Here is a 57,671-nt window from a genome sequence, read left to right as displayed (position 1 = left end):
ACGCTGCCGCAAAGTGATGAACTTCCGCACAGCGAAGAAACGGTGACGCTGGAAAACTGGCGGCAAATTCACGAGCAATGCCTCGCGTTACAAAGCCAGCAACAGACGTTGCAGCAACAGGAAGTTCTGGCGGCGCAAAGTCTGCAAAATGTCCAGGCACAGTTTGACGCTGCCCTACAGGCCAGCATTTTTGCCGATCAGCAAGCGTTTCTTGCGGCACTGATGGATGAACAAACACTAGCGCAACTGGAACAGCTCAAGCAGAATCTGGAAAACCAGCGCCGTCAGGCGCAAACGCTGGCAACTCAGGCGGCAGAAGCTCTGGCACAGCATCAGCAACACCAGCCTGACGGGTTGGATCTCACTTTGACAGCGGAACAGATTCAGCAAGAGTTAGCACAAACTAACCAAAAACTGCGTGAAAATACCACCCATCAGGGCGAGATTCGCCAGCAACTGAAACAGGATGCAGACAACCGTCAGCAACAACAAACCTTAATGCAGCAAATTACTCAAACGACACAGCAGGTTGAGGACTGGGGTTATCTTAATTCGCTGATTGGCTCCAAAGAGGGTGACAAATTCCGTAAATTCGCCCAGGGGCTGACGCTGGATAATCTGGTCCATCTCGCTAATCAGCAACTGACCCGTCTGCACGGGCGCTATCTGTTACAGCGCAAAGCCAGCGAGGCGCTGGAAGTCGAGGTTGTCGATACCTGGCAGGCCGACGCGGTGCGCGATACCCGCACCCTTTCCGGCGGCGAAAGTTTCCTCGTCAGTCTGGCGCTGGCGCTGGCGCTTTCGGATCTGGTCAGCCATAAAACGCGTATTGACTCACTTTTCCTTGATGAAGGTTTCGGCACGCTGGATAGCGAAACGCTGGATACCGCCCTTGATGCACTGGATGCCCTGAACGCCAGCGGTAAAACTATCGGCGTAATTAGCCACGTTGAAGCGATGAAAGAGCGTATTCCTGTGCAAATCAAAGTGAAGAAGATCAACGGTCTGGGCTACAGCAAACTGGACAGCGCGTTTGCAGTGAAATAACTATTCAGCAGGATAATGAATACAGAGGGGCGAATTATCTCTTGGCCTGATTGGTCGTTATCCTGCAAGCTATCACTTTATTGGCTACGGTGATTCGTAGCCGTCCTGTTGGTTGTGATGGTGGTATGAATAAAGTTATTTTATCTTTAGCTCTCGGCACGTTTGGTCTGGGGATGGCCGAATTTGGCATTATGGGCGTGCTCACGGAGCTGGCGCATAATGTGGGGATTTCTATTCCTGCCGCCGGGCATATGATTTCGTATTATGCGCTGGGCGTGGTGGTCGGCGCGCCGATAATCGCCCTCTTCTCCAACCGCTACTCGCTCAAACATATCTTGTTGTTTCTGGTGACGTTGTGCGTCATTGGCAACGCCATGTTTACGTTATCTTCGTCTTACCTGATGCTCGCCATTGGCCGACTGGTTTCCGGCTTTCCGCATGGCGCATTTTTTGGTGTCGGAGCGATTGTATTATCGAAAATTATCAAACCCGGTAAAGTCACCGCCGCCGTGGCGGGTATGGTTTCCGGGATGACGGTCGCCAATCTGCTGGGTATTCCGCTGGGAACGTATTTAAGCCAGGAATTTAGCTGGCGTTACACCTTTTTATTAATCTCTGTTTTTAATATTGCAGTGATGGCATCGGTCTATTTTTGGGTGCCAGATATTCGCGACGAGGCGAAAGGAAACCTGCGCGAACAGTTTCATTTTTTGCGAAGCCCCGCGCCGTGGCTAATTTTTGCCGCCACCATGTTTGGTAACGCGGGGGTATTCGCCTGGTTCAGTTACGTAAAACCTTACATGATGTTTGTTTCCGGTTTTTCGGAAACGGCGATGACCTTCATTATGATGCTGGTCGGGCTGGGGATGGTACTGGGGAATGTGCTAAGTGGCCGGATTTCAGGACGTTACTCTCCGCTGCGCATTGCGGCAGTGACTGACTTCATTATTGTGCTTGCATTGCTGATGCTCTTTTTCTTCGGCGGTATGAAAACAACGTCGCTGGTTTTTGCTTTTATTTGTTGTGCGGGATTATTTGCCCTCTCTGCACCGCTGCAAATTCTGCTACTGCAAAATGCCAAAGGTGGAGAGTTATTAGGTGCTGCAGGTGGGCAAATAGCGTTTAACCTCGGTAGCGCAGTTGGCGCATATTGCGGTGGTATGATGCTGACGCTGGGGCTGGCATATAATTACGTGGCGCTGCCCGCCGCCTTGCTTTCGTTTGCTGCGATGTCGTCGTTGCTGCTGTATGGTCGCTATAAGCGCCAGCAAGCAGCGGATAATCCGGTGCTGGCGAACCCATTGGGGTAGGTCGCGGTCACGGTGAACGTTGCTTGTTGCCGGATGCGGCGTACAGATATGCTCATTTTGTAGGCCTGATAAGACGCGGCAAGCGTCACATCAGGCATCGGAGTACGATGTCGGATGCGGCGCGAGCGCCTTATCCGACCTGAGCATCAGGCATGATGCACCAATGGCCTAACTGTTTTTACTCTTGCGGCCATAACCACGCGGCACCGCGTACGCCGCTCGAATCACCATGCTTCGCCTTACGTACCGGCGTTTCACATTCTCCACCGAAGACAAATTGTTTAATCAACGGCGGAACCGTTTGATATAAACGGTCAACATTGCTCATTCCACCGCCCAGCACAATCACATCCGGATCGAGAATATTCACCACATGTGCCAGCGATTTTGCCAGTCGTAGCTCGTAACGACGCAATGCCAGCTCTGCAACGGGATCTTTCTCTTCAACAAGACGAACAATTTCGCGGCCTTTCAGCGCATTTCCACTTAAACGATGATAATCCGTGGCAAATCCAGTACCAGAAATAAAGGTTTCAATACAACCTTGTTTACCGCAATAACAAGGGACTTCCTCGCGATAACGCAGTTCATCTTCGTCCATCCACGGTAGCGGATTATGTCCCCACTCGCCTGCCGTGCCATTGCCGCCGATATGCGCCCGACCATTGAAGGCTACCCCCGCGCCGCACCCCGTGCCGATAATCACGGCAAAGACCGTTTGCGCTCCTGCTGCCGCACCATCTACCGCTTCTGAAACCGCCAGGCAGTTGGCGTCATTGGCCAGACGGACTTCCCGCTGCAGTCGCGCACTTAAGTCTTTATCGAATGGCTGACCGTTAAGCCAGGTTGAATTGGCATTTTTCACCACGCCGGTGTAGGGCGAAATCGAGCCTGGAATGCCCATGCCTACCGTTCCGCGCTGCCCTGTCGCCTGCTCCGCCATCTCTACCAACGTGGCGATCGTTTCAATGGTCTGCTGGTAATCATCGCGCGGCGTGGGCAGACGATGACGGTACAACTGCTCCCCGGCCTCGCCCAGTGCAATCACTTCAGTTTTAGTGCCGCCTAAATCGATACCTATACGCACAGAACTCTCCTTATTTTTTTCAATATCAATAGCGTAGAGACGGACACCCGGATTGACAATGCAAGGCCGCCGACAATTCGTTATTATGCCCGCTAAATTTAACGACAAGGCCGTGGAAATTATCATGCTGTGGTTCAAAAATTTAATGGTTTACCGTCTTAGCCGCGAAATTTCGCTGCGTGCGGAAGAGATGGAAAAACAGCTAGCCTCGATGGCATTTACCCCATGCGGCAGCCAGGACATGGCGAAGATGGGCTGGGTTCCTCCGATGGGATCGCACAGCGATGCATTAACGCACGTTGCCAATGGTCAAATTGTTATCTGTGCGCGTAAAGAAGAAAAAATTCTCCCGTCTCCGGTCATTAAACAGGCGCTGGAAGCGAAAATCGCCAAACTGGAAGCGGAACAGGCGCGTAAGCTGAAGAAGACCGAAAAAGATTCCCTGAAAGATGAGGTGCTGCACTCTCTGCTGCCGCGCGCATTCAGCCGCTTTAGCCAAACTATGATGTGGATCGACACGGTTAATGGTTTGATCATGGTGGACTGCGCCAGCGCCAAAAAAGCGGAAGATACGCTGGCGCTGCTGCGTAAAAGTCTGGGGTCGTTACCGGTTGTGCCGTTGAGCATGGAAAACCCGATTGAACTGACGTTGACCGAATGGGTACGCTCCGGTAGCGCGGCACAGGGATTCCAGTTGCTTGATGAAGCCGAGCTGAAATCGCTGCTGGAAGATGGCGGCGTGATCCGTGCGAAAAAACAGGATCTGACCTGCGAAGAGATCACCAATCATATTGAAGCCGGAAAAGTGGTGACTAAACTGGCGCTCGACTGGCAGCAGCGCGTTCAGTTTGTGATGTGTGACGATGGTTCGCTTAAGCGCCTGAAGTTCTGCGACGAACTGCGAGATCAAAACGAAGACATCGACCGTGAAGATTACGCCCAGCGTTTTGATGCCGATTTCATCCTGATGACCGGCGAACTGGCAGCATTAATTCAAAACCTGATCGAAGGATTAGGTGGCGAAGCACAACGTTAATTGCTGATTTTTCTTCAACGCCAGATAAGACGCCTGCGCGTCTTATCTGGCATGTGACGCCATACCAGGCATTAATATAATCATTCGCTACATCGCGCAATGATTTTTATAACATGGCAAACCGGAGCTTCCACTATTTTAATTGCGCATCAGGTAGCGGTAGCAATGAATTAGAGATTGAACGTCATGGCCAGCAATACAAGCACCTAACCCTTTGATTTAAATGTTAATGTTCAATAAAGCCAATTGATTTGAATATATCAAAAATATAAAAATCAGCAGCCTTTGAAATTTTTAATTATAAAAACAAATTACTTTTCAGAAAAATGCCCTCCCAATCAACGGGAAGGCGAGATATTACAGATAGCGGCACAAATAAGAGGTCGGTTCAGCAACTTGCAAATGAAATTCACTGTGGCCGGGAACATTGAATACGGAACCGGCTTCATACACTTGCCAGTCGGTCGCATCAGGCAGCAACACATTCAGCGCCCCGCTGATTACCGTCATCTCTTCAGGTTCAGCGGTGCTGAAGGTATATTCGCCTTCAACCATGACACCAACGCTGGCGCGACCAGTGCTGCTGCTGGAAAAGCCGATCGATTTCACTTTGCCGGAAAAGTACTCGTTACTTTGAAGCATAAACTGGCCCTGTCTGGTAGTTAAACATCCACTTCACTATAGGGGTCAGAGGCGCTGACTGTCACGCAAAATTAAACCAGTAATTCTGCCGCCAGCCTTGCAATCAATACGTTAGAGAGCAAAACAGGAACATCGAGCTGTTTTTGCAGTAAATCGCGATGACGTTGGTTAAATCCCAAACAATCCAGCATGATGACATCTGCGCCGTTTTCCAGTAATTCTTTCCCGGCATCGATGATGTTCTGTTCAGAATCGTGAATGGGATTGCCCAGAGAAAACAAGGGGGGTTTTTGCAGGATTTGCCATTTTTGCGCCTGAACGTGCAACAGTTCTTCTACCGGTACAATAACACCGACCTGATGACCTTCGACAATGGAGGAAACCAGCGGTGGTAATATACGTAACGGTTCGAGAAAGATTGTATTACGCGCCGTCATACAGCTAATGTTTGCCGTACTCATCAGCAAAATGACGTCGTACCCCTGATTATCAAGCACTTCAACCACGCTTTGCAGATCTCGCTCCACTTTACGACGCGAAATGTGGGCCAGTTGATTATCATTTAATAAAGTGAGAATCGTTTCTTCACCTGCTTCTGGCGCATACTCCGCCATCACTTCTTCGCGGCTTAACTTCCCCAGCAGGCTATGATGGGAAATGTTATTTTCGTCAATGTACTCAGTCAGGAGCGGCAAAACTTCCTGCATAGGTACAATGCCGATGGTCAGGATCGCCAACGACGCACTCATTGTTTTTCCACCTTACTTTTATTTCGTCGTTAATTACCGGGCAAATGCTAAGCACCACTGCTGACACTTACCTGTGCTACAAATGACAAAAAGCGTAGCAGCAGACGCATCCGGCATAATGTAAAGATTCCAAATGATTCCAGTAATGGATTGTTATTGTTTAATATTCTAATTATTAGGAAAACATGGATTGCGAAAAATGTGACGCAAGTCCGTTGTAGCGGCACTCAGAGTCCTTTCCGAGCAGTCTGATACGGTCACTCTTTGTCAGGATCCTCATAGCGTTTTTTCGCATCCATCGCTTCCAAAGCTGTCGGATGTTCGCTGATTAAAGAGTCAGGTTTGGGATGATCGGCTCTAAGCTGATACCAGGTTACGGTCTGCCCTGGTTTTCCTTTTTCAATCGTCACAACATATGCTTCACGAGGATAAGGTGGTTTCGTTGGCATCGTTCTTCCTTATTTCACAGGATGAACGTTAAGTATAGGCACTCGGGAATCAACAATTGATCGTCTGTGCCAGGGCGCAACGAATTTCAGAAATCACCTGGCTGGGTTCGTTGTTAGCGTTAATGATAATATGCGCAACTTCGCGATATAACACATCGCGTTCTTCCAGCACTTCCTGAACTTCTTCACTTAGCGGTTTTCCGGTTAAGGCTGGTCGCAAATCCTCTTCGGGTGCAGCTTGCAGGCGATTAACCAGTACCGCTACTGGCGCACACAAATAAACCACAATCCCGTTATTGCGCATGTAGTGACGATTAAATTCCGTCAGAATAATGCCGCCACCCGTGGCAATAACAGTGGATGGCGCAGTCACCGCTTCCAGTGCTGCGGTTTCTCTGGCGCGAAATCCGCTCCACTCTTCCCTTTCGACGATCTCTGCGACCGTCATATTGAGTTGTGATTGCAGCCATTGATCGGTATCGACAAACCGATAGTTGAGCGAATCGGCAAGGGCCATTCCGACCGTTGTTTTACCACAGCCCCGAGGCCCGATCAGAAAAAGAGGTTGTGTCATCGTGGGTTTTCCCCAAAAGGCCGCAATGCGGCGAAAGCCGGTTTCGTGAGAATAGCGATCATACCATTAAACTAGTACAATTTCGATTGTAAAGAAATAATTCCATTTAAGGTAAAAATTTCAATCTACACCTTACTATACCAAGAAATTAGCGAGAAAGAAGTGTAAATAATAAATTACATTTATGCGCGACTACGTTGCACTTCCAGCCACCACTTTTCCAGCTCAGCGGCAAAGGCCTGGCGGTCACGTTGTGAAAGGCTATCTGGCCCCCCGGTTTGAATACCACTGGCGCGTAAGGTGTCCATAAAATCGCGCATTGTCAGGCGTTCGCGAATGGTCGCCGTCGTGTAACGTTCGCCACGTGGATTAAGTGCCGCAGCCCCCTTCTCGATGACTTCAGAAGCCAAAGGAATATCAGCAGTGATCACCAGTTCGCCCGGCTCACACTGACGTACAATTTCATTATCGGCAACATCGAAGCCTGCCGCGACGCGTAGCGTGCGAATAAACCGCGATGGCGGCACGCGTAAACTCTGATTTGCCACCAGCACCAACGGCACCTGCATACGTTCTGCTGCACGATACAGAATCTCTTTAATTACATTGGGACACGCATCGGCATCCACCCATATCGTCATAAGCCCCTCCTTTGTTGGGTCATCCTCTATTGTGTCGCGCTTTTGCCTTCCGGCATAGTTCTGTTTATGCTTCTGACCAGGCGCTTTCCAAAACAATGAATTTCACGGCAGGAGTGAGGCAATGGAAAAGAAAATCGGTTTTATTGGCTGCGGCAATATGGGAAAAGCCATTCTCGGCGGTCTGATTGCCAGTGGTCAGGTTCTTCCAGGGCAAATCTGGGTCTATACCCCCTCCCCGGATAAAGTCGCCGCTTTGCATGATCAGTTTGGCATCAACGCCGCAGAATCGGCGCAGGAAGTGGCACAAATCACCGACATCGTTTTTGCCGCTGTTAAACCTGGCATTATGATCAAAGTGCTTAGTGAAATCACTTCCAGCCTGAATAAAGACTCGCTGGTGGTTTCTATTGCTGCGGGCGTCACACTCGACCAACTTGCCCGGGCACTGGGCCATGACCGGAAAATTATCCGCGCCATGCCGAACACTCCCGCGCTGGTCAATGCCGGGATGACCTCCGTGACGCCAAACTCACTGGTCACGCCAGAGGATACCGCCGATGTGCTGAATATTTTCCGCTGTTTTGGCGAGGCGGAGGTGATTGCCGAGCCGATGATCCACCCGGTGGTCGGCGTGAGCGGTTCTTCACCTGCCTATGTTTTTATGTTTATCGAAGCGATGGCCGACGCCGCCGTACTAGGTGGGATGCCACGCGCGCAGGCGTATAAATTTGCCGCCCAGGCGGTAATGGGATCTGCAAAAATGGTGCTGGAAACCGGAGAACATCCGGGCGTATTGAAAGATATGGTCTGCTCACCAGGAGGCACCACCATTGAAGCAGTACGCGTGCTGGAAGAGAAAGGTTTCCGTGCCGCAGTGATCGAAGCGATGACGAAGTGTATGGAAAAATCAGAAAAACTTAGCAAATCCTGATGAACCACTCCGGACGTCAGGCCGCCACTTCGGTGCGGTTACGTCCGGCTTTCTTTGCTTTATAGAGTGCCATATCGGCCGATTTCAGCCACTCGCGATAGTGACTCATTTGCGGACTCAGCGGCGCGACACCAACACTTATCCGCAACATCACCTGCGGCGTACTTGGTAAGCGTAATGTATTTAGCCCATCATGTACGCGTAACATGGCGGTAATGGCGTTTTCTGCTGGCGTACCAGACATAATCACCGCAAATTCATCGCCCCCAAAACGACCAATCACATCACTGCCGCGCAGAGTGATTTGTAACTGTCGGGTCAGTGCCACAATCGCTTCATCACCCACATCGTGGCCCCAGGTGTCGTTGATGCTTTTGAAATGGTCGATATCGATGATTAATAACGTCGCATCGCGGTTATGCCGCCGACAATTATCAAACTCATTACGCAGCATAATTTCCCAGTGACGCCTGTTATAAACCCCCGTCATGCCATCACGAGTGCTCATTACCTGCAATCTGCGTTTATGTTCTGCAAGTTTTGTTGCCGTCTGGTAGCTGACCCAGCCAAACAGCAGAGGATAAATAACGATAATGGGAAGGGAAAGCCACCACTCCAGCGGTGCACTATTTAGCGACACCGTGATCCCCGTTAGTTCAAGCGTGACAAGGCAGGAAACTACCATTAACACCAGACCAGCGACAAACAGACGAGGGCCACCAGCCCCCATCAAATTCAGACACATAATCATTAACATCGCGATCGAAGGCAGCACGTTTACGCCCATCACGCCTACCCACATCCCCGCTAATACTGCATCAGTTTTTAAGTTGTAAATTTCCCGGCTAAGTGGATCAATGGCCCTGCTCGCTAACTGCCAGGCTAAATGCGGCCAGACAAAAGCCCAGCCGACCAACACCAGCCACCACCACCCCGGCGGCGGGTGCGAAACCAGCGTTGATGCAATCGGTAAGAACATCCCAGCCAGCCCAACCATACGGGGCAACCTGACGCGACGGGCAAAGCGCAGCCCGGAACGCTGATGTTCGTTTTGAGGAGTTAATGGTGGTTCCTCCCCGTGCGCCGCCGCTTTTTTGAAAAAGTTTTCATCATTCATTATTTTTGGGAACATTTAGAAACAATTTGCCCAAATTATAGAGACGGGATTAAGAGCGGGAGTATGAAATTTCGGGTGAGCCATTTTCTTAGCTCACCCGTTAGCACTATCAGGTATTACGCGGCGTTCTTGAGGCAGGTGCTCATAAACTTATTGCGATCATCACCTTTCAGAGATTGCTGCGTCGCCTGACCATTGCATTCGCGCATCTTCTGCTGTTGCGGCGTCAAACTCTTCTCGCCGGGCGCAGACTTACTGTTCTTCAGGCAATCACTCATGTACGTCTTACGGGCATCCCCTTTCAACGCCTGCGCCGTGGCCTGTTGATTACAGGAAGTCATACGCTGTTGTTGCGGGGTTAACGTCCTCTCGGCAGCGCCGACTGTGGTTAAAAAAACTAAACCGAATAGCAGGGTAACCAGTAATGTTATTTTCATAGCACCATCCCTCTTAACATTTTAACCAGGAGCGTTTGCGCCCGTGATCTGCCTTTAAGTCTGGTTGCTAACAGCAAAAAAACCACCCGACGACACAAATTCATCGTCGGGTGCGGTTTAATTACAGGCCCAATGCGGCTTTCATGGTGTAGAAGAGATCGGTCTGATCGGTCAGGCCAACGACGTTTGCAGCGTGCGGGCCATAAGCAGCAATACGCAACTGGCTGCCAGTATGCTCTTGCGAATCCTCTTCAGAGTTACCGTAGCTCATCACCATTACTGCGCCATCTTTGGTATTTAACGCCTGAGTCAGACCCGGTGCTTTGGTATCCGGCGGGACAATTTGGCTGGCGTGAGCATGGTCAGCCGTTACCACTACCAGGGTGTTACCATCTTTTTTGGCAAATTCCAGCGCCCGTTGTACAGCTTCATCAAGGTCAACCGTCTCACCAATTTGCCCACAAGGATTCGCGGCGTGATCCTGTTTGTCGATCGATGCACCTTCGACTTGCAGGAAGAAGCCTTTTTCATTTTTACTTAATAACTCAATGGCCTTGTCGGTCATCTGCGCTAACGTCGGTATGCTGTCATTACGCTGCGGATTCGGAGTACAAGTTACCGCAGGCTTATCGATATTGCCGTGATAAGACGCCTTTGGACCTTTCCAGCGTACCGGCATATTGCCATCGGAAAATAATCCGAGCAGTGGTTTATCCTGATTTGCCTCCGTCACCGCTTCTAACGAGGCCGTATCAGTTACTAACTGATAACCACGCGCCTGTGCTTGTTCACGCAGCGTTTTTCCCTGCCATTCACCGGCGGTTGCTGTTTCTGCAAACGTTTTTGCACCGCCGCCAAGCGTTACATCGGCACGAGCGTTAAGCAGTTGTTCAGTGATGGAGCCTTTACCGCCTTTTTCCAGCGCATTACTCGGGCATTTTTCACTGGTAACGCTCGGTCCGTAGCATTTGCGCGACGTCACATGCGCCACCAGCGCGGCAGGTGTGGCATCCTGCAATTCAGCCGTTGAAACGTTGCCAGTGGCCAGGCCTGCGGCTTTTGCCATCTCCAGTATCGTTGGATGATCTTTTTCATGAATATCGACGCCCAGCGCGCCGTTATAGGTTTTGACGCCAGTTGACCAGGCGGTTGCTGACGCAGCGGAGTCGGTTACGTAGTCCGGTTTACCGGTTCTTTTATCCAGAGAATAGTGAGTGTATTGCCCGGTAAGCGGTAACGCATCGATTCCTTTAAAAAAACCGCCCGCACCTTCGGCATAATTTCGTGCGGCAGTAATTTCCGAATCCCCCATCCCATCGCCAATCAGTAATATAATATTTTTTACCGGCTTATCGCTAAGTGAATCACGCAAGGCGGCGGTCTGATCGCCTGTTAAACGGCGGGCACCGCCGGGCGTAGTAATATCTCCCTGTGCAGCCCGGTTTTCCAGAATGGGTGTCTGCGGCGTCTGGGCGTTTGTTACAGGGGTAAACAATAACGGTAAGAGAGCCAGTGCAATAGTGCTTTGTTTCACTTTATTTTCTCCATGTACAAATACAGTAAAAAATAAAAACAAAGCGACTATAAGTCTCTGGCGTGACAGCTTTATGACAATCGTTGAAAAGGCTTAATTTTTTACTGACGAGGATGCCTCAATAACTTCTTTACGTAATCGCGCAGCAGCTCCGTGTCGTCATCAGGAATGCTGGCATCGGGCTTTACCGCATACAACGCCCCCTCAACCTGATCAATCAACCGCTGTTGGTCTTTTTGCGCCATATTGCGAAGCATCGCGGTGACAATAATCTCCAGTGCCTCAACCTGCGCGCACAGTTCCTTCGACTCTTCTTCTTTTTGGGCAAGCTTAAATAACAACTCAGCAATGAGATTTTTCATGTCTGTATTTCCTTATCCAAAGTATGGAGAAGTTAACATTATGCTTCATAACTGCATAGGGGCTGGAAGTAGTATTTTTATGACGAAGGAAATACTTTGCACAAATATTTCCACATATTTATCAGCGAAACGTTTCTCTTATTTAAATAATTACCTTACAAATAAAACAGCTATTCAATTATAAATCATTAATATAATAAAAAGTTATGAAATATATTTAGTTCGTTAACTTATTATTAAGTTATTCACAAGCCGAGTCATGGTTAATGCCAGCAACAAATTAGCTTCCCGTTCATCATTTTTGTGATCTGTAGCACATAATTTAATCGATGATATTTCACAGTCAGTACGCTGAGCGCTTTGTGACCAGAAGATTGCAACATTCTGTCAGAAGGCCGCGAATCAACCGTTTTGTCGTGGTAATGTATGTTCTTTATGTTCGACGGGATAGGTTTTTAAGATGGAAAAACTGCGGGTAGGTATCGTTTTTGGTGGAAAATCAGCGGAACATGAAGTGTCTCTGCAATCGGCAAAAAACATTGTCGATGCCATTGATAAAAGTCGTTTCGACGTTGTGCTGCTGGGCATTGATAAACAAGGGCAATGGCACGTCAGCGATGCCAGTAATTATCTGCTAAACGCAGACGATCCTGCCCATATCGCGTTGCGCCCTTCGGCTACCAGCCTCGCGCAGGTGCCGGGTAGACATGAGCATCAACTTATTGATGCACAGAACGGCCAACCATTGCCGACGGTAGATGTCATTTTCCCGATTGTCCACGGTACGCTGGGTGAAGATGGCTCCCTGCAGGGGATGCTGCGGGTCGCTAATTTACCGTTTGTCGGTTCCGATGTGCTGGCCTCTGCCGCCTGTATGGATAAAGACGTCACCAAACGTCTGCTGCGTGATGCCGGGTTGAACATTGCGCCATTTATTACCCTGACACGCGCCAATCGTCACAAAATCAGTTTTGCCGAAGTGGAGTCTAAACTGGGTTTACCGCTGTTCGTTAAACCCGCTAACCAGGGCTCTTCTGTTGGCGTCAGCAAAGTGACTAACGAAGAACAGTACGCGATTGCCGTCGATCTGGCGTTCGAGTTCGATCACAAAGTGATCATTGAACAAGGGATCAAAGGGCGTGAGATCGAATGCGCGGTTCTGGGCAACGACAATCCGCAAGCCAGCACCTGTGGCGAGATCGTCCTGACCAGCGATTTCTACGCCTACGACACCAAATACATTGACGAAGATGGTGCGAAAGTGGTGGTTCCGGCAGCCATTGCGCCAGACATCAACGATAAGATCCGGGCGATTGCCATTCAGGCTTATCAGGCGCTGGGCTGTGCTGGCATGGCGCGTGTAGACGTCTTCTTAACGCCGGAAAACGAGGTGGTGATCAACGAGATCAACACGCTGCCGGGCTTCACTAATATCAGCATGTATCCGAAGTTGTGGCAAGCCAGCGGTCTGGGCTACACCGACCTGATCACGCGTTTGATTGAACTGGCACTGGAACGTCACGCTGCGGATAACGCGTTGAAAACCACAATGTAATTTTCAATCGCCCGGTAATATTTTTATTGGGCGTTTAAGACTGGTGACAAGCGTAAGATTGCCTGATGCGCTACGCTTATCAGGCCTACCAGACAATTTCAATATATTGATTTTGCAAGATTTTGTAGACAGGCTAAAGCGTTAATGCCGCATCCGGCATGAACAACGAGCACTTTGCCATCCCCTGAACGCCCAATCATATGTTATTGGGCGTTTTCAGTTTCGTCATCGCGACGACGAATAATCAGCCCCGCCAGCCAGAAACTAATTACCCACGTCACCAGACCGACTGCATATGTCTGCCAACCTTTTGCTTCAAATCCCAGCAAACCCACCACACCGTTAAGAATGAAAATGAGACCAATGGCGAACGCATAGTAGTGCCAGTCGCGGCGGATTTTTACAGGCAGATTCATGGCAGCTCCGATAATGAAAAACAGCATCCTCGCATATTCTGTAACATCCGTCTGTGGCGTAGACAGCATTTCCAGTATCGTTAAAAAATTTAGCTTAAAGTTACCATTTTGTGACTCACGACGAATATTCACGCTTCGGGAATATTCCCACCATCAATTTACCATGATTCTGATATTGACAATCTCAATGACCTGTCAGACTTGCCATAGCCGCTGGTATCACACCAGAAGAGAAGCAAATGACTTCCGGAGGTTTTTATGGCTGATTTCACCCTATCAAAATCGCTGTTTAACGGAAAATATCGCAACACCTCTTCAACGCCTGGCAACATTGCCTATGCGCTGTTTGTACTGTTTTGCTTTTGGATTGGGGCGCAATTACTGAATCTGTTGGTGCATGCGCCTGGCGTCTATGAGCGTTTAATGCAGGTTCAGGATACAGGCCGCCCACGAGTGGAAATCGGCTTAGGTGTCGGCACCATTTTTGGGCTAATCCCATTTTTGGTTGGTTGCTTCATTTTTGCCGTGGTTGCTTTATGGCTGCACTGGCGACATCGTCGCCAGTAAGATTTGCTGTGCCAGATGCGGCGTAAACGCCTTATCTGGCCTACGATTCCCCATTGATCACGGTTTCATACAACGCGCCCGTCGCTCATCAACGCGCTTCGCAAACCATGCTGTTGTAAGGTTACGAGTGATTTTCGGGCTTTCCAGTTGGATACCGGGCAACATTTCACGTGGTAGCGATTTACCCGTTTTCGCTTCTGCAAGCTGATAAACTTTCTGGTACAACGCCGTCTCTTCAAAAGAGAAGCGGTCCCCTTTCTCTAACTGACGGCGAATTTCGCTGTCACTCATACCCAGTTTGCCTGCCAGTTTGCGCGTTGCCAGTTCTGTTTTACCGGGTTCTTTGCTGTCATAGCGAATCAAATCCCCATCCAGCGCCAGTTTCACGCCGCTGGCTTTGCTGACCGCGTTCTGAAACGCGGCGTTCCGACTGGCATACCAGCCGGCATTAAAGTCAGCAAAACGATATATCGGCGCGCTGTAACTGGCGGGATAATTCAGTAAATGGTAAGTACCAAACCATAATCCGCCGCGACGACTAAAGACTTTCTGACGGACAGTACCGTCCATTTTCCACGGATAGCCTTTGGTATGCTGTTCGGCAAAAGCAATGCTGACTTGCATCGGCCCACCCGTGCGCACCGGGTTAAGCGAACCAAACAGCGTCTGGCCCATCGGCACCATGCTGATCAGATCGTCAAAAATCGCGCTTAACTGCTTTTCTGTACGCACGGAATCTAACCGTTCGCTGTAACTTTTGCCGTTTGGTGATTTAATTTTCAGCGCGGTATGAACCAAAAAAGCGGGGATATGCATCCGTTCGGCGCGACGGTCAATCTCTTGCCAGGCAATTTTACTTAAGCCCGGAACGGCCGGATCCGCCTGATAATTAGACTCCTGCTGTGCCACCGCCAGCACCGAGCAGACGTTTTCCAGCGTCGGTGCCAGCCCCTGACTTTCAAAAGTGGTGGCAATATCTTTCGCCCAGGCATCGCGGTCTTTCACGCTGGCGGGCAACTTCTGCCGCACGACGCTCGCTACATCTATCGCTTTTTCGCCCTTTTTCAACGGTTGCGGAGCCTGACTACTACACCCCGCTAAAACCAGAACCGCCAACAATGAAAGCGAAGAAAGACGAGTGAACTGCGACATTACCTCTCCTTTTTAACTCAACGTATGGGTTACTTCCTGAATTTTGTCACCATCCAGCTCATGTTCAAAGCTGCGCAGACGTTTGTAGATAGACATTAACTCTACCAACGTAGTCCATGAGTTAATCAGATACTGGAAAGCCCCGCGCACCTGGCCGAAAACGTTGGTAATTTGCGTCATCAGGCCGAGCGTAATCGTACCGGCAACAATCGACGGAAACAGCAAGAACAAACCGAAAACGTTATCAACCTGCAAATAGAGAATGCGGGCAATATTGAAATACATATAGTGAAAATAGAGACGAAAATAGTTCTTCCGCACGGCGCTGAACAGCTCGCGTACCGTTGGTGGCGTCGCGCGCGATGCATCGTCTTCACCATAAACCAACTCTTTACGATAAGCCGCTTCTACGCGCTGGTTTTTAAATTCCAGTCCCGGCAGTTTGATCCCCACCACCGCCAGCAGCCCGGTGCCCATCAGCGACCAGACGATGGCAGCAATCACCAGGCCATACGGAATATGTCCAATAATCGGCAATTCCGGCACATGCGCGGAGAGCGTCACCAACACCGGCAAGAAGGCGATCAACGTCATGATAGCGTTGATAAAACTTACCCCCATATTTTCCAACGTAGAGGCAAAACGCATAGTGTCTTCCTGCACACGCTGGGCGGCACCTTCGATATGACGGAGTTGTTGCCAGTTTGCCATGTAGTACTCGTTCATCGCTGTACGCCAGCGGAACACATAGTGGCTAACAAAGAAATTGTTCAACACACTGATCACTACCGCAATCAGCGCAATCCCCAGAAAGACGCCCACTTCGCGATAAAACTGTTCAATGGTCACTTTATGCGGCGAACTTAGCGCGGTTTGGATCAGATCATAGAACGGCGCATACCAGGCGTTGACGGCAACCCCAACTTCCACCAGAAACCAGGTAACGAAGATAATCAGCGCAGTACCGAGTATTGACCAGTATTGCCAACGATGCGGGCTGTATATAAACCAGAACAGCGCAAAGAGTCCTACACAAACAATGTAGTAAGCATAAAAAACCAGGAAGTCTAATGACCAGAAACGGGCGGCGCTAATCGGGATCTGCCCGGAAGCCCCGGTGATACGAGCCACCCAATCACCACCACCGGCTTGCCAGAAGATCACGGCAATCAATGCCCAAACAAAGGCCGAGAGGAAAAACGTACCCGGCTTTGGGAAAAAAGACTTAAACATATGCTCTCCTGCTAACTTCTTATCATTTTAACAACTGCTGTGCATAAACCGCATGACCACTCCAAAGAGCAAGCCAAATGAAACCGCCCATTGTGACCAATGGCAAGCTACTTAGTTCGTCAACCTGAACGTAAGAATTGTTTCGACGGATTTCACAAACAAAGGATTGTTTACATTAGCGGATTAACACGCGCAGGATCACAAATGCAGGCATTGGTGAGCAGGAAAAAGAACGTGTTTACGCGCCGTTACGTTTTTAACACTATTATTGCACTAATTCGCCCTTTGCAATCCATCTATGAGTAGTATAAATACGCTTAGTTACCTTCATTTAATTTATGGACACCACCGTTGAAACGTAGTCTGCTTTTTTCTGCCGTGCTGTGTGCGGCGTCATTGACCTCCGTCCATGCGGCGCAGTCGATCACCGAACCGGAGTTCGCCTCTGATATTGTCGATCGCTATGCCGATCATATTTTTTACGGCAGCGGTGCCACGGGGATGGCCCTGGTTGTTATCGATGGTAATCAGCGCGTCTTCCGCAGTTATGGGGAAACGCGTCCCGGTAATAACGTTCGCCCACAATTAGATTCTGTCGTGCGAATTGCGTCGCTCACTAAGCTGATGACCAGTGAGATGCTGGTGAAATTGCTCGATCAAGGGACGGTGAAATTAAACGATCCGCTAAGTAAATATGCGCCGCCAGGCGCACGCGTGCCGACCTACAATGGAACGCCCATTACGCTGGTGAATCTGGCAACCCATACCAGCGCCCTGCCGCGTGAACAGCCCGGCGGCGCAGCAAATCGTCCGGTGTTTGTCTGGCCGACTCGCGAGCAACGTTGGAAATACCTTTCCACCGCCAAACTAAAAGCCGCACCGGGTAGTCAGGCTGCATATTCCAACCTCGCATTCGACTTACTGGCAGATGCGCTGGCGAATGCTTCCGGCAAACCATATACGCAGTTGTTTGAAGAGCAGATTACCCGTCCGCTGGGGATGAAAGACACCACATACACACCATCACCGGACCAGTGCCGTCGTTTAATGGTTGCCGAGCGCGGGGCCAGTCCTTGTAATAATACCCTGGCGGCAATAGGCAGCGGCGGTGTTTATTCCACGCCTGGCGATATGATGCGCTGGATGCAGCAGTATTTGTCGTCTGATTTTTATCAGCGCAGCAACCAGGCGGATCGTATGCAGACGCTGATTTATCAACGCGCGCAGTTTACGAAAGTGATCGGCATGGATGTACCCGGTAAAGCAGATGCGCTCGGTTTAGGCTGGGTATATATGGCACCGAAAGATGGGCGTCCGGGAATTATTCAGAAAACAGGCGGCGGTGGCGGATTCATTACCTATATGGCGATGATCCCGCAAAAAAATATTGGTGCTTTTGTGGTCGTCACGCGTTCGCCGTTGACACGCTTTAAAAATATGAGTGATGGCATCAATGATTTGGTGACCGAACTTAGCGGGAATAAACCATTGGTCATCCCCGCGTCCTGATTAATACTCTGAAGGCAAACGGTTGATAGCAACCAGTTTGCCTTTATTCATTTCGATATAGCCACCCTTGCGTAAAGCCGCGAGAACTTCTGCCACGACAGAACGTGATATGCGTGTACGTTGATGGATATAATTCATAACACCAATACGTGAACGCAATTCGTCATTCCAGTCAATCATTGATAATAAAGTAGCGCGGATTTGTTCATAGGAATTGTGACCAATGAGCTGAACGTCACGTAATTCCAGAATTCGATTTTGCCAGGCTAACCAATAGAAAGCGTCACGCCAGAGTTGATGTTGTTCAATAAGAGTAATGGTTTGTTTGGCAGGCAGATGATATCCCATACAGTTTCCTTCTGATATTAATTTGTATGGTATATCGTTTTTCATTAATCCATCAGCCAGACCCATAATATAAGGAGCCTGGGTAATACCGATAAGTACGTTTTCTTCTCTACGCAGAGAGATAACACCTTCTAAAATAACGAATGTATCTTCGCTATTAACATCACTTGAAAATATAACTTGTTTTTCATTATTAAACTCGAAGCGCGTGCCGTATCTGGACAAACATTTATCGAGCTTACCAAATTCCTGAAGAGGTTTAACTACAGATAACATTTGCGCGTCCTTTGCAGTAATGCCCGTCAAATCCTTGACGGGCATTATTTAGATTAAATTACCTATTTCTTCAGAATGAAGAATATTACCAGGTATATTTAACACCCACATTCGCGGACCAGTCTTGATCTACGTCACCGCCACCGAGGTAGTTAGCATCGGTATAGGCACTGAAGTTCTTGGTAAAGCTGAACTGAGTACCCAGACCAACACGTACCGCAGACCCTTCAGTACCGTTATCGATGGAATCGCCGTTCACATCGTTATCGTTGTTAGAGTCGTCGTAGACGTAAGCCAGTTTGAAGTACGGAGTCAGAGCCTGGTCTTCGCTGTAAGTGAAGGTATAACCTGCATCTACACCCAGCTCATAACGCATGCTGTCGTAAGACTGACCGTCAACTTTCATGTCGTTGCTCAACTGGTAGTCATCACCAGACTGGAACAGACCAGAAACGCTGCCGTAAGGTGTTACGTAACCAGCATCACCCAGTTTGAAGTCGTAACCGGCTTTCAAACCGAAGCCCCACGCGTCAGAGTTGGTGCTACCGTCAACGTAAGTACCGTTGCTCATGGTTGCAGACAGATCGTTGTTGAAGTGAGAGTAGCTCAAGCTACCATCAACAAAGATGTTGTTCGCGAAGCGAGCAGAAGAGTAGATGTAGGCAGACTGGCTGTCTTGATCCACCTGACCAGAACGGTCATTCATGTCACCTTTACCGAAGCCTGCAGCCGCACCGACGATCCACTTAGCGTTATTACCGTCAATTTTGGTATCAACACCGACCATGATGCCGTTAACATCCTGATCGTAGTCAATGGTGCCGTTGTTGCCGTTGAAGTTACCACCGAAGTAGCTTACCCACGCGCCACCGTTATCAGCCAGGCCATGACGAGAGTTGGTCAGACGAGTACCAACGGTGTCTTGTTCCAGGTTCCAGATATTGGTGTTTGCAGACGGAATGCTCAGCGCCATGTTCGCGTAGTCGGTCAGCTCGGTCTGATGCAGAACAACGGTGTTACCTTCCTGGCGGGCTTCGTAGGTGTAAGCACCCAGGTCAGCTTTGTTAGCAGCAGAGAAGGTAGCATTGCTGTTTTTATCGTTAACGTAAATCAGCTCGTTACCGTTGTAGTCAGCGATTGAACCAGCACCAGTAGCGTTGTCGATACGAACTTTGTAGTTACCGGTTGCAGCGGCAACATGGTCACCGCTGTTATCAACTTCGTTCTGACCAGCTTCGATAGAAGCAGTGTTATCGTTATCGCCGTTACCATTAATGGTTAGGTGACCATCAGAGTTCATTGCGATTACGCCATAACCGTAGTTTGACTTGGTAGTGTCGTTGGTACGGTCGTTGGTCAAGTCTGCATCAAGTACGAAGCGGTTGCTTTCGATGTTGAATACACCAGCATGAATGTTGCCACTGGTATCAGTGGTGCTGGTCAGGTTCAGTGTATCAACCTGAAGAGCATTCGCCGCAGTGTTACCAACATCCAGGATACCGTCGTTAGTCACTTTGATGTTGTTCGCATACAGAGCTGCATCACCTACAGCCCAACCAGCAGAAACTTCATCAGAGATGGTTACGGTACTGTTGTCGATAGTCAGTGAATCAGTTGCAACATGACCATCTTCGTTGATGTTCAGCGCAGAAAGACCTGTCAGAGAGATAGAGTCAGAAATCAGCGTTGAATCAGCAACATTAACAGTTGAACCACTGTTGATGCTCAGAGTATCGATCAGAGAAGTTTTGGTGGTATCCCACTGTGAACCAGTGTTCAGAGTCACATTGAACAGACCGCTCTGGTAAACTTCGTTACCGATGATGTGATCAAATTCGCTGTATTCAGAGTCGATGTTTTCTACACCAACCGTTGATAAAGGCCACAGGCTATTAGCAGCGATGTCGATCAGAGTTGCAGTAGCTTCGGTATTGACACCATAGGTATAAGAGTCATTTACACCATCACTATCAGTATCAACACCAACCTGATGCGCAGACATTGCTGCACCAACCCACTTGCTGCCATTGTTCAGGGTCAGATCCAGACGATCAGTACCATCCCAACCGTTAGTATCTACATCACCGTCAGCATCACGATAGCTATCACGGCCATGTGGGAAGAAGTTCTCATCAAAGTTGCTTGAGAAGAACACATCGCCCATCAGCGTGGAGTTATCGAATGTTGCAGTAGTCTGCATGGCGTTATCAGCATCAGGATGTGCAATAACGGCTAATGCGATATCATCAGCGTTCCAGCCATTACCATTGTAATCACTGGCATTACCGGTATTACCAAACCAACCAGTAGTTCCTTCATCAGTCCATGAACCTGAGGTCACGGTAGAATCTTTAACAGTAATAGTGTTATTAAACACTTCACTGCTGTTTACGCCAGTGCTGACCGTGTTGTCGTCAATATCTTCCCACTCATAACCCTGAGTCAGCGTAATACCTGCCACGTGAGAGTTATTAGAGATGGACAGATCAACTTCTTGATCCAGAGTAATGGCAGTACCAATGTTATAAACGTCTACAACATGAGTATCAGCGGCATTATTGTAGGTGCCGTTATAAGTATAGTGTTCGTAGTTGTCGTCGATTGTTGAATTATCAACAGTCAGCGCCAGACGATCATGGTAGTAGTCATCCGCACGATCAACACAATCAGTTGTCATGCACTCGGAATAAATCATACCGTGGATAGTGCTGTTTTTGATTGTCAGACTATTGGCGTTGGTATTGGTAGAAATACCATCGTCCAGATAGTAGGTAGAGATTACGCCATTAACGGTAGCTTTATTGATGACGGGATAAATATCGCCGTTGTAATAGCTGTCAGCTGCGTAGTTGTTCCAGCCTGCATAACCATCATAGTAAACGTCATCAGCATAGGTGGCGTCATTGTAGTGATGGAAAGTATTGTAAGTTTGACCAGAAATATCGTTGGTCGCTGCATTAGCCTGAGAGGTGATAGCCAGAGTGCAAGCCAATGCTAATTGTGATACTACAAGTTTCTTTTTCCAGGAGTGCATTTGTCATCCCTCCTCAGGGACGTAATAAGTTGATCCATCAATTATCAATGCATAGAAAACATATTATGTTTCGCGCTAACGATTATGCTGCGTTACAGACGAATGGTTCAATTATTCTTTCCCCTAAGCCCGAATGTGGACATATATAAATCACACGTGCACACTTATTACAAAAATAGATAAAAACGCAGTATTTCAATATGTTAATGATGGCCTTAATTTTAACTCATACACTTTGCAATATATTACAAAAACAAATCAGACAAATAATGTATCAATAACCAAAATAACTTTTAATCATTCTGTTTTTGACAGTGCAATCAAATAACCAAAAACAATAACCAATAGCTATAAATAAAAATTAAAAATATTTTCAATGAATATGAAATTATTGCTATTTCTATTAAAAAGATGTCATGGCCTCTCTTTCATTCCCTTCTTAACAACATCGCGACAACTTTCGTAAAACACTCCTGCCCCGCTTCAGGTATACTGTGCACCTTAATTCCACAAACATCAGGCAGACCATGACAGACTTAATCCAACGCCCTCGTCGCCTGCGCAAATCTCCTGCGCTGCGCGCCATGTTTGAAGAGACAACACTTAGCCTTAACGACCTGGTGTTGCCGATCTTTGTTGAAGAAGAAATTGACGACTACAAAGCCGTTGAAGCCATGCCAGGCGTGATGCGCATTCCAGAGAAACATCTGGCACGCGAAATAGAACGCATCGCCAACGCCGGCATTCGTTCCGTAATGACTTTCGGCATTTCTCACCATACCGATGAAACGGGCAGCGATGCCTGGCGGGAAGATGGTCTGGTGGCGCGTATGTCACGCATCTGCAAGCAGACCGTGCCAGAAATGATCGTCATGTCAGACACCTGCTTCTGTGAATACACTTCTCACGGTCACTGCGGAGTGCTGTGCGATCACGGCGTCGACAACGACGCAACCCTGGAAAATTTAGGCAAACAAGCGATAGTTGCTGCTGCTGCGGGTGCAGACTTCATCGCCCCTTCCGCTGCAATGGACGGTCAGGTGCAGGCAATTCGCCAGGCGCTGGACGCCGCAGGTTTTAAAGATACTGCGATCATGTCGTATTCGACTAAATTCGCCTCCTCCTTTTATGGCCCGTTCCGCGAAGCTGCCGGAAGCGCATTAAAAGGCGACCGCAAAAGTTACCAGATGAACCCAATGAACCGTCGCGAGGCGATTCGTGAGTCACTGCTGGATGAAGCCCAGGGCGCAGACTGCCTGATGGTTAAACCAGCCGGAGCGTACCTCGACATCGTGCGTGAACTGCGTGAACGTACTGAATTGCCGATTGGTGCGTATCAGGTCAGCGGTGAGTACGCGATGATTAAGTTCGCCGCGCTGGCAGGTGCAATAGATGAAGAGAAAGTGGTGCTCGAAAGCTTAGGTTCAATTAAGCGTGCGGGCGCGGATCTGATTTTCAGCTACTTTGCGCTGGATCTGGCTGAGAAAAAAATTCTGCGTTAATGACCATGGATGCCGGGTAATCCCTACCCGGCACTTCACCTTACTCTGCCCGATAAAACGGTTTATCCCCGAGAATTGTCGCCCGATGCATAATCCGCCGCTGCGGCAGATAATCAGCATTCGCATAGTGCTGAGTCACACGGTTATCCCAAATCGCCACGTCATTTGGCTGCCAGCGCCAGCGCACCTGAAATTCCGGTTTGGTGATATGGGCGAATAAAAAGCCCAGCAACGCTTCGCTCTCTTTCTCGCTAACATCGATAATTCGCGTAGTAAAACCTTCATTAACAAACAGCGCCTGTTTACCGCTCACCGGATGCGTACGCACCACCGGATGGAACAACGGTGGATTTTTCGCAGCAGCCTCGCGCCAACGTTGATGTTCCTCCTCGGTTTTACGATATTTGTATTCCGGAAACGATTTACGGAAATCATGCTCCGCACGCAGCCCGCTCAACAGTTGGCGGAAGGGAGTTGAAAGCGCCTCATACGCTGCAATACCGCTGGTCCATAGCGTGTCACCGCCGGTCGAGGGCAACTCTTTCGCTGCCAGAATCGCCCCAGCGGGTGGCGTCTCAATAAACGTCACATCGGTGTGCCAGTTGTCGTTATCTGGCGGATTATCGTTATGGGTATCCAATACGATAATCTCCTCAACCCCTTCGGCATGAGGATAAACAGGGTGAATATGCAGCTCGCCAAAACGCTGGGCCAGCGCGCGTTGCTGCTGCGGCGTAATGGCTTGTTCACGCAGAAAGACTACCTGATGGCGCAGCACCGCATGGTAAAGCTGTTCAAACTGGTTATCGCTTAACGGACGCGTCAGGTCGGCACCCGAAATTTGTGCGCCAATATACGATCCCAGCGGGGTAATGCTCAGACGTTCACTCATTGTATTTCTCCATGCCAGGGCGTCAGGCGGCGCTGTAACGCGCGCAACCCCAGTTCTAAAAGAAAGGCGATAATCGCGATCACCGCAATCCCCGCCAGTACCACGTCAGTCGCAAGAAACTCCCCCGCAGACTGAACCATAAAGCCCAAACCACGCGTCGCTGCAATCAGTTCCGCCGCCACCAGCGTAGACCAGCCCACCCCCAAACCAATACGTATTCCGGTGAGAATTTCTGGCAGCGCACCAGGCAGAATAACAAACCACAGCACCTGCGCACGGCTTGCGCCCAGCGACTGCGCGGCACGAATGCGAACCTGCTGCGCGCTTTTCACTCCCGCCAGCGCCGACATCGCCACCGGTGCAAAAATCGCCAGATAGATCAGTAAGATCTTCGAGGTTTCACCAATACCAAACCAGATCACCATCAGCGGCAAATAGGCCAGCGGCGGCACCGGGCGATACAGTTCGATTACCGGATCAAGAATGCCGCGCACCGTCGGGCTTATCCCCATCGCGATCCCGACCGGAATGCCGATCAATACCGCCGCAAGTAACGCCAGCAAAATGCGCGTCAGGCTGGCTGCCAAATGCTGCCAAAGTGTGGCGTCCATAAATCCTTGCGGCCCGGCAATGGTGAGCAGTTTTTCCAGCACCTGCTGCGGCGGTGGTAAAAACAGCGGGCTAATCAGTTGCAGCGCCGCCACTGCCCACCATACAGAAAGTAAAACGGCTAACGTGCCAATGCTTAAAGTCACCCGACCTGAGAGCGGCCAGCGCCATTTCAGCCGACGCGAATGCAGTTTTTCATTAATGACCACGCTCATGAGAACGCCTCCCGTTGCTCAAATACGCGGCTTAAGACATATTCGCGCATGGCGATAAACTGTGGATCAGACTTAATGCTGCGACTCGACTCCCCCGCAACAAAGCGGCGGGCGAAGTTGAGCGGCAACCGCTCCAGCACATGACCAGGAGCGGATGAAAGCAGAACCAGTTCAGTTGCCATAAACACCGCTTCTTCTATATCGTGGGTAATCAACAGCACCTGCTTGCCGGTCTCCTGCCAGAGTTTCAGCAGTAAGGTTTGCATCTGGTCGCGGGTAAAGGCATCCAGCGCGCCAAACGGTTCGTCGAGTAATAACAACTGAGGATTAGCCGCCAGCGCGCGGGCAATTCCCACCCGTTGACGCTGACCACCGGAAAGCTGCCAGACATATCTTTTTTCTGCGCCTTCCAGACCTACTTTTTTCAGCATCTGGCGCACGATTTCCAGACGTGGCGTTTTCTCCATCCCCGCCAGTTGCAGGCCAAACGCCACGTTATCCTGCACATTGCGCCACGGCAGCAATCCTTCATTCTGAAAAACCACGCCGCGCTCAGCCCCCGGTCCCTGAATACGCTTGCCCGCCAGTTGAATGCTGCCGTGCTGATAAGGCACAAAACCAGCTATCAAATTTAACAAGGTAGTTTTGCCGCAACCGGACGGCCCCAGCACTACCAACAATTCGCCGTTTTCCAGCGCCAGGTTGATATCTTCCAGCGCCGGTTTGCCGCCATAATCGGCGTAAAGATGAGAGATTTGCAGCATTCGCGCCTCCTTTTATTGCACGAAGCGCGAGGTGACAAACTGGCTGTAATCATTCGCCACGGCGGGAACTTTGCCCTGCTCTTTCAAAAACTGGGCGGTATCGATGATCGCTTTGTTCACCGGCCCGGTCAGTTCTACCGTCTGTTGCTGCGGCGTCAGATAGGTATTCCCCTTCACCAGCCCTGGTACATCGCCTTCCGGCACGCCGCTTAAGCGCGCCAGCTTGCTGATATTTTCCGGCTGTTTCAGCCACGCGTCAGGATTAGCAATATACGGTTGCTGGGCATCGATAGCGCTTTTAGCAAACGCTTTCACTACCTCCGGATATTTCTCGGCAAAATCTTTACGCACTACCCAGACATCCAGCGTCGGCGCGCCCCACTGGCCGACCTGTTCAGAATCGGTCAGCACCTTGCCGTCTTTTTCCAGGGCGTTAACCGCAGGTGCCCAGACATAAGCACCATCAATATCTCCCCGTTGCCATGCGGCGATAATCGCGGGCGGCTGCAGGTTCACAATTTCCACTTGTCCGGGTTTTATGCCCCAGTGTTTCAGCGCCGCCAGCAGACTGTAATGCGTGGTGGAGATAAACGGCACGGCGATACGTTTGCCAATCAGATCTTCCGGTTTGCTGATGGTTTTCTTCACCACCAGCGCTTCGGAGTTACCCAGTTTTGAGGCTAAAAGAAAGACTTCAATCGGCACCTGTTGGCTGGCAGCCACCGCTAATGGGCTGGAGCCGAGGTTGCCGATTTGCACATCGCCAGAAGCCAGCGCCCGCACAATGCTGGCTCCGCTGTCAAACTTACGCCAGTCCACGGTCACCCCGCTCTCTTTGGCAAAGGTGCCATCAGCCTGAGCCACTTTCGCCGGTTCAGCGGAGGTTTGATACGCCACGGTGACGTTCACCGCCTGCGCCTGAAAAGCGATGAATGCCAGTGCGGCAAGAAGTGTGTTACGCGATGAAATTGTCATAATTATCTGCTCCCCTGTCTTGTTATGGGTGCAGTATTCGCGGGTAAAGACATTTATTAAAAGAATTAATCATTATGGGCAATATGTTTTTATTCTTAGCAAAAAAACGGCAAACGATAGATTAGTTATGCATTTGCTAACCGTTTCCCTACAAAGTAATGCCATATTTCTTTTTATATACGAATAAAAATTCGAACTACGCTACTTTATTTCTCCAACCTACTGACTAAGTAAACCAATAACAAATACATATATCATTCTAATTTTATATAATGCAAAGCATAGAAACCACTTTATCATACAAATTCATTCATAATGCGAATGTAAAAACCAGTTTTTCACAGAAGATATTTTTTAAATGCAATTAATTGACAAACTAAATCACATCTAAATACAATATATAAAAAATATAAACACATTCACAAAACACACAAACAGTTAACATATGACACACACAATTCAAACTTATACCGCTTACGGCCCTCCGGGCATTAAATAACCCCGTTCTCAGGATTATTCTTTTTTACAGCGTGCCATTTTTAACATCTGAGTATGTTGCAGAGGATTGCAGCTCTGCATTCGCCGCGCTTTCAGCATAATAATTAAAATGGAGTGTCATGAATTGGACAAGGTTTTAAATTCTGCGTTGCATTCTTCAGCAGAAAAGAGGAAAGGTATCCTTGCGATTGGCGCACATCCTGACGATATAGAATTAGGTTGTGGTGCATCGCTTGCTCGTCTTTCGCAGAAAGGAATTTATATCACTGCTGTTGTCATGACTGCCGGCAATTCGGGTGTTAGCGATGTCATCGATCGTTGTGAAGAATCTCGCGAAGCATTAAAGATGTTGGGTTGTCAGCAAACTATTCATCTTAATTTTGCAGACACCCGTACACATCTGCAACTCAATGATATGATTTCTTCCCTGGAAGATATTATTAAAAATCAAATTCCCTCTGATGTAGAAATCATACGGGTATATACCATGCATGATGCTGACCGCCATCAGGATCATCTGGCAGTTTATCAGGCGTCAATGGTTGCCTGCCGCACTATTCCACAAATTCTCGGCTATGAAACCCCAAGCACCTGGCTTTCATTTATGCCCCAGGTTTTTGAATCCGTGAAAGAAGAATATTTCACCGTCAAACTTGCAGCATTAAAAAAACATAAAAGCCAGGAGCAACGTGATTATATGCGTCATGAACGTTTACGTGCTGTTGCACAATTTCGCGGACAACAGGTCAATAGCGATCTGGGTGAAGGCTTTGTTATTCATAAAATGATTCTTTGAGCAGATAAAATGAAAACCTGGATCTTTATATTTATGGCCGTCGCAATATTGCTATGGTTTTTGAGTACGTTAAGGCGTAAGCCCAGCCAAAAGAAAGGCTGTATTGACGCAATTATTCCTGCCTATAACGAAGGCCCTTGTCTGGCACAGTCGCTGGAAAATCTACTGCGCAACCCTTATTTTTGCCGTGTGATTTGCGTTAACGACGGCTCTACGGATAACACAGAAGCAGTAATGGCGGAAGTCAAACGCAAATGGGGCGATAGGTTTGTTGCTGTTACACAAAAAAACACCGGCAAAGGCGGTGCTCTAATGAACGGCCTCAACTACGCCACATGTGACCAGGTTTTTTTAAGCGATGCCGATACTTACGTCCCTCCAGATAAAAATGGCATGGGGTATATGCTGGCGGAAATTGAGCACGGCGATGACGCCGTAGGCGGCATTCCCTCGACAGCCTTGAAAGGCGCAGGCCTGTTGCCGCACATCCGCGCGACCGTAAAGTTGCCGATGATCATTATGAAACGCACGCTACAGCAACTCCTGGGCGGCGCACCGTTTATTATCAGCGGTGCGTGCGGGATGTTCCGTACTGATGTATTGCGTAAATTCGGTTTTTCGGACCGAACGAAAGTTGAAGATCTTGACCTCACCTGGACGTTGGTCGCCAATGGTTACCGCATTCGTCAGGCGAATCGCTGCATCGTTTACCCACAAGAGTGCAATAATCCACTTGATGAATGGCGACGCTGGCGGCGTTGGATTGTGGGCTATGCCGTCTGTATGCGCCTGCATAAAAAGCTTTTATTTAGCCGTTTCGGCATCTTCAGTATATTTCCTATGCTTTTGGTTGTGCTTTATGGCGTTGGAATTTATCTCGCTACCTGGTTTAATGAATTCATCACCACCGGGCCACATGGCGTGGTATTGGCAATGTTTCCGCTTATCTGGGTCGGCGTAGTTTGTGTTATTGGTGCTTTTAGCGCTTGGTTTCATCGTTGCTGGTTGTTGGTGCCTTTAGCGCCACTTTCCGTTGTGTATGTATTATTAGCTTATGCCATCTGGATTATTTATGGACTTATTGCCTTTTTTACTGGACGCGAGCCTCAACGCGACAAACCTACACGTTATTCCGCACTGGTGGAAGCGCCAATCGCTTACTCCCAACCTTCTGTCACCGGAACTGAAAAGCTATCTGAAGCTTAATGTTAAAGAGAAAAATATTCAGATTGCAGACCATGTGATTATTGATGAAAGTGCTGGTGAGGTTATTATCGGCGCGAATACACGTATTTGCCACGGCGCAGTTATTCAGGGACCAGTAGTGATTGGCGCAAACTGTCTGATAGGTAATTATGCATTTATTCGCCCAGGCACAGTAATCAGCAATGGTGTAAAAATTGGTTTTGCTACTGAAATAAAAAATGCAGTTATTGAATCGGAAGCAATGATTGGACCGCAATGTTTTATTGCCGACTCGGTAATTGCAAGCCTGGCATATTTGGGCGCACAAGTGCGTACCAGTAATCATCGTCTGGATGAACAGCCAGTGTCTGTGCACACTCCAGAAGGTATTATCGCTACCGGATGCGATAAATTAGGGTGTTATATTGGACAACGTTCACGTCTTGGCGTGCAGGTTATTATATTGCCAGGACGAATTATTTCCCCGAACACACAACTTGGCCCGCGTGTGATTGTAGAACGTAATTTACCTACCGGAAGTTATTCACTCCGGCAAGAACTTATCCGTACAGGAGATTAAAATGATAAAACGGACGTTATTAGCAGCGGCAATTTTTAGTGCATTTCCTGCTTGTGCCGGGTTAACTTCCATTACCGCAGGCTACGATTTTACCGATTATTCTGGCGATCACGGTAACCGTAATTTGGCGTATGCTGAACTGGTGGCGAAAGTTGAAAACGCAACGCTGCTTTTTAATCTTTCCCAGGGACGTCGTGATTATGAAACTGAACATTTCAATGCCACACGCGGTCAGGGGGCTGTCTGGTACAAATGGAATAACTGGCTGACAACCCGAACGGGTATTGCCTTTGCAGATAATACGCCGGTCTTTGCTCGCCAGGATTTTCGTCAGGATATTAACCTGGCCCTGCTGCCAAAAACGCTGTTCACGACCGGTTATCGCTACACTAAATATTATGATGATGTTGAAGTCGATGCCTGGCAAGGCGGCGTATCGCTCTATACTGGCCCGGTGATCACCAGCTATCGCTATACTCATTATGACTCCAGCGATGCAGGTGGCAGTTACAGCAATATGATTTCCGTGCGCCTGAATGATCCGCGCGGCGGTGGCTATACCCAGCTTTGGCTAAGCCGCGGAACAGGCGCTTACACCTATGACTGGACGCCAGAGACGCGCTACGGCAGCATGAAGAGCGTAAGCTTGCAACGTATCCAGCCGCTGACAGAACAACTTAATCTGGGGCTGACGGCAGGTAAAGTGTGGTACGACACACCAACCGATGATTATAACGGTCTGCAACTCGCAGCCCATCTGACCTGGAAATTCTGATTCCTTCCGCCGCCCACTTCCCGGGGCGGCAATCTCACTTGATTAGCGCACAAACACTTTCCTCTTCATTTTCTCCAGATATCTCTCATATTCAGCAGATAAATTTTATTCGCCAATGTTATATACTATAGGGGGGTATGCATTGACTCATAACATACCCCCCTATAGTATATTGCGTGCAGATGATGAGGTGCGAAATGCCCAGTACTCCGGAAGAGAAGAAAAAGGTTCTTACTCGAGTTCGTCGTATTCGGGGGCAGATTGATGCTCTGGAACGGTCGCTGGAGGGTGATGCCGAATGCCGTGCCATACTCCAACAGATCGCCGCCGTTCGGGGCGCGGCTAACGGGCTAATGGCAGAAGTGCTTGAAAGCCATATCCGGGAAACGTTTGACCGAAATGACTGCTACAGCCGCGAAGTCAGCCAATCCGTTGACGACACTATTGAATTGGTTCGCACCTATCTTAAGTAGCTGAACCTATTTACCTTATTGAGGAAGAACGAGATATGAAATCACGTGCTGCCGTTGCATTTGCGCCCGGTAAACCGCTGGAAATCGTTGAAATTGACGTCGCACCACCGAAAAAAGGTGAAGTGCTGATTAAAGTCACCCATACCGGCGTCTGCCATACCGACGCTTTTACCCTCTCTGGCGATGATCCAGAAGGTGTATTCCCGGTGGTTCTCGGTCACGAAGGGGCTGGCGTCGTGGTTGAAGTCGGTGAGAGCGTGACCAGCGTTAAACCTGGCGACCATGTGATTCCGCTTTACACCGCAGAGTGCGGCGAGTGTGAGTTCTGTCGTTCCGGCAAAACCAACCTCTGTGTCGCCGTTCGCGAAACCCAGGGCAAAGGCCTGATGCCAGATGGCACCACGCGCTTTTCTTACAACGGGCAGCCACTTTATCACTACATGGGGTGCTCTACATTCAGTGAATACACCGTAGTCGCGGAAGTTTCTCTGGCAAAAATTAATCCAGAAGCAAACCATGAACACGTCTGTCTGCTGGGCTGTGGCGTAACCACCGGAATTGGCGCGGTACACAACACCGCAAAAGTCCAGTCAGGGGATTCCGTTGCCGTGTTTGGGCTTGGCGCAATTGGTCTGGCGGTTGTTCAGGGCGCTCGTCAGGCGCAAGCAGGACGAATTATTGCTATCGATACAAACCCGAAGAAATTCGATCTGGCGCGTCGCTTCGGTGCCACCGACTGCATTAACCCGAACGACCACGACAAACCGATTAAAGATGTCCTGCTGGATATCAACAAATGGGGCATCGACCATACCTTTGAGTGCATCGGTAACGTCAACGTGATGCGTGCGGCGCTGGAAAGTGCTCACCGCGGCTGGGGCCAATCGGTGATCATCGGTGTCGCGGGTTCCGGTCAGGAAATCTCAACCCGTCCATTCCAGTTAGTCACCGGTCGCGTATGGAAGGGTTCCGCGTTTGGCGGCGTAAAAGGTCGTTCTCAGTTACCGGGGATGGTTGAAGATGCGATGAAAGGTGATATCGACCTGGAACCGTTTGTCACTCATACCATGAGCCTGGATGAAATTAATAACGCCTTTGATCTGATGCATGAAGGCAAATCCATTCGAACCGTAATTCGTTACTAATTTCCCGCTGGTTTTACCCCGTCCGGTTCGGGCGGGGAGTCGCGTTTTCTTTTGAGACTGATGACAAACGTAAGATGACCTGATGTGCAAGCGTCGCATCAGGCATCTGTGTGCAATTGCCGGATGCGGCGTGAATGCCTTATAAGGCAATTTAGCCTTTGGTATTATCACCACATCAAATCATCAGGCACTTTGAAATCGGCATACGGATCTTCTTCATCCTGCTCTTCAGCGCTGAGTGCGCTGTGTAATACGATACTGCTGGCATCGCGCTGGGCGATCTTATCGGCAACGCTTGCCGGAATAATCGCATATTCACTTTCGCTATTGTTATCGACCTGCAATCGGGCAATCGCCAGGCGTCCATTAATCAACTGCGTTTGCGTAAGCTTATCGACAAAAATCTTCTTAATCAGATTACCGTCAGTGAAGTTAAAACCGATATCGCCATTGGCAATGGTGATACGATTCATTTCAATGAGCTGCTTCACCTGGGCTTTATATTCTTTCGCTAACGCCGCTTGTTTTTGTTGTTCGCTAAGTTGTTTATCGCGCTCAAGCTGTGCCTTTTTATTTTCTTCTACCGCCGCCCGCGCTTCACGCGCCTGAACACGCGATTTTTTCGCCGTTCTCTCAACCTTCGCTGCTTTTTTGCTGGTGACTAATCCCGCTTTGAGCAACTGCTCCTGTAAGGTAAGTTTTGCCATCTTTGTTTCCAAACCCGATGAATAATTTTTAGCGAGTATACCTGTAAACGCCGTGGGTGTATTGGGGGAAGTCCCTTTCTCCCCTGCTTGATAAAGCGCGTCAGGCATCAGTGCACGCCTGCATTCGTGTTTTCCGGCTCATCAAAATAAACACCGCTAACCCAGCAACAAGAATGCCCGGTGCAGAAGCTACCATTACGCCGACCGTGCCGGTACCTAAGGCCAGCATTTTCCCGGCCAGCAACGGACCACTCATTGCTCCAAGACGCCCAACCGCCACGGCGGTTCCCACACCGGTTGCGCGGATCTGCGTGCTATAAAACAACGGTGCCAGCGCATACAAAACGCTTTGCCCACCTGTCGCAAACAACCCAGCGCCGAACCCCGCCAGCAACATACCGCTAAACGACGACACCGTTCCCAGCGCCAACAGCGAAGCTAACATGCCGCTATAAATCAGTAGCGACATGGTCATTGGACGCAGCTTATCCATCAATGCGCCCAACATTAACGTCCCGCTTGCCGCCCCCATTTGCAGTGCAAACATCACCCCTGCCGCCTGCGACGGCAAGAATCCTTGCTCCACCAAAAGCAGCGGTAGCCAGTTGATCAACATGTAGACCACCAGCAGCGTGAAGAAATAACACAACCACAACAGTAGGGTCGCGGTTGCCGTGGCTGGCGCAAATAACGCACGCAGCGGCGGCGCGGCCTGTTTTTCACCAGCGAAAACCGCCGACTCCGGCAGCCAACGCATTAACAGCGGCACCAGAATCAACGGCACCACACCGCCTACCCAAAATACCGTCTGCCAGGCTAAATTTGCTCCAGCGAAACCCAGCGTAGCCGCCAGCGCCGCGCCAATGGGGACACCGCAATACATCAGGCTCACCGCCGTCCCGCGAAAACGTGGCCCTGCCGCTTCAGACGTCAGGGCGATGAGATTCGGCAACGCCGCCCCCAGCCCGATACCGGTCAAAAGCCGCGCAAAGACCAGAGAGGGAAAATCCCATGCCATAGCGGTCGCTAGCGAGAACAGACCAAACAGCGCAACTGCACCAATCAAAATACGTTTACGACCGTAACGGTCCGCCAGCATCCCGCCAACCAACGCGCCGGGTAGCAAACCGAGTATTCCGGCGCTGAAGATCCAGCCCATTTGCATTTTATCGAGTGCGAAGGCCTGGGCGATACCTGCCGCCGCAATGCCAGCCGCCTGAAGATCCAGCCCTTCCATCAGGGCAACCAAAAAACAAAGCCCAATGGTAAGCATCAGGCGGGATGAAGATGATAAAGGGGTACGAGTCGACATAAGATGAACCTCGTTGCGGGTGCAGGTGAATCGCGGCTGATGCATTGCCAACCGCGTAATCAGAACCATTTAATGACAGCCTCCGGGCGAAATGTAGGCCGGATAAGGCGTTCATGCCGCATCCGGTAGTCGTGCACAGATGCCTGATGCGACGCTGACGCGTCTTATCATGCCTGGGATGGGCATACAAAATGCACGTTGTCGGCAGTCATCATTATTTGTTGTTGCGCAGATCCAGCGCCACGTCGACGATCATATCCTCCTGGCCGCCAACCATCCGGCGTTTGCCCAGCTCAACGAGAATATCCACCGCACTTAAGCCGTAACGCGCCGCTGCCGTTTCACAGTGACGCAAGAAACTGGAGTAAACGCCAGCGTATCCCAACGCCAGCGTTTCGCGATCGACACGTACCGGACGATCCTGCAACGGACGCACCAGGTCGTCAGCGGCATCCATTAACGCATAGAGATCGGTCCCATGCTGCCAGCCCAGTTTATCCGCGGCGGCAATAAACACTTCCAGCGGCGCGTTACCTGCACCCGCGCCCATCCCCGCGAGGCTGGCGTCGATGCGGTCACAGCCCTCTTCCACCGCCGCGATAGAGTTCGCCACGCCAAGACTCAGGTTATGGTGAGCATGCATGCCGGTTTGCGTTTCCGGTTTCAGCACCGCTTTCAGGGCGCGGAAACGGTCACGGATATCGCTCATGTTCATCGCACCGCCAGAATCCACCACATAAATACAGGTCGCACCGTAGCCTTCCATCAGCTTTGCCTGCTTCGCGAGATTCTCCGGCGTGGTCATGTGGCTCATCATCAGAAAGCCAACGGTATCCATTCCCAACTCACGGGCATACTGAATATGCTGGGCGGAAACATCAGCTTCGGTGCAGTGGGTCGCCACGCGCACCACCCGCGCGCCAGCCTGCCAGGCATTTTTCAGATCGTGAATAGTGCCAATTCCTGGCAGCAACAACGTCGCGATTTTGGCGTGCTTCACCACATCCGCCGCTGCTTCAATCCATTCAAGGTCGCTATATGCACCGAAACCATAGTTAAAACTGGAACCCTGCAAACCATCACCATGAGCCACTTCAATCGAATCCACGCGAGCATCATCCAGTGCTTTGGCAATCTGGCGGACATTTTCCAGCGAATACTGATGACGAATGGCGTGCATACCGTCACGCAACGTGACGTCCGAGATATAAAGTTTTTTACCGTTCATGCCGCTTCTCCTGCCTTGCGCGCCAGTGACTGGGCCATTTTTTCTGCTGTCGCCAGCGCACTGGAAGTCATAATGTCGAGGTTGCCTGCGTAGGCAGGCAGATAATGCGCTGCGCCTTCGACCTCCAGCCAGACCGCCGTTTTCAGACCGGAGAACTGACCAACGCCCGGTAAATTAACCGGTGTATCCTGCGGGATGACTTCAAACTGCACGCGCTGTTTCAGGCGATAACCCGGTACGTAAGCCTGCACCGCCTCAGCCATTTCATTGATTGAGGCTTCGATATCATCTTGTGAAGCTTCATCGCTCAATACATACACCGTGTCGCGCATCATCAACGGCGGCTCTGCCGGATTAAGCACAATAATCGCCTTCCCTTTTGCCGCGCCGCCCACGACTTCAATGGCTCGCGAGGTGGTTTCCGTAAATTCATCGATATTGGCACGCGTGCCGGGTCCGGCAGATTTACTGGCGATAGAAGCGATAATTTCGGCGTAATGAACACGCGCCACACGTGAAACAGCCGCCACCATCGGAATAGTTGCCTGGCCGCCGCAGGTGACCATATTGACGTTCAGTTGATCGACGTTTGCATCGAGGTTAACCACCGGCACACAGTAAGGGCCGATGGCAGCCGGCGTCAGGTCGATTAAGCGAATATCCGGTTTCGCTTCGCGCAGAGCGGCATCGTTTTTCACATGCGCGCCCGCGCTGGTAGCATCAAAGACAATGTCGATATCAGCAAATTCAGGCATGTTCATCAGCCCGATCACCCCTTCATGGGTGGTGGCGACGCCCATACGTCTGGCACGTGCCAGACCGTCGGACTGAGGGTCAATGCCGACCATCACCGCCATCTCCAGATGCTGACCGTGACGCAAAATTTTAATCATCAGATCGGTACCAATGTTGCCAGAACCGATAATGGCGACTTTACGTTTACTCATGACAGACTTCCTTTTGGGGCCGCATTTGAAAATGTCGCAGCAACTGAGCCTATGCCTTCGATATGGGCTTCAAAACGATCGCCCGCATTTACCGCCACCATCGGACCTAATGCCCCGGTAAGAATGATATCTCCGGCGCGCAGCGGTTCACCCAGGCTGACCATTTTGCGTGCCAGCCAGACGGCGGCATTAAGTGGATGCCCCAGGCATTCGCTGCCGCGCCCGCTGGAAACCTCTTCGTTATTACGCGTCATCGTCATAGCGCAGTTTTTCAGGTCTAACCCTGCCGGACGTTGCGCCGGACCGCCGATGACATACCCCCCGCAGGAGGCGTTATCTGCCACGGTATCGACAAACTGAATCGACCAGTCGCGAATACGGCTGCCCACCACTTCCAGCGCCGGAAGCACCCATTCAATGGCGTTATACAGTTCGTTAAACGTGGTATCGGTCGCGGGCAAATCGCGGTTTAGCACCAGTGCGATCTCCGCTTCAATGCGGGGTTGCAAGACGCGGGAAAAAGGAATGGTTTCGTTATCGCCATAACACATGTCGGCAAATAATGTTCCGAAATCCGGTTGATCAACCCCCAGTTGTTGCTGCACTTTCGGATGCGTCAGTCCCACTTTACGCCCCACAACGCGACGCCCCTGCGCGACATCATGTTGCACATTGATGCGCTGAATCGCGTAGGCGGCTTTCGCGTTTTCAATACCAATCAAATCGCGCAGCGGCGCAATCGCTTCGCCCTGCTCTGCGGCGCGGCGTAAATCCGCCGCCAGTTGCTCAAGAGTATGCTTCGTCATGACCGTTCCTTAAGGACGTGCGAGGAAATTCAGCACCAGTTGATTGAAAGCGTCGGCATGTTCCCACTGCGCCCAGTGACCACAGTCGCGGAAGATATGCAGTTCAGAACCGGCGATACCGGACAGCAAACGCAGCCCCGCATCCATCGGCACAAAACGGTCGTTACGCCCCCAGACAATCAGGGTTTGCGCTTTAATTTCCGCCAGACGTGGACCAAAATCCGGGAACTGTTTCGGATTGGCTTCCAGGCTCTTAACGAAGTTATCCAGGTGATCGCGGCGCGACAGCATATTATTCAGGCGTGCTTCAAACAGAGCGTCGGTCAAATCGCTGGTATCGAAAACGAAGATATCCATCATCAGCTTCAGGTTTTCGATAGTCGGCTGACGATAAAGCTGATTCAGTCGCTTAATGCCTTCAGTTGGCATCGGCGTAAACAAACTCATGCCACCTGTACCGCCGCCCATCAGCACCAGTTTGCCGACGCGCTCCGGCCAGTTAAGAGTAAACGCAACAGAACTGTGCCCACCCATCGAGTTGCCCAGTAGGTGGATTTTGCCGATATCCAGTTGATCCACGACGCTTTTCAGGATGCGCGCATTGAGATCCGATCGCGAACCACTGTTAACGATCGAATCACTCTTACCCCATCCAGGACAATCCAGCAGGATCACCCGATAGCCCGCCTCTACCAGCGGATCGATATTGCGGCTGAAGTTCGCCCAGCCAGTAGCCCCCGGGCCGGAACCGTGCAGCAGGACAACGGTTTCGTCGCCTTGTCCGCTGTCATTAAAATGGATGCGTAGCGTTTTACCCGCTTCTTCTACATTCAGAAAACGGCTGGTGGCGGCTTCGGTTTGTGGCTGATAACTCATCATCTTCTCCTGCATATTCAGTTCTGTGTTCTGGCGCTTAACGAGCCAAATCCGGCAATCCACTCCGGGATTGGGCGGTAATAACGCCCTTCGCTACGCCAGTTGCCAAACGCAGAAATAGCGGCAAAAGCAGCGACCCAGGTTTTGATTTCATGTGTCGACTTTCCGGCAATGGCGGAAAGCTCTTCGTTACTGACGGCATCCAGTTCCTGTATGCGTCCCTGCTCCAGCAAAGTCATGAACTGGTTATCCCAAATCGGGTTAAGCGGATGCAGAGTTCTCTGATCCTCAACAAACTTCTCAGCGGCGTTAATCACCCGTTGCTGGCGCATTTCGCGCTCATTGGCGGGCAAATATTTCCCACTACCCAACAGACGATCGCGCATATGGGCATCGGCTTTTGCCAGTTCGGGCACCGGCGGCTGATGGGAAAGCCCACCGGAACCAAGAAACAGCACGCGTTTATTCAGACTACTGGTGAAACGACCAATCGCTTCACCCATCATTCGGGTTCGCTGAAAACCGGGCAGCGGCGTGGCGACGCCGTTGATGAATACAGGCAGGACCGGCACCTTATCCAGCCCACCGAGCAAAAACTCCAGCGGCTGGGCGAACCCATGATCCACCTGCATACAGTAAGAAACGGCAAGATCGATCCCGTTCTTCATTACGGCATGCGCACAAGCCTCCGCCAGCTCCACAGGCACGGGTAGCTCTCCCGCCGCACTGCCGAAATCACCAATTGCCGTCGCTCCGACGCCTAAACAGAACGGTGGCATCACGTCATAGAAAAAACCGTTGTAATGATCTGGCGCAAACAGCACCACCAGTTCAGGGGAGAAAGCCGCAATGCGCTCGCGGGCACTGGCAATCACGCCATTGACCTCATCGAGTACCTCTTGCGCCGGGTCGACATACCCCACCAGCGGCGAGTGGGAAAGACAATGAAGATAAGCGTGCATATCAGGCTACCTTTTCGACAGAAACGTCGGCATCAGGGCGGTTCAGTGTCATCACCGACGCCAGTTTATTCAGCGTATTACCCAGAGTTTGCGGAATGGCGATGGCGGCAACAAAGCGATCCGGGCGCATCACCACCAGCGAAGCATTATGTTGTGCGAACCAGCTACGCAGGCGACCTTGCATATCACCCAGGCGCAGCACTCCGTCGTGGTTATCCTGCGCGATATGAATTTGCACTTCTGGCACCACCTGAATGAAGCGTGTGCCCAGCGCGCGCCACTGCTGGATTTGCTCGTTGCTCATCCCCCACAGCGGATTGCATCCCCAGCCAATCACCGCGAAGTTCGCGCCGATCGCATTATCGAGCAGTGTTACGTCACCGTTTTCCAGCGTGACTTTCGGCTGAATAAACATCTTGCCGACCGGAGAGTGCTTCGCCTCGCCCTCACGTACCAGCGCACCGGCGTAGTATTGCGGCATCGGCTTGAAGCGCATTTCGAGGAAGTAGCGTTTTACTGGCGGCAAGTAATTCAGCAGCCAGGAAACGCCGTCACGCAAGCTGCCCTGCCAGCGTTTCGGAGGAGCCAGTACGTTGCCCGCCGTCACCGACAGGTCAATCATCGCTTTGGCGTGATCGCGACGTTCTTGTTGATAGGTATCGAGCAGCGCATCGCGAGCTTTCCCCTGGATAACCAACGCCAGTTTCCAGGCGAGGTTAAAGGCGTCGCGCATACCACTGTTATAGCCCTGCCCCTGCCATACCGGCATGATGTGCGCGGCATCGCCCGCCAGCAGTACGCGGTCAATACGAAAACGTTGCGCCAGCCGCGCGTTGTGGGTGTAAACACGCTGGCGAATCAATTCGACGTTGTCCGGATTAGGCAGCACTTTGCTTAACAGCTCGCGCATATTTTGCGGCTCGCAGAGCTGTTCTTCGGTTTCTCCCGGCATCACCATAAATTCAAAGCGACGTACCGCATGAGGCAGAGCCGCAGAAACATACGGGCGCACCGGATCGCAACACAAATAGATATGCGGCGTACTTAACGGATCGTTGGCGATATCCACCACAATCCACTGATTTGGTGCGGTTTTACCTTCAAACGGTACATTCAGGGTACGGCGGACAAAACTTGCTCCACCGTCACAGGCTACCAGCCACTGGGCTTTGACGGTTTCCCGCTGCCCTTCTGCCGTTTTCAGATGCAAGGTCACTTCGTCATCTTGTTGGCTGAAGGCCTCCAATTCGCGGGAAAACAGGCAGCGCACATTCGGAAAACGCGACAACCCTTCCAGCATCACTGCATCGACCTGCGGCTGAATAAAGGCGTTACGGCGCGGCCAGCCAAATTCATCGGTCATTGGCTGAATATCGGCAAAACAGCGACCTTTTGGGGTGAGGAAACGCATCGCGTGCCACGGCGTAGTATGCGGTAAAACATTATCAACGAGGCCGACCGACTGCATGGTGCGCAGCGCCTCGTCATCAATACCAATCGCACGGGGATAATCGATCAGTTTGTCGAGTTTCTCCACCACCAGCACGTCAATGCCCATCTGGCCGAGATAGTTCGCCATCATCAACCCGACCGGACCGGCACCAGCGATCGCCACCTGAACGCAATGGTTAACAGCAGGCTGGATGTCAGGGTGTTGTATTGCCATTTCAGTACCTCACGACTCGGACAAAATGCCGTTGCGCGCACAGTACAGCGCAACTCGTTTTGTTAAAAACATGTAAATGATTTTTTATTGTGCGCTCAGTATAGGAAGGGGGTTTTCGGCTACAATCAAAACATGTCTGAGTGTGCACCAAGTGCACAACGTTGTTTTAACTATATAAATGTCAATTAATATGCAGAAAGATGAGCAGACGGAATACAAAACCGTGCGCGGCTTAACCCGCGGTCTAATGTTATTAAATATGTTAAATAAACTCGATGGCGGTGCCAGCGTCGGGCTGTTGGCGGAGCTCAGCGGCCTACATCGCACCACTGTGCGGCGACTGCTGGAAACGCTGCAGGAAGAGGGATATGTCCGCCGCAGTACCTCCGATGACAGTTTTCGTCTGACCATCAAAGTGCGGCAATTAAGCGAAGGATTTCGTGACGAACAATGGATTTCTGCACTGGCGGCCCCGCTACTGGGCGATCTGTTGCGCGAAGTGGTATGGCCGACAGATGTGTCCACGCTGGATGTTGACGCAATGGTAGTACGCGAAACCACCCACCGTTTCAGCCGGTTATCCTTTCACCGGGCGATGGTCGGGCGACGTTTACCGCTGCTGAAAACCGCCTCAGGACTGACCTGGCTGGCCTTTTGCCCGGAACAAGAACGCAAGGAGTTAATCGAAATGTTAGCCGCCCGCCCCGGTGATGACTATCAACTGGCACGAGAACCGTTAAAGCTGGAAGCCATTCTGGCACGCGCGCGCGAAGAGGGTTACGGACAGAACTACCGCTGCTGGGATCAGGAAGAGAAGATCGCCTCCATTGCCGTGCCCCTACGCAGTGAACAACGGGTGATTGGCTGTCTGAATCTGGTGTATATGGCGAGCGCAATGACCATCGAACAGGCAGCGGAAAAGCATCTTCCGGCACTGCAACGGGTGGCAAAACAGATCGAAGAAGGTGTGGAATCGCAGGCTATTCTGGTGGCCGGACGGCGAAGCGGCGTGCATTTACGCTAGCGACGTCAATGTGTAATTTGGCCCATTCTCATCGTTATTCGCCCATTTGCCCACATGCACAGTACGGGCTGCACGCTACGCTAATGACATCAATACTGTGATGTGGAGCAAATCATGAAAATTACTCAAATTCGTAATGCCACCCAAATTATCCAATACGCTGGCAAAACATTTCTTATCGACCCGTTACTCGCGCCAAAAGGAAGTTATCCGGGTTTTGCCGGAACGGCACGCGCAGAAATCCGCAATCCAACGGTAGAATTACCGTGTGATTTAACAACGTTACTCAACGTTGACGCCCTAATCGTGACCCATTTGCATGAAGATCACTGGGACGAAACAGCCTCCCGCGTTGTCCCCAAAGATAAACTGATTTATGTGCAAAATGAGCAAGATGCTGAATCACTGCATAAACAAGGATTTACGCATCTTACCGTACTTACCGACGAGACTAAATTTGGCGATATAACTCTGCATAAAACGACAGGGCAGCACGGCTCCGATCGCACCTATGCCGACCCGGCTATGGCGAAGCGTTTAGGCGCAGCCTGCGGCGTTGTTTTCCGGCATCCGACAGAGAAAACGCTCTATCTGGCTGGCGATACCCTCTGGCGTGACGACGTCGAGGCTACAATGCTAACTTTCCAACCAGAAGTGGTTGTGTTGAATGCCGGATTTGCGCATGTTCTGGGGCATGGTGCGATAATTATGGGAGCAGAAGATATTCTCAAAACACATTTTACCCTGCCAGAAGCGCAAATTGTCGCGACACATATGGAGGCCGTAAACCACTGTTTGCTGACGCGTGATGCGCTCAAAGAATACGCCAGAGATAATCAAATTATCGAATTTGTGAACGTACCAGAAGATGGTGAAACGTTGACATTCTAATTCGGAGATAAAGAGTGTTATGCGCCCGCTGACTGTTGCCATTATCGCCGTTGCCGGTTTTAGTCCTTTTCACCTTTCCGTACCGTTTATCGTGTTTAGCGAAAAAATGGCGAAAAAAAAACGCTTTCACGTGATTATCTGCGCTGAAAAGCCGGGAAACGTGGACTCTGCCGATGGGTTTTCCGTAACCGCCACCCATGACTATACCGCAGTCATACAAGCGGATATTGTGATAATTCCTTACTGGGGAACAATTACACAAAAACCGCCACAAAAACTGCTGGAAGCCTTAACGACCGCACAGGATAACGGGGCACAGATTGTCGGGCTTTGCCTGGGCACGTTTGTGCTCGGCTATGCAGGTTTACTGAAAAATAAGCGTGCAGCCACGCACTGGGAGTTCGAACGTGAATTTCAGGCACGTTTTCCAGAAACACATCTGGATATTAACGCGTTGTATGTAGACGATGACGGCATTATTACCTCTGCCGGTACTGCCGCGGCGCTGGATTGCTGTTTGTATATTGTTCGGCAACATTTTGGCAGCGACTATGCTAACCACATTGCCCGACGGATGGTCGTACCGCCATATCGCACCGGCGGTCAGGCGCAGTTTATTGAGCAACCGGTGCCGAAAAATACCCATGATGAACGCATCAACCTCCTGCTGGACTACCTGCGGCAAAACATTGCGCAACAGCATGATCTCGACTCGCTGGCGCAGCGAGTAATGATGAGTCGCCGCACACTAACCCGCCATTTTATGAAAGCGACCGGTTCGAGTATCGCTGAATGGCTCATCACTGAACGCTTACGCCGTAGCCAGGAACTGTTGGGTTCCAGTCAGTTGCCCGTTGAGCGGATAGCGGCTGAGGTGGGCTTCCTCTCACCTGTGACGTGGCGTCAGCATTTTAAATCTCACTTCGGCGTCAGCCCCGCCGAATGGCGCAAAACCTTTCGTGGTATGGCATGATAGCGCCCGGAAGAGAGTCATTTCAGGGTGGTGAATGTGAAACCAGTAACGCTATACGATGTCGCTGAGTATGCCGGTGTGTCTTATCAGACCGTTTCCCGCGTGGTGAATCAGGCCAACCACGTTTCTGCGAAAACACGGGAAAAAGTGGAAGCGGCAATGGCAGCGCTGAATTACATTCCCAACCGCGTGGCACAGCAACTGGCAGGCAAACAGTCGTTGCTGATTGGCGTTGCCACGTCCAGTCTGGCTCTGCACGCACCGTCACAAATTGTCGCGGCAATAAAATCCCGCGCCGATCAACTGGGAGCTAGCGTCGTAGTCTCGATGGTGGAACGAAGCGGCGTCGAAGCCTGTAAAGCGGCGGTACACAATCTTCTCGCGCAACGCGTCAGCGGTCTTGTCATCAACTACCCGCTGGATGAGCAAGATGCCATTGCTGTGGAAGCCGCCTGTGGTAACGTGCCCGTTTTGTTTCTTGACGCCTCTGACAAGTCACCCGTCAACAGTATTATTTTTTCCTATGACGACGGTACGCGGCTGGGCGTGGAGCATCTGGTCGAGTTGGGTCACCAGCAAATCGCGCTGTTAGCCGGTCCATTAAGTTCTGTCTCGGCGCGTCTGCGCCTGGCTGGCTGGCATAAATATCTCGGCCACAATCAACTTAAGCCAATAGCAGAGCTTGAAGGTGACTGGAGCGCAATATCGGGTTTTCAGCAAACCATGCAGATGCTGAATGAGGGCATCATCCCTACCGCAATGCTGGTTGCTAACGATCAGATGGCGCTGGGCGCAATGCGCGCCATTACCGAGTCCGGGCTGCGCGTCGGTGCGGATATCTCGGTTGTGGGATACGACGATACCGAAGATAGCTCGTGTTATATCCCACCACTCACCACCATCAAACAGGATTTTCGCCTGCTGGGACAAACCAGCGTGGATCGCTTGCTGCAATTCTCCCAGGGCCAGGCGGTGAAGGGAAATCAGCTATTACCCGTGTCACTGGTTAAACGAAAAACCACGCAACCTCCGAACGCGCAAGCAGCCTCTCCCCGCGAATTGGCCGATTCTTTAATGCAACTGGCGCGACAAATTTCACGACTAGAAACCGGACAGTGAGCGCAACTCAATTAATGTGAATCAGCTCACTCATTAGGCACCCCAGGCTTTACACTCTGTGCATCTGGCTCGTATGTTGTGTGAAATTGTGAGCGGATAACAATTTCACACAGGATACAGCTATGACCATGATTACGGATTCACTGGCCGTCGTATTACAGCGTCGTGATTGGGAAAACCCAGGCGTTACCCAACTCAATCGCCTTGCAGCACATCCCCCTTTTTCCAGTTGGCGCAATAGCAAAAAAGCCCGTGATAATCACCCTTCCCGTCAATTGCGCAGTCTGAATGGTGAATGGTTATTTACCTGGTTTCCGGCACCGGAAGCGGTGCCGGAAAGCTGGCTCGAACGCGATCTCCCAAAAGCCGATAATATTCCGGTGCCGTCAAACTGGCAGATGCTCGGTTACGACGCCCCCATTTATACCAACGTGACCTACCCCATTACGGTGAATCCGCCGTTTGTTCCCGCAGAAAACCCAACGGGTTGTTACTCGCTCACATTTAATGTTGATGAAAGCTGGCTCCAGGATGGCCAGACGCGGATTATCTTTGATGGTGTTAACTCGGCGTTTCACCTGTGGTGTAACGGACGCTGGGTTGGCTACGGCCAGGATAGCCGCCTGCCGTCTGAATTTGACCTGAGCGCCTTTTTGCACGCCGGAGAAAACCGCCTCGCGGTGATGGTGCTGCGCTGGAGTGACGGCAGTTATCTTGAAGATCAGGATATGTGGCGAATGAGCGGCATTTTCCGCGACGTCTCGTTGCTGCACAAACCGACCACGCAAATCAGCGATTTCCATGTTGCTACCCATTTTAATGACGATTTCAGCCGCGCCGTGCTGGAGGCTGAAGTGCGCATGGGTGGCGAGTTGCGCGACTTTCTGCGGGTAACAGTTTCTTTGTGGCAAGGTGAAAACCTGGTCGCCAGTAGCACCGCACCTTTCGGCAGCGAAATTATCGATGAGCGCGGCAGTTATACCGATCGCGTCACGCTACGTCTGAGCGTCGAAAATCCGGCGCTGTGGAGCGCAGAACTCCCGAACCTTTACCGTGCAGTTGTTGAACTGCACACCGCCGACGGTACGCTGATTGAAGCGGAAGCCTGTGATGTTGGCTTCCGTCAGGTACACATTGAAAATGGTCTGCTGTTGCTGAATGGCAAACCGTTGCTGATTCGCGGCGTTAACCGCCACGAGCATCACCCTCTGCGCGGTCAGGTCATGGATGAGCAGACGATGGTGCAGGATATCCTGCTAATGAAGCAGAACAACTTTAACGCCGTGCGCTGTTCGCATTATCCGAACCATCCGCTGTGGTACACGCTGTGCGACCGCTACGGCTTGTATGTGGTGGATGAAGCTAATATCGAAACCCACGGCATGGTGCCGATGAATCGCCTGACGGATGATCCGCGCTGGTTACCGGCGATGAGCGAGCGCGTAACGCGGATGGTACAGCGCGATCGCAATCACCCGTGCGTGATTATCTGGTCGCTGGGTAATGAATCCGGTCACGGTGCTAATCACGACGCGCTCTATCGCTGGATAAAATCCGTCGATCCCTCCCGTCCGGTGCAGTATGAAGGTGGCGGAGCAGACACTACGGCTACCGATATTATTTGCCCGATGTATGCCCGTGTGGATGAAGATCAGCCCTTCCCGGCAGCACCGAAATGGTCAATCAAAAAATGGCTTTCACTGCCTGGTGAGTTGCGCCCGCTGATCCTTTGTGAATACGCCCACGCGATGGGCAACAGCCTCGGCGGCTTTGCCAAATACTGGCAGGCATTTCGTCAGTATCCGCGTTTACAAGGCGGCTTCGTCTGGGACTGGGTCGATCAGTCACTGATTAAATATGATGAAAACGGCAACCCGTGGTCGGCTTATGGCGGTGATTTTGGCGATACACCGAACGATCGCCAGTTTTGCATGAACGGTCTGGTCTTTGCCGACCGCACGCCGCATCCGGCGCTGACGGAAGCAAAACACCAACAGCAGTTTTTCCAGTTCCGCTTATCCGGGCGAACAATCGAAGTCACCAGCGAATACCTGTTCCGTCATAGCGATAACGAAATCCTGCACTGGTCGCTGGCGCTGGATGGCAAGCCGCTAACGAGTGGTGAAGTGCCTCTGGCTGTCGCGCCACAAGGAAAACAGTTGATTGAATTGCCTGAACTGCCCCAGCCGGAGAGTGTCGGGCAACTTTGGCTCACGGTACAGGTGGTGCAACCAAACGCGACCGCGTGGTCAGAAGCCGGACACATCAGCGCCTGGCAGCAATGGCGACTGGCAGAAAACCTCCGCGTAACGCTCTCGTCTGCGCCCCACTCCGCCCCGCAACTGACCACCAGCGAAACGGATTTTTGCATCGGGCTGGGTAATAAACGTTGGCAATTCAACCGCCAGTCAGGTCTTCTTTCACAAATGTGGATTGGCGATGAAAAACAACTGCTGACCCCGCTGCGCGATCAGTTCACCCGAGCGCCGCTGGATAATGACATTGGCGTAAGCGAAGCGACTCGTATTGACCCGAACGCCTGGGTAGAGCGCTGGAAAGCGGCAGGCCATTACCAGGCAGAAGCAGTGCTGTTGCAGTGTACCGCAGATCGGATTACCGACGCGGTACTGATTACGACTGCCCACGCGTGGCAGTATCAGGGGAAAACCTTATTTACCAGCCGGAAAACCTACCGTATTGATGGACACGGTGAGATGGCCATCAGCGTGGATGTTGAAGTAGCAGGTGATACGCCGCATCCGGCGCGGGTGGGCCTGACCTGCCAACTGGCACAAGTCGCAGAGCGGGTTAACTGGCTCGGATTAGGGCCGCAAGAAAACTATCCCGACCGCCTTACTGCGGCCTGTTTTGACCGCTGGGATATGCCGTTGTCAGAGATGTATACCCCATACGTCTTCCCGAGCGAAAACGGTCTACGCTGCGGAACTCGCGAATTGAATTATGGCCCACACCAGTGGCGCGGCGACTTCCAGTTCAATATCAGCCGTTACAGCCAACAACAACTGATGGACACCAGCCATCGCCATCTGCTGCACGCGGAGGAAGGGAGCTGGCTGAATATCGACGGTTTCCATATGGGGATTGGCGGCGACGACTCCTGGAGTCCGTCAGTTTCGACGGAATTCCAGTTGAGCGCCGGTCACTACCATTACCAGTTGATCTGGTGTCAAAAATAATAATAACCGGGCAGGCAATGTCTGCCCGTATTTAGCGTAAGGAAATCCATTATGTTCTATCTAAAAAACACAAACTTTTGGATGTTCGGCTTATTCTTTTTCTTTTACTTTTTTATCATGGGGGCCTATTTCCCGTTTTTCCCGATTTGGCTACATGACATCAACCATATCAGCAAAAGTGATACCGGCATTATTTTTGCTGCTATTTCTCTGTTCTCCCTGTTATTTCAACCGTTGTTTGGTCTGCTTTCTGACAAACTCGGGCTGCGCAAATATCTGCTATGGATTATTACCGTCATGTTAATGATGTTTGCGCCGTTCTTTATTTTTATCTTTGGCCCACTGTTACAATATAATATTATATTAGGTTCGATTGTTGGCGGCATTTATCTTGGCTTCTGTTTTAACGCGGGTGCACCGGCAGTAGAAGCATTTATCGAGAAGGTCAGCCGTCGCAGTAATTTCGAATTTGGTCGCGCGCGGATGTTTGGTTGCGTTGGCTGGGCGCTGTGTGCCTCAATTGTCGGCATCATGTTCACCATCAATAACCACTTTGTCTTCTGGCTGGGTTCCGGCTGTGCGCTCATCCTCGCCGTTCTGCTTTTTTTCGCCAAAACAGATGCACCTTCTTCCGCCACGGTTGCCAATGCCGTAGGTGCAAATCATTCCGCATTTAGTCTTAAACTGGCGCTGGAGTTGTTCAAACAACCGAAACTGTGGTTCTTATCGCTGTATGTTATTGGTGTTTCCTGCACCTACGATGTTTTTGACCAACAGTTTGCTAATTTCTTTACTTCGTTTTTCTCCACTGGTGAACAGGGTACGCGGGTATTTGGCTATGTCACAACAATGGGTGAATTACTTAACGCTTCGATTATGTTCTTTGCACCACTGATTATTAATCGCATCGGTGGGAAAAATGCCCTGCTGCTGGCTGGCACCATTATGTCTGTGCGTATTATTGGCTCATCGTTCGCCACCTCGGCGCTGGAAGTGGTTATTCTAAAAACACTGCATATGTTTGAAGTACCGTTCCTGCTGGTGGGCTGCTTTAAATATATTACCAGCCAGTTTGAAGTGCGTTTTTCGGCAACAATTTATCTGGTCTGTTTCTGCTTCTTTAAACAACTGGCGATGATTTTCATGTCTGTTCTGGCGGGCAATATGTATGAAAGCATCGGTTTCCAGGGCGCTTATCTGGTGCTGGGTCTGGTGGCGCTGGGCTTTACCTTAATTTCCGTATTCACGCTTAGCGGCCCAGGCCCGCTTTCCTTGCTGCGTCGGCAGGTGAACGAAGTCGCTTAAGCAATCAATGTCGGATGCGGCGCGAGCGCCTTATCCGACCAACATACCAGAGCGGAATAATCGTAATGAACATGCCAATGACCGAAAGAGTAAAAGCAGGAAAGTTATTTACCGATATGTGCGAAGGTTTACCTGAAAAAAGACTTCGTGGGAAAGCGTTGATGTATGAGTTTAATCACTCACATCCATCGGAAGTTGAAAAAAGGGAAAGCCTGATTAAAGAAATGTTTGCCACGGTAGGAGAAAATGCCTGGATAGAACCACCTGTTTATTTCTCTTATGGTTCCAATATCCATATAGGCCGCAATTTTTACGCAAATTTTAATTTAACCATCGTCGATGACCACACAGTCACTATCGGTGATAACGTACTGATTGCCCCCAACGTTACCCTTTCCGTTACCGGGCACCCTGTACACCATGAATTGAGAAAAAACGGAGAGATGTACTCTTTTCCGATAACGATTGGCAATAATGTCTGGATTGGGAGTCATGTGGTCATTAATCCAGGCGTCACCGTCGGAGAAAACTCTGTTATTGGCGCGGGCAGTGTCGTAACAAAAGACATTCCGCCAAATGTCGTTGCTGCAGGCGTTCCCTGTCGGGTTATTCGCGAAATAAACGAGCGTGATAAACAGTATTATTACAAAGATTATAAAGTTGAATCTTAAGGTTAAATAAGCACAGGAACAAAAGAAGGTAGCAGAGTAATGAATCATGGTAGCCACTGACACAAGTCAGTGGCTGTTCACCCCAGACGATTACCGTTTGTAGTCAATGGCTTCCGGCTGATCCAGATATACAGTGGTTTGTGCCGGTTGTGTACTGGCAATCACCTTACCGCCACGTACCGAATAACGTACCGGAACCTGACGACGCAGCGCGTCAAACCCATTTTCTGCAGGCAGGATAATCAGGTTGGCGCTGTTTCCAGCGGAAACACCATAATCCTGTAAATTGAGCGTTCTGGCACTATGATGGGTGATTAAATTCAGACCATCGTTAATCTGCCCGTAGCCCATCAACTGGCAAACATGCAGCCCCATATGCAGCACTTGCAGCATATTCGCCGTTCCCAGCGGATACCACGGATCGAAGACATCATCGTGACCAAAGCAGACGTTAATGCCGGACTCCAGCATCTCTTTGACGCGCGTAATGCCGCGACGTTTTGGATAAGTATCAAAACGTCCTTGCAGATGAATATTGACCAGCGGATTGGCAACAAAGTTAATGCCGGACATTTTCAGCAAGCGGAACAAGCGCGAAGTATACGCCCCGTTATAAGAGTGCATTGCGGTGGTGTGGCTGGCGGTGACGCGCGCGCCCATTCCTTCACGGTGCGCCAGCGCGGCAACAGTTTCGACAAAACGCGACTGCTCATCGTCTATCTCATCGCAGTGAACATCGATCAGGCGGTCGTATTTTTGCGCCAGCGCGAAGGTTTTATGCAGCGACTCCACGCCGTATTCGCGGGTAAATTCAAAATGCGGAATCGCCCCCACTACGTCAGCTCCCAGGCGTAGCGCCTCTTCCAGCAACTCTTCACCGTTGGGATACGACAAAATCCCTTCCTGCGGGAAGGCGACGATTTGCAGGTCAATCCACGGCGCGACTTCCTGCTTCACTTCCAGCATCGCTTTCAGTGCAGTCAGGGTTGCGTCGGAGACATCTACATGGGTACGCACATGTTGAATGCCGTTGGCAATCTGCCATTTCAGCGTTTGCCAGGCGCGTTGCTTAACGTCGTCATGGGTTAATAACGCTTTGCGCTCGGCCCAGCGTTCAATGCCTTCAAACAGCGTGCCGGACTGATTCCAGTTCGGTTGCCCGGCAGTTTGCGTGGTGTCCAGGTGAATATGCGGTTCCACAAACGGCGGTAAAACTAAACCTTTCTCAGCATCCAGACTGTTTTCAGTCACGGGCATGACGCCGGATTGCGCATCAATGGCGCTGATTTTTCCGTCCTGCAGATGAATCTGCCACAGCCCCTCTTTGCCGGGTAACCGGGCGTTAATAATTGTCTGTAAAGCGTTATTCGACACTGTTAGCCTCCACATGCGTCATTGCTGCTGTCGTTCTGCGATTCAAAATCGGGTTAAGGATCAGATAGCTCAGCGCGCCACCTAATACAGCGTTGACCGGAACAATCCCCGGTAACCAGTGGCCTGCGGCAATCCCCAGCGCGACAGCCAGAATCGCCACCCAATTGACACTCATCATACGCGTGGTCGCAAAGTGCTCATAGCGGCGGCGGTTCATCAGATAGTCCGCGATGATTACGCCGCCAACGGGAGGGATAGCTGCCGAAAGAAAGGTCAGCCAGCCGACAAAATTGTTGTACAGCCATAATGCGCAGACCGTACCGATAATACCGTTGATGACCGAAAGGGTTTTGCTCGACATACCAGTAATGTTGGCGAAACCTAAACCCGACGCATAGAGCGCGTTATCGTTGGTGGTCCAGATATTCAACCCCAGCACCACAATCGCAGGCAGCAGCAGACCCTGAGCAATCATCACATCAGAGATATCTGCCATGCCCAATGCCGCAGCACCTGCCGCACCGAAAATAAACATTAACGAGTTGCCGAGGAAAAAGGCCACCATTGCCACCAGCACCGCCAGTTTGGCATTGCGACCAAAACGGACAAAGTCGGCAGTGAGCGTACCTGCACTGATAAATGAACCGACAACCAGCGCCAGCGCGACATTGAAATCTAGCGGTTGTGCGGGAACGACCGCTTTTAATGCCTCCAGACCGCCCATGCCGTTAACGGCCAGCCACACGGAATAACCGCCAAGACAGGCGATCGCCGGAACCGCAATTACAGAAAGAACTGTCAGCGCCGAAATGCCAAAGAACACGGTGACGGTCATCAGTAAACCAGAGACGGCGATGAGCAGATTAATATCCAATCCCGTCGCCTTGCCCACCGGAATGGCAAACATCGCCACGCCAACACCAAACCAGCCAACCTGGGTGCCGCCCAGCAGCAGTGAAGGTAACCATGAACCTTTAACACCAAAAGAGAAGCGAGCAAGAAGATGGGTCGTCAGGCCGGTTTTTGCGCCAATGTAGCCAAGAAATGAAGTGTAAATACCGAGGAGAAGATTACCGATGAGGACTGCGAGGAAGAAATCATGATAGCTAAGACCGGTTCCGAGAGTGCCGCCGGTCCACATACTGGCGGAAAAGAAGGTTAATCCCAGCATGACGAACGTCAATGCCAATACCCCTTTCCGCGCCGACTGCGGGACTGGCCCCTGGCTAAAGTTGTTATCTTGCGACACGAAATTCCTCCGTTTGCTGTTTGAAACCCAAAAAATCCGCCGCATTCTATTCATCTGAAAATAAAAAGCAATCGTTTCCGTGGTGGAATATATTTTTTATATGGATGAGTGCGAAAAAGTGGATAAAAAATTATCTCTGGAAAAACAGTGGGTAGACTTGATAAGACGCGCCAGCGTCGCATCAGGTATCAAAGCACAGTTGTCGGATGCGGCGCGAGCGCCTTATCCGACCTACGGTTCAGACCTGTAGGCCTGATAAGACGCACCAGCGTCGCATCAGGCATCACAGCACAGTTGTCGGATGCGGCGCGCGACGCGTCCGACAATACCTTACTCTTCCATCGCCTGGCGGATCTGATCCAACGACGCGGGATCATCAATGGTCGTCAGATCCCCCGGATCGCGTCCTTCGCAAATGGCCTGGATCGTGCGGCGCAACATTTTTCCGGATCGCGTTTTCGGCAACTGCGAGACAAACCAAACGTGCGCCGGGCGGCCAAAGTTGCCAATCTGGCTGTCCACCAGCGCCATAATTGCCTTTTCTTCGGAGTGTGCCACCTCGCGGTCTTCCAGACTGTCGCTCTCTTTCGGAATAACAAACGCCACCGCCACCTGCCCTTTCAACGCATCTTTCACCCCTACCACCGCCACTTCGGCAACGCCAGGATGACTGGAGATACTCTCTTCAATCTCGCGCGTGCCCAGCCGATGCCCGGCAACGTTAATCACATCATCAGTGCGCCCGAGAATAAAGTGATAGCCGTCAGCATCGCGGATACCCCAGTCAAAGGTGGCATATACCGGACGGGAAAACAGCGACCAGTATGTCTTCACAAAGCGGTCGTCGTCACCCCAGATAGTCTGAATACAGCCCGGCGGCAGCGGCCCTTCCACCACCAGCATCCCTTTCTCATTCACGCCGCACGGTTCGCCAGTAGCTTCGTTGAGCAACTGCACATTGTAGCCATACATCGGCACGCCGGGGCTTCCCAGACGCGTCGGCCTGTCGTCCAGGCCTCGAGCAATCGCCATAATCGGCCAGCCGGATTCGGTCTGCCAGTAGTTGTCGATGACCGGCACATCCAGCGTATTGCTCACCCAACTGGCGGTCGGTTCATCCAGCGGTTCTCCTGCCAGATAGAGCACTTCCAGCGACGAGAGATCGTGTTTACGAATTTCAGCAGTAGGAAATTTTTTCAGCACGCGAATAGCGGTCGGCGCTGAGAACATGCGGCTCACCTGATATTTCTCGACAATTTTCCACCACACGCCACAGTCCGGCCAGGTCGGCAACCCTTCGTAAACAATGGTCGCCATCCCCGCCAGCAGCGGTGCATAGACAATATAAGAATGCCCCACCACCCAGCCGATATCCGACGCGCAAAAGAACACACCGCCCGCTTTGCCACCAAAAATGGTTTCCATTGAGGTTGCCAGCGCCACCGCATAACCGCCGACGTCACGCTGCACGCCTTTAGGTTTTCCGGTCGTGCCGGAGGTGTAGAGAATGCAGGAAGTTTCGTTAGATTCCAGCCAGGCGACCGGCACCCGCGCGCCGATGTGCTGATGACGCAACGAAGCGAAATCAACATCCCGCCCGCTGACGCGCGCCATTTTCGCCAGCCCGCGATCCACCAGCAAAACGTGGCGCGGTTGGTGCTGCGCCTGCTTTATCGCATCATCGAGCAATTTTTTATAGGGAATGATTTTGCCGCCACGCGCCCCGGCATCTGCCGAGACAATCAGCACCGGTTTGGCGTCGTCGATTCGCGCCGCCACGCTGTGCGAAGCAAATCCACCAAATACCACCGAGTGAATAGCACCAATCCGCGCGCAGGCCAGCAGGGTAATGTGCGCTTCGGCAATCATCGGCATATACACCAGCACCCGATCGCCGCGCTGCACGCCCAATGAGCGCAACATTGACGCCACCGCGTTCACTTCGTCATATAACTGGCGAAAGGTAAACGTGTGCTCTTCTTCTGTTTCCGAAGAGACGGCAATCAGCGCCAGCGCCTCTGGCTGTTTCTCCAGCCAGCGGTCGACGGCGTTGTGGCACAAATTGGTTCGGCCTTCACAAAACCAACGGGCAAACGGCGGATTGCTGTGATCGAGCGTTTGCGTAAAGGGCGTCTGCCAGTCGATACGCAGGGCCTGCTCGGCCCAGAACTGCTCCGGTTCGTTAATCGAACGCTGATAAAATTCGCTAAAAGACATAATGCTCTCCTGTTGAACTTACGCCTTACCGCCGTTTGCTTAAATCACGTACAGGTCGAGATACTCATTGACCGGCATCTGCTCGAGGCGAGTTCTGTCGAGAGAAACCGCCAGAATGTGCTGCTGCTGGCGAGTCGGAAACTGGCGCGCAAGGTTGATTTTGAATTTATCGACCAGCTTCGGAATGCCATCCTGACGGCGGCGGGCATGACCAATTGGGTACTCCACCACCACTTCTTCAAAGCGCGTACCGTCGGTGAACTCAAGGGTAATGGCGTTGGCAATAGCGCGTTTTTCCGGGTCGTGGTAGTCGGCAGTAAACGCCGGATCTTCAAAGCAAGTGATCTTCTCGCGCAGGGCGTCGATGCGTTTATCTTGCGCAACCTTGTCTTCGTAATCTGCCGCCGTTAAGCGCCCAAACAGCAGCGGGATCGCCACCATGTACTGAATGCAGTGGTCGCGGTCAGCCGGGTTATTGAGCGGCCCTTTTTTGTCGATGATGCGAATACAGGCTTCGTGGGTGCGGATGGTCACTTTTTCGATATCCGCCGCTGTTTTACCTGCAGCCTGCATCTGTTCATAGAGCGTCATCGCCGCTTCAACTGCCGTCTGGGAGTGGAACTCCGCCGGGAAGGAGATTTTGAACAGCACATTTTCCATAACGTAGGAACCGTACGGACGCTGGAAGCGGAACGACTCACCTTTGAAGGAGACGTCGTAGAAGCCCCACACCGGCGCAGTCAGGGCTGACGGATAACCCATTTCGCCGGTTTTCGCCATCAGCGCCAAACGTACCGCGCGGGATGTGGCATCGCCCGCCGCCCAGGATTTACGCGTGCCGGTGTTCGGCGCATGACGATAGGTGCGCAGCGACTGACCGTCCACCCACGCCAGCGAAACAGCGTTGAGAATTTCCTCGCGGGTCAGGCCGAGCATTTCGGCCACCACGGCGGTGGAAGCCACTTTCACTAACAAAACGTGGTCGAGGCCGACGCGATTAAAGGCGTTTTCCAGCGCGATGCAGCCCTGAATTTCGTGGGCTTTGATCATTGCGGTCAGCACGTGCTTCATGGTCAATGGCGCTTTGCCGCTGGCGACCGCGTTGCGGGATAACCAGTCCGCCGTGGCGAGAATACCGCCGAGGTTGTCGGAAGGATGGCCCCACTCCGCTGCCAGCCAGGTATCGTTGAAATCGAGCCAGCGGATCATCGCACCGATGTTAAACGCAGCCTGGACAGGGTCGAGCTGGAACTGAGTTCCGGGGACACGCACGCCGTTAGGTACGACGGTGCCGGGGACAATTGGCCCCAGCAGTTTTTTACAGGCTGGATATTCCAGCGCTTCCAGACCACAGCCGAGGGTATCGAGCAGGCAGTAATGGGCGGTGTCGTAGGCCACTCTGGAACTGATTTCGTAATTCATGACGTAATCGACAATATCAACGATTTCACGGTCGAATTCCGGGCGGATGTTGTTGATTTGAGCTGACATTGGGTACGTTTCCTTATTGTTATTCGTAGAGGTTTACTGGCGCTTATCCAGCGCAACAAACTGACGGTCTTCCGGTCCAACGTAATTCGCGGAAGGACGGATAATTTTGTTGTCCTGACGTTGTTCAATAATGTGCGCCGCCCAGCCGGTAACGCGAGCGATGACAAACAGCGGAGTGAACATCTCAGTGGGGACGCCCATCATGTTGTAGGAAACGGCAGAGAACCAGTCGAGATTGGGGAACATCTTTTTCGTCTCCCACATCACCGTTTCCAGACGATCGGCGATGTTGTACATCTTCAGTGAACCGCCTTCCTGCGAGAGCTGCTTCGCCACACGTTTGATCACCTGATGGCGCGGATCGGCAATGGTATAAACCGGGTGCCCGAAACCAATGACCACTTCTTTGTTTTCCACGCGTTTACGAATATCCGCTTCGGCTTCATCCGGCGTTTCGTAGCGTTGTTGGATCTCCAGCGAAACTTCATTCGCCCCGCCGTGTTTCGGCCCACGCAGTGCGCCGATTGCGCCGATAATGGCTGAATACATGTCAGAACCGGTGCCCGCAATAACCCGGCTGGTGAAGGTGGAGGCGTTAAACTCGTGTTCGGCGTACAGCACCAGCGAAATTTGCATCGCCTTTTCCCAACTTTGCGACGGCTTTTCGCCATGCAGCAGATGCAGGAAGTGGCCGCCGATGGAGTCGTCATCGGTTTCCGGCTGGATGCGTTCGCCGTTGTGGCTGTAGTGATACCAATAGAGAAGAATCGAACTCAGCGACGCCAATAATTTGTCAGCAATATCCCGCGCGCCTGAGACGGTGTGCCCCTCTTTTTCCGGCAGCGTACAGCCGAGCGCAGAAACGCCTGTGCGCATGACATCCATCGGGTGCGACGCCGCAGGTAAGGCCTCCAGCACGGTACGCACGTTAGCCGGTAAACCACGCAGGGCTTTCAGTTTCGTTTTGTAGGCGGCGAGTTCGTCACGGGTCGGCAGCTTGCCGTGGATCAGCAGATGCGCCACTTCTTCAAATTCGCAATGTTCTGCGAGGTCGAGAATATCGTAACCACGGTAGTGCAGGTCATTGCCGCTTTTACCCACCGTGCAGAGCGCCGTATTGCCCGCCGGAACGCCGGAAAGTGCCACAGATTTTTTCGGTTTAATGACATGGGTACTGTTTTGCAGGATCGTTGTGTCGCTCATGTTGTCCTCGTCATTGTTATCATTTGTAGGGTCGGGAT

Annotated in this window: 54 protein-coding genes (1 of these 54 only partly in view); 22 read left to right on the top strand and 32 right to left on the bottom strand. The window is 51.1% G+C overall.

Going from position 1 to position 57,671, the window contains the following annotated elements:
* Together sbcC and araJ are read left to right on the top strand one after the other, a co-directional pair.
* A protein-coding gene (gene sbcC / locus A1WG_RS07175; protein ID WP_001515875.1) for an exonuclease subunit SbcC crosses the window boundary here: on the top strand, positions 1-1,047 show its 3' portion. Its footprint begins 2,097 nt before the window's first position; 1,047 of the gene's 3,144 nt are visible here — the last part of the coding sequence; its start codon lies off the left edge, out of view; its stop codon occupies positions 1,045-1,047.
* A 125-nt stretch (positions 1,048-1,172) separates the two neighbouring features.
* Positions 1,173-2,357: an MFS transporter AraJ gene (araJ, locus tag A1WG_RS07180; protein WP_024191845.1), complete on the top strand. Its 1,185-nt coding sequence runs from the start codon at positions 1,173-1,175 to the stop codon at positions 2,355-2,357.
* 178 nt (positions 2,358-2,535) lie between these two features.
* Here the strand turns inward: araJ and mak are convergent, their stop codons facing one another.
* Positions 2,536-3,444, bottom strand: coding sequence for a fructokinase (gene mak, locus A1WG_RS07185; RefSeq protein WP_001515873.1), 909 nt, complete (start codon positions 3,442-3,444; stop codon positions 2,536-2,538).
* Positions 3,445-3,568: 124 nt separating this feature from the next.
* Between mak and rdgC the strand changes: the two genes are divergently transcribed.
* Positions 3,569-4,480, top strand: a complete 912-nt coding sequence (rdgC, locus tag A1WG_RS07190; RefSeq protein WP_010379449.1) for a recombination-associated protein RdgC — start codon at positions 3,569-3,571, stop codon at positions 4,478-4,480.
* A gap of 357 nt (positions 4,481-4,837) precedes the next feature.
* Here the strand turns inward: rdgC and ppnP are convergent, their stop codons facing one another.
* The 5 genes from ppnP to A1WG_RS07215 form a co-directional block, all read right to left on the bottom strand.
* Positions 4,838-5,122, bottom strand: a complete 285-nt coding sequence (gene ppnP / locus A1WG_RS07195) for a pyrimidine/purine nucleoside phosphorylase (protein WP_000941942.1) — start codon at positions 5,120-5,122, stop codon at positions 4,838-4,840.
* A gap of 71 nt (positions 5,123-5,193) precedes the next feature.
* Complete coding sequence (locus A1WG_RS07200; protein ID WP_001515871.1) at positions 5,194-5,871, bottom strand: AroM family protein; 678 nt, start codon at positions 5,869-5,871, stop codon at positions 5,194-5,196.
* Between the two features lie 257 nt (positions 5,872-6,128).
* Complete coding sequence (gene yaiA, locus A1WG_RS07205) at positions 6,129-6,320, bottom strand: protein YaiA (protein ID WP_001142443.1); 192 nt, start codon at positions 6,318-6,320, stop codon at positions 6,129-6,131.
* 49 nt (positions 6,321-6,369) lie between these two features.
* A complete protein-coding gene (gene aroL / locus A1WG_RS07210) occupies positions 6,370-6,894 on the bottom strand; it encodes a shikimate kinase AroL (protein WP_001515870.1) in 525 nt (174 codons plus the stop codon).
* A 182-nt stretch (positions 6,895-7,076) separates the two neighbouring features.
* Complete coding sequence (locus A1WG_RS07215) at positions 7,077-7,535, bottom strand: YaiI/YqxD family protein (RefSeq protein ID WP_001515869.1); 459 nt, start codon at positions 7,533-7,535, stop codon at positions 7,077-7,079.
* A gap of 121 nt (positions 7,536-7,656) precedes the next feature.
* Here A1WG_RS07215 and proC point away from each other — a divergent pair, with 121 nt between their 5' ends.
* A complete protein-coding gene (gene proC / locus A1WG_RS07220; protein ID WP_001515868.1) occupies positions 7,657-8,466 on the top strand; it encodes a pyrroline-5-carboxylate reductase in 810 nt (269 codons plus the stop codon).
* 16 nt (positions 8,467-8,482) lie between these two features.
* On the opposite strand, the gene adrA is transcribed toward proC, so the two are convergent.
* The 4 genes from adrA to iraP all read right to left on the bottom strand — a co-directional run bounded on the left by adrA (position 8,483) and on the right by iraP (position 11,916).
* Positions 8,483-9,598 carry a diguanylate cyclase AdrA gene (gene adrA, locus A1WG_RS07225; protein WP_000484071.1) on the bottom strand — a complete coding sequence of 372 codons (1,116 nt, stop codon included), beginning with the start codon at positions 9,596-9,598 and terminating at the stop codon, positions 8,483-8,485.
* A 101-nt stretch (positions 9,599-9,699) separates the two neighbouring features.
* Positions 9,700-10,020 (bottom strand): phosphate starvation-inducible protein PsiF, encoded by a 321-nt coding sequence (psiF, locus tag A1WG_RS07230; protein WP_000705171.1) that lies wholly within the window; start codon positions 10,018-10,020, stop codon positions 9,700-9,702.
* A gap of 121 nt (positions 10,021-10,141) precedes the next feature.
* Positions 10,142-11,554 carry an alkaline phosphatase gene (gene phoA / locus A1WG_RS07235; protein WP_000814409.1) on the bottom strand — a complete coding sequence of 471 codons (1,413 nt, stop codon included), beginning with the start codon at positions 11,552-11,554 and terminating at the stop codon, positions 10,142-10,144.
* Between the two features lie 101 nt (positions 11,555-11,655).
* Positions 11,656-11,916: an anti-adapter protein IraP gene (iraP, locus tag A1WG_RS07240; RefSeq protein WP_001515866.1), complete on the bottom strand. Its 261-nt coding sequence runs from the start codon at positions 11,914-11,916 to the stop codon at positions 11,656-11,658.
* Positions 11,917-12,376: 460 nt separating this feature from the next.
* On the opposite strand from iraP, the gene ddlA reads away from it, so the two are divergent.
* On the top strand, positions 12,377-13,471 hold the full coding sequence (gene ddlA, locus A1WG_RS07245; RefSeq protein WP_001515865.1) for a D-alanine--D-alanine ligase: 1,095 nt from the start codon (positions 12,377-12,379) through the stop codon (positions 13,469-13,471).
* A gap of 203 nt (positions 13,472-13,674) precedes the next feature.
* Here the strand turns inward: ddlA and A1WG_RS24625 are convergent, their stop codons facing one another.
* Positions 13,675-13,887 carry a DUF2754 domain-containing protein gene (locus tag A1WG_RS24625; protein WP_001515864.1) on the bottom strand — a complete coding sequence of 71 codons (213 nt, stop codon included), beginning with the start codon at positions 13,885-13,887 and terminating at the stop codon, positions 13,675-13,677.
* A 258-nt stretch (positions 13,888-14,145) separates the two neighbouring features.
* On the opposite strand from A1WG_RS24625, the gene A1WG_RS07255 reads away from it, so the two are divergent.
* On the top strand, positions 14,146-14,454 hold the full coding sequence (locus tag A1WG_RS07255) for a DUF2755 family protein (protein WP_000763136.1): 309 nt from the start codon (positions 14,146-14,148) through the stop codon (positions 14,452-14,454).
* 57 nt (positions 14,455-14,511) lie between these two features.
* On the opposite strand, the gene yaiW is transcribed toward A1WG_RS07255, so the two are convergent.
* On the bottom strand, positions 14,512-15,606 hold the full coding sequence (gene yaiW, locus A1WG_RS07260) for a surface-exposed outer membrane lipoprotein YaiW (RefSeq protein ID WP_001515863.1): 1,095 nt from the start codon (positions 15,604-15,606) through the stop codon (positions 14,512-14,514).
* Positions 15,607-15,618: 12 nt separating this feature from the next.
* A complete protein-coding gene (sbmA, locus tag A1WG_RS07265; RefSeq protein WP_001515862.1) occupies positions 15,619-16,839 on the bottom strand; it encodes a peptide antibiotic transporter SbmA in 1,221 nt (406 codons plus the stop codon).
* Between the two features lie 351 nt (positions 16,840-17,190).
* On the opposite strand from sbmA, the gene ampH reads away from it, so the two are divergent.
* Positions 17,191-18,348, top strand: coding sequence for a D-alanyl-D-alanine-carboxypeptidase/endopeptidase AmpH (gene ampH, locus A1WG_RS07270; RefSeq protein WP_000830760.1), 1,158 nt, complete (start codon positions 17,191-17,193; stop codon positions 18,346-18,348).
* On the opposite strand, the gene iprA is transcribed toward ampH, so the two are convergent.
* A complete protein-coding gene (iprA, locus tag A1WG_RS07275; protein ID WP_001515860.1) occupies positions 18,349-18,972 on the bottom strand; it encodes a hydrogen peroxide resistance inhibitor IprA in 624 nt (207 codons plus the stop codon).
* Between the two features lie 85 nt (positions 18,973-19,057).
* Positions 19,058-22,006, bottom strand: coding sequence for an autotransporter adhesin EhaB (gene ehaB / locus A1WG_RS07280; RefSeq protein WP_000556449.1), 2,949 nt, complete (start codon positions 22,004-22,006; stop codon positions 19,058-19,060).
* Between the two features lie 527 nt (positions 22,007-22,533).
* Here ehaB and hemB point away from each other — a divergent pair.
* Complete coding sequence (gene hemB / locus A1WG_RS07285; protein WP_001515859.1) at positions 22,534-23,508, top strand: porphobilinogen synthase; 975 nt, start codon at positions 22,534-22,536, stop codon at positions 23,506-23,508.
* Positions 23,509-23,548: 40 nt separating this feature from the next.
* On the opposite strand, the gene tauD is transcribed toward hemB, so the two are convergent.
* Genes tauD through tauA form a run of 4 tightly spaced genes read right to left on the bottom strand, consistent with a single transcriptional unit; the run spans position 23,549 to position 26,963 of the window.
* The gene (gene tauD, locus A1WG_RS07290) at positions 23,549-24,400 is read right to left on the bottom strand and encodes a taurine dioxygenase (RefSeq protein ID WP_000004076.1); all 852 of its coding nucleotides are present in this window, start codon (positions 24,398-24,400) and stop codon (positions 23,549-23,551) included.
* Positions 24,397-25,224 carry a taurine ABC transporter permease TauC gene (tauC, locus tag A1WG_RS07295; RefSeq protein WP_001515858.1) on the bottom strand — a complete coding sequence of 276 codons (828 nt, stop codon included), beginning with the start codon at positions 25,222-25,224 and terminating at the stop codon, positions 24,397-24,399. Before tauC ends, tauD begins: the two co-directional genes overlap by 4 nt.
* Positions 25,221-25,988 (bottom strand): taurine ABC transporter ATP-binding subunit, encoded by a 768-nt coding sequence (tauB, locus tag A1WG_RS07300; RefSeq protein WP_001515857.1) that lies wholly within the window; start codon positions 25,986-25,988, stop codon positions 25,221-25,223. Before tauB ends, tauC begins: the two co-directional genes overlap by 4 nt.
* 12 nt (positions 25,989-26,000) lie before the next feature.
* On the bottom strand, positions 26,001-26,963 hold the full coding sequence (gene tauA, locus A1WG_RS07305; protein ID WP_001515856.1) for a taurine ABC transporter substrate-binding protein: 963 nt from the start codon (positions 26,961-26,963) through the stop codon (positions 26,001-26,003).
* Positions 26,964-27,585: 622 nt separating this feature from the next.
* Here tauA and A1WG_RS07310 point away from each other — a divergent pair.
* The 6 genes from A1WG_RS07310 (at position 27,586) to frmA (ending at position 32,415) form a co-directional block, all read left to right on the top strand.
* Positions 27,586-28,257, top strand: a complete 672-nt coding sequence (locus A1WG_RS07310) for a PIG-L deacetylase family protein (protein WP_001515855.1) — start codon at positions 27,586-27,588, stop codon at positions 28,255-28,257.
* Positions 28,258-28,266: 9 nt separating this feature from the next.
* Positions 28,267-29,463 carry a glycosyltransferase family 2 protein gene (locus A1WG_RS07315; protein WP_001515854.1) on the top strand — a complete coding sequence of 399 codons (1,197 nt, stop codon included), beginning with the start codon at positions 28,267-28,269 and terminating at the stop codon, positions 29,461-29,463.
* Positions 29,429-30,022, top strand: coding sequence for an LbetaH domain-containing protein (locus A1WG_RS07320; protein ID WP_233432062.1), 594 nt, complete (start codon positions 29,429-29,431; stop codon positions 30,020-30,022). The genes A1WG_RS07315 and A1WG_RS07320 overlap by 35 nt, the downstream gene beginning before the upstream one ends.
* 1 nt (position 30,023) lies before the next feature.
* A complete protein-coding gene (locus A1WG_RS07325) occupies positions 30,024-30,797 on the top strand; it encodes a YaiO family outer membrane beta-barrel protein (protein ID WP_000596077.1) in 774 nt (257 codons plus the stop codon).
* A gap of 197 nt (positions 30,798-30,994) precedes the next feature.
* Positions 30,995-31,270 carry a formaldehyde-responsive transcriptional repressor FrmR gene (gene frmR, locus A1WG_RS07330; protein WP_001515852.1) on the top strand — a complete coding sequence of 92 codons (276 nt, stop codon included), beginning with the start codon at positions 30,995-30,997 and terminating at the stop codon, positions 31,268-31,270.
* A gap of 35 nt (positions 31,271-31,305) precedes the next feature.
* Positions 31,306-32,415, top strand: a complete 1,110-nt coding sequence (gene frmA, locus A1WG_RS07335; protein ID WP_001515851.1) for an S-(hydroxymethyl)glutathione dehydrogenase — start codon at positions 31,306-31,308, stop codon at positions 32,413-32,415.
* A 167-nt stretch (positions 32,416-32,582) separates the two neighbouring features.
* Here the strand turns inward: frmA and A1WG_RS07340 are convergent, their stop codons facing one another.
* From A1WG_RS07340 to A1WG_RS07375, 8 genes are all read right to left on the bottom strand, one after another.
* Positions 32,583-33,122, bottom strand: a complete 540-nt coding sequence (locus tag A1WG_RS07340) for a DUF2058 domain-containing protein (protein WP_024191844.1) — start codon at positions 33,120-33,122, stop codon at positions 32,583-32,585.
* 100 nt (positions 33,123-33,222) lie between these two features.
* Complete coding sequence (gene mhpT / locus A1WG_RS07345; RefSeq protein WP_024191843.1) at positions 33,223-34,434, bottom strand: 3-(3-hydroxy-phenyl)propionate transporter MhpT; 1,212 nt, start codon at positions 34,432-34,434, stop codon at positions 33,223-33,225.
* A 214-nt stretch (positions 34,435-34,648) separates the two neighbouring features.
* Positions 34,649-35,662 carry a 4-hydroxy-2-oxovalerate aldolase gene (mhpE, locus tag A1WG_RS07350; RefSeq protein ID WP_001515848.1) on the bottom strand — a complete coding sequence of 338 codons (1,014 nt, stop codon included), beginning with the start codon at positions 35,660-35,662 and terminating at the stop codon, positions 34,649-34,651.
* Positions 35,659-36,609 carry an acetaldehyde dehydrogenase gene (mhpF, locus tag A1WG_RS07355; RefSeq protein WP_001515847.1) on the bottom strand — a complete coding sequence of 317 codons (951 nt, stop codon included), beginning with the start codon at positions 36,607-36,609 and terminating at the stop codon, positions 35,659-35,661. The genes mhpE and mhpF overlap by 4 nt, the downstream gene beginning before the upstream one ends.
* Positions 36,606-37,415 (bottom strand): 2-keto-4-pentenoate hydratase, encoded by an 810-nt coding sequence (gene mhpD, locus A1WG_RS07360; RefSeq protein WP_001515846.1) that lies wholly within the window; start codon positions 37,413-37,415, stop codon positions 36,606-36,608. Before mhpD ends, mhpF begins: the two co-directional genes overlap by 4 nt.
* Positions 37,416-37,424: 9 nt before the next feature.
* On the bottom strand, positions 37,425-38,291 hold the full coding sequence (mhpC, locus tag A1WG_RS07365) for a 2-hydroxy-6-oxonona-2,4-dienedioate hydrolase (RefSeq protein WP_000121912.1): 867 nt from the start codon (positions 38,289-38,291) through the stop codon (positions 37,425-37,427).
* Between the two features lie 17 nt (positions 38,292-38,308).
* Positions 38,309-39,253 carry a 2,3-dihydroxyphenylpropionate/2,3-dihydroxicinnamic acid 1,2-dioxygenase gene (mhpB, locus tag A1WG_RS07370; RefSeq protein ID WP_000543454.1) on the bottom strand — a complete coding sequence of 315 codons (945 nt, stop codon included), beginning with the start codon at positions 39,251-39,253 and terminating at the stop codon, positions 38,309-38,311.
* 1 nt (position 39,254) lies between these two features.
* Entirely contained in the window at positions 39,255-40,919 is a 1,665-nt protein-coding gene (locus A1WG_RS07375) for a bifunctional 3-(3-hydroxy-phenyl)propionate/3-hydroxycinnamic acid hydroxylase (protein ID WP_001515845.1), read from the bottom strand.
* Positions 40,920-41,109: 190 nt separating this feature from the next.
* Here A1WG_RS07375 and A1WG_RS07380 point away from each other — a divergent pair, with 190 nt between their 5' ends.
* The 7 genes from A1WG_RS07380 (at position 41,110) to lacA (ending at position 50,099) form a co-directional block, all read left to right on the top strand.
* On the top strand, positions 41,110-41,943 hold the full coding sequence (locus A1WG_RS07380) for a DNA-binding transcriptional regulator (protein ID WP_001515844.1): 834 nt from the start codon (positions 41,110-41,112) through the stop codon (positions 41,941-41,943).
* A 114-nt stretch (positions 41,944-42,057) separates the two neighbouring features.
* On the top strand, positions 42,058-42,834 hold the full coding sequence (locus tag A1WG_RS07385; RefSeq protein WP_001515843.1) for an MBL fold metallo-hydrolase: 777 nt from the start codon (positions 42,058-42,060) through the stop codon (positions 42,832-42,834).
* A 19-nt stretch (positions 42,835-42,853) separates the two neighbouring features.
* On the top strand, positions 42,854-43,807 hold the full coding sequence (locus A1WG_RS07390; RefSeq protein WP_016242601.1) for an OI-19-encoded virulence regulator OvrA: 954 nt from the start codon (positions 42,854-42,856) through the stop codon (positions 43,805-43,807).
* Between the two features lie 36 nt (positions 43,808-43,843).
* Positions 43,844-44,926 (top strand): LacI family DNA-binding transcriptional regulator, encoded by a 1,083-nt coding sequence (locus A1WG_RS07395; RefSeq protein WP_024191842.1) that lies wholly within the window; start codon positions 43,844-43,846, stop codon positions 44,924-44,926.
* A 122-nt stretch (positions 44,927-45,048) separates the two neighbouring features.
* Complete coding sequence (locus tag A1WG_RS07400; protein ID WP_001515840.1) at positions 45,049-48,123, top strand: beta-galactosidase; 3,075 nt, start codon at positions 45,049-45,051, stop codon at positions 48,121-48,123.
* A gap of 51 nt (positions 48,124-48,174) precedes the next feature.
* A complete protein-coding gene (gene lacY / locus A1WG_RS07405) occupies positions 48,175-49,428 on the top strand; it encodes a lactose permease (RefSeq protein ID WP_001515839.1) in 1,254 nt (417 codons plus the stop codon).
* Between the two features lie 65 nt (positions 49,429-49,493).
* Positions 49,494-50,099, top strand: coding sequence for a galactoside O-acetyltransferase (lacA, locus tag A1WG_RS07410; RefSeq protein WP_001515838.1), 606 nt, complete (start codon positions 49,494-49,496; stop codon positions 50,097-50,099).
* Between the two features lie 90 nt (positions 50,100-50,189).
* On the opposite strand, the gene codA is transcribed toward lacA, so the two are convergent.
* A complete protein-coding gene (gene codA / locus A1WG_RS07415) occupies positions 50,190-51,473 on the bottom strand; it encodes a cytosine/isoguanine deaminase (protein WP_001515837.1) in 1,284 nt (427 codons plus the stop codon).
* Positions 51,463-52,722 (bottom strand): cytosine permease, encoded by a 1,260-nt coding sequence (gene codB, locus A1WG_RS07420; protein ID WP_000076244.1) that lies wholly within the window; start codon positions 52,720-52,722, stop codon positions 51,463-51,465. The genes codA and codB overlap by 11 nt, the downstream gene beginning before the upstream one ends.
* 100 nt (positions 52,723-52,822) lie before the next feature.
* Between codB and A1WG_RS24885 the strand changes: the two genes are divergently transcribed.
* Entirely contained in the window at positions 52,823-52,972 is a 150-nt protein-coding gene (locus tag A1WG_RS24885; protein WP_187415368.1) for a hypothetical protein, read from the top strand.
* A gap of 80 nt (positions 52,973-53,052) precedes the next feature.
* On the opposite strand, the gene prpE is transcribed toward A1WG_RS24885, so the two are convergent.
* The 3 genes from prpE to prpC are packed head-to-tail and all read right to left on the bottom strand — an operon-like array spanning position 53,053 to position 57,633.
* Positions 53,053-54,939, bottom strand: coding sequence for a propionate--CoA ligase (prpE, locus tag A1WG_RS07425; protein WP_001515836.1), 1,887 nt, complete (start codon positions 54,937-54,939; stop codon positions 53,053-53,055).
* 39 nt (positions 54,940-54,978) lie between these two features.
* The gene (locus A1WG_RS07430; RefSeq protein WP_001515835.1) at positions 54,979-56,430 is read right to left on the bottom strand and encodes a bifunctional 2-methylcitrate dehydratase/aconitate hydratase; all 1,452 of its coding nucleotides are present in this window, start codon (positions 56,428-56,430) and stop codon (positions 54,979-54,981) included.
* 33 nt (positions 56,431-56,463) lie between these two features.
* A complete protein-coding gene (gene prpC / locus A1WG_RS07435) occupies positions 56,464-57,633 on the bottom strand; it encodes a bifunctional 2-methylcitrate synthase/citrate synthase (RefSeq protein WP_001285922.1) in 1,170 nt (389 codons plus the stop codon).
* Positions 57,634-57,671 lie beyond the last annotated feature (38 nt).

The sequence above is a fragment of the Escherichia sp. KTE96 genome, assembly GCF_000408525.1.
Classification (GTDB): Bacteria; Pseudomonadota; Gammaproteobacteria; order Enterobacterales; family Enterobacteriaceae; genus Escherichia; species Escherichia marmotae.
This window is presented reverse-complemented; position numbering and strand designations above follow the sequence as displayed.

Coding starts and splice junctions, on each gene's coding strand:
- yaiA (WP_001142443.1), bottom strand. CDS start 6,320: ATGCCAACGAAACCACCTTATCCTCGTGAAGCATATGTTGTGACGATT.
- A1WG_RS07385 (WP_001515843.1), top strand. CDS start 42,058: ATGAAAATTACTCAAATTCGTAATGCCACCCAAATTATCCAATACGCT.
- araJ (WP_024191845.1), top strand. CDS start 1,173: ATGAATAAAGTTATTTTATCTTTAGCTCTCGGCACGTTTGGTCTGGGG.
- A1WG_RS24885 (WP_187415368.1), top strand. CDS start 52,823: ATGGATGAGTGCGAAAAAGTGGATAAAAAATTATCTCTGGAAAAACAG.
- psiF (WP_000705171.1), bottom strand. CDS start 10,020: ATGAAAATAACATTACTGGTTACCCTGCTATTCGGTTTAGTTTTTTTA.
- prpE (WP_001515836.1), bottom strand. CDS start 54,939: ATGTCTTTTAGCGAATTTTATCAGCGTTCGATTAACGAACCGGAGCAG.
- A1WG_RS07340 (WP_024191844.1), bottom strand. CDS start 33,122: ATGGCAAAACTTACCTTACAGGAGCAGTTGCTCAAAGCGGGATTAGTC.
- A1WG_RS07430 (WP_001515835.1), bottom strand. CDS start 56,430: ATGTCAGCTCAAATCAACAACATCCGCCCGGAATTCGACCGTGAAATC.
- prpC (WP_001285922.1), bottom strand. CDS start 57,633: ATGAGCGACACAACGATCCTGCAAAACAGTACCCATGTCATTAAACCG.
- sbmA (WP_001515862.1), bottom strand. CDS start 16,839: ATGTTTAAGTCTTTTTTCCCAAAGCCGGGTACGTTTTTCCTCTCGGCC.
- mhpE (WP_001515848.1), bottom strand. CDS start 35,662: ATGAACGGTAAAAAACTTTATATCTCGGACGTCACGTTGCGTGACGGT.
- mhpD (WP_001515846.1), bottom strand. CDS start 37,415: ATGACGAAGCATACTCTTGAGCAACTGGCGGCGGATTTACGCCGCGCC.
- frmA (WP_001515851.1), top strand. CDS start 31,306: ATGAAATCACGTGCTGCCGTTGCATTTGCGCCCGGTAAACCGCTGGAA.
- mhpT (WP_024191843.1), bottom strand. CDS start 34,434: ATGTCGACTCGTACCCCTTTATCATCTTCATCCCGCCTGATGCTTACC.
- rdgC (WP_010379449.1), top strand. CDS start 3,569: ATGCTGTGGTTCAAAAATTTAATGGTTTACCGTCTTAGCCGCGAAATT.
- aroL (WP_001515870.1), bottom strand. CDS start 6,894: ATGACACAACCTCTTTTTCTGATCGGGCCTCGGGGCTGTGGTAAAACA.
- tauC (WP_001515858.1), bottom strand. CDS start 25,224: ATGAGCGTGGTCATTAATGAAAAACTGCATTCGCGTCGGCTGAAATGG.
- ppnP (WP_000941942.1), bottom strand. CDS start 5,122: ATGCTTCAAAGTAACGAGTACTTTTCCGGCAAAGTGAAATCGATCGGC.
- hemB (WP_001515859.1), top strand. CDS start 22,534: ATGACAGACTTAATCCAACGCCCTCGTCGCCTGCGCAAATCTCCTGCG.
- ddlA (WP_001515865.1), top strand. CDS start 12,377: ATGGAAAAACTGCGGGTAGGTATCGTTTTTGGTGGAAAATCAGCGGAA.
- A1WG_RS07200 (WP_001515871.1), bottom strand. CDS start 5,871: ATGAGTGCGTCGTTGGCGATCCTGACCATCGGCATTGTACCTATGCAG.
- tauB (WP_001515857.1), bottom strand. CDS start 25,988: ATGCTGCAAATCTCTCATCTTTACGCCGATTATGGCGGCAAACCGGCG.
- A1WG_RS07380 (WP_001515844.1), top strand. CDS start 41,110: ATGCAGAAAGATGAGCAGACGGAATACAAAACCGTGCGCGGCTTAACC.
- A1WG_RS07400 (WP_001515840.1), top strand. CDS start 45,049: ATGACCATGATTACGGATTCACTGGCCGTCGTATTACAGCGTCGTGAT.
- tauD (WP_000004076.1), bottom strand. CDS start 24,400: ATGAGTGAACGTCTGAGCATTACCCCGCTGGGATCGTATATTGGCGCA.
- tauA (WP_001515856.1), bottom strand. CDS start 26,963: ATGACAATTTCATCGCGTAACACACTTCTTGCCGCACTGGCATTCATC.
- mhpC (WP_000121912.1), bottom strand. CDS start 38,291: ATGAGTTATCAGCCACAAACCGAAGCCGCCACCAGCCGTTTTCTGAAT.
- A1WG_RS07255 (WP_000763136.1), top strand. CDS start 14,146: ATGGCTGATTTCACCCTATCAAAATCGCTGTTTAACGGAAAATATCGC.
- A1WG_RS24625 (WP_001515864.1), bottom strand. CDS start 13,887: ATGAATCTGCCTGTAAAAATCCGCCGCGACTGGCACTACTATGCGTTC.
- A1WG_RS07375 (WP_001515845.1), bottom strand. CDS start 40,919: ATGGCAATACAACACCCTGACATCCAGCCTGCTGTTAACCATTGCGTT.
- A1WG_RS07325 (WP_000596077.1), top strand. CDS start 30,024: ATGATAAAACGGACGTTATTAGCAGCGGCAATTTTTAGTGCATTTCCT.
- A1WG_RS07390 (WP_016242601.1), top strand. CDS start 42,854: ATGCGCCCGCTGACTGTTGCCATTATCGCCGTTGCCGGTTTTAGTCCT.
- mhpF (WP_001515847.1), bottom strand. CDS start 36,609: ATGAGTAAACGTAAAGTCGCCATTATCGGTTCTGGCAACATTGGTACC.
- lacY (WP_001515839.1), top strand. CDS start 48,175: ATGTTCTATCTAAAAAACACAAACTTTTGGATGTTCGGCTTATTCTTT.
- yaiW (WP_001515863.1), bottom strand. CDS start 15,606: ATGTCGCAGTTCACTCGTCTTTCTTCGCTTTCATTGTTGGCGGTTCTG.
- mhpB (WP_000543454.1), bottom strand. CDS start 39,253: ATGCACGCTTATCTTCATTGTCTTTCCCACTCGCCGCTGGTGGGGTAT.
- frmR (WP_001515852.1), top strand. CDS start 30,995: ATGCCCAGTACTCCGGAAGAGAAGAAAAAGGTTCTTACTCGAGTTCGT.
- A1WG_RS07215 (WP_001515869.1), bottom strand. CDS start 7,535: ATGACGATATGGGTGGATGCCGATGCGTGTCCCAATGTAATTAAAGAG.
- ehaB (WP_000556449.1), bottom strand. CDS start 22,006: ATGCACTCCTGGAAAAAGAAACTTGTAGTATCACAATTAGCATTGGCT.
- iprA (WP_001515860.1), bottom strand. CDS start 18,972: ATGTTATCTGTAGTTAAACCTCTTCAGGAATTTGGTAAGCTCGATAAA.
- adrA (WP_000484071.1), bottom strand. CDS start 9,598: ATGTTCCCAAAAATAATGAATGATGAAAACTTTTTCAAAAAAGCGGCG.
- lacA (WP_001515838.1), top strand. CDS start 49,494: ATGAACATGCCAATGACCGAAAGAGTAAAAGCAGGAAAGTTATTTACC.
- proC (WP_001515868.1), top strand. CDS start 7,657: ATGGAAAAGAAAATCGGTTTTATTGGCTGCGGCAATATGGGAAAAGCC.
- iraP (WP_001515866.1), bottom strand. CDS start 11,916: ATGAAAAATCTCATTGCTGAGTTGTTATTTAAGCTTGCCCAAAAAGAA.
- A1WG_RS07315 (WP_001515854.1), top strand. CDS start 28,267: ATGAAAACCTGGATCTTTATATTTATGGCCGTCGCAATATTGCTATGG.